The 57,671-nt window shown below is 38.7% G+C and carries 49 protein-coding genes, 2 tRNA genes, 1 rRNA gene and 1 riboswitch; of the genes, 44 read left to right on the top strand and 8 right to left on the bottom strand.

Annotation, left to right across the window (positions count from 1 at the left end):
* Nucleotides 1–674: 674 nt before the first annotated feature.
* The gene (locus ACIQAA_RS27030; protein WP_402625941.1) at nt 675–1,481 is read left to right on the top strand and encodes a YitT family protein; all 807 of its coding nucleotides are present in this window, start codon (nt 675–677) and stop codon (nt 1,479–1,481) included.
* 154 nt (nt 1,482–1,635) lie between these two features.
* Nucleotides 1,636–2,340 (top strand): GNAT family N-acetyltransferase, encoded by a 705-nt coding sequence (locus ACIQAA_RS27025; protein ID WP_402625939.1) that lies wholly within the window; start codon nt 1,636–1,638, stop codon nt 2,338–2,340.
* A 180-nt stretch (nt 2,341–2,520) separates the two neighbouring features.
* Here the strand turns inward: ACIQAA_RS27025 and ACIQAA_RS27020 are convergent, their stop codons facing one another.
* Nucleotides 2,521–2,958: a signal peptidase II gene (locus ACIQAA_RS27020; RefSeq protein WP_402625938.1), complete on the bottom strand. Its 438-nt coding sequence runs from the start codon at nt 2,956–2,958 to the stop codon at nt 2,521–2,523.
* Between the two features lie 113 nt (nt 2,959–3,071).
* On the opposite strand from ACIQAA_RS27020, the gene ACIQAA_RS27015 reads away from it, so the two are divergent.
* The 9 genes from ACIQAA_RS27015 (at nt 3,072) to ACIQAA_RS26975 (ending at nt 12,315) form a co-directional block, all read left to right on the top strand.
* Complete coding sequence (locus ACIQAA_RS27015) at nt 3,072–3,236, top strand: zinc-binding dehydrogenase (RefSeq protein WP_402625936.1); 165 nt, start codon at nt 3,072–3,074, stop codon at nt 3,234–3,236.
* Nucleotides 3,237–3,522: 286 nt separating this feature from the next.
* A complete protein-coding gene (locus ACIQAA_RS27010) occupies nt 3,523–4,731 on the top strand; it encodes an acyl-CoA dehydrogenase family protein (RefSeq protein ID WP_402626041.1) in 1,209 nt (402 codons plus the stop codon).
* An 85-nt stretch (nt 4,732–4,816) separates the two neighbouring features.
* Nucleotides 4,817–5,017, top strand: a riboswitch (cobalamin riboswitch).
* A gap of 180 nt (nt 5,018–5,197) precedes the next feature.
* Complete coding sequence (locus tag ACIQAA_RS27005) at nt 5,198–6,196, top strand: ABC transporter substrate-binding protein (RefSeq protein ID WP_402625934.1); 999 nt, start codon at nt 5,198–5,200, stop codon at nt 6,194–6,196.
* Nucleotides 6,159–7,229, top strand: a complete 1,071-nt coding sequence (locus ACIQAA_RS27000; RefSeq protein WP_402625932.1) for a FecCD family ABC transporter permease — start codon at nt 6,159–6,161, stop codon at nt 7,227–7,229. The genes ACIQAA_RS27005 and ACIQAA_RS27000 overlap by 38 nt, the downstream gene beginning before the upstream one ends.
* Nucleotides 7,226–8,611 carry an ATP-binding cassette domain-containing protein gene (locus ACIQAA_RS26995; protein ID WP_402625930.1) on the top strand — a complete coding sequence of 462 codons (1,386 nt, stop codon included), beginning with the start codon at nt 7,226–7,228 and terminating at the stop codon, nt 8,609–8,611. The genes ACIQAA_RS27000 and ACIQAA_RS26995 overlap by 4 nt, the downstream gene beginning before the upstream one ends.
* Before the next feature lie 50 nt (nt 8,612–8,661).
* Nucleotides 8,662–10,044 carry a cobyrinic acid a,c-diamide synthase CobB gene (locus ACIQAA_RS26990; protein WP_402625928.1) on the top strand — a complete coding sequence of 461 codons (1,383 nt, stop codon included), beginning with the start codon at nt 8,662–8,664 and terminating at the stop codon, nt 10,042–10,044.
* Nucleotides 10,037–10,585, top strand: coding sequence for a cob(I)yrinic acid a,c-diamide adenosyltransferase (locus ACIQAA_RS26985; protein ID WP_402625927.1), 549 nt, complete (start codon nt 10,037–10,039; stop codon nt 10,583–10,585). Before ACIQAA_RS26990 ends, ACIQAA_RS26985 begins: the two co-directional genes overlap by 8 nt.
* Nucleotides 10,586–10,606: 21 nt before the next feature.
* Nucleotides 10,607–11,443, top strand: a complete 837-nt coding sequence (locus tag ACIQAA_RS26980) for a cobalamin-binding protein (RefSeq protein WP_402625925.1) — start codon at nt 10,607–10,609, stop codon at nt 11,441–11,443.
* A gap of 173 nt (nt 11,444–11,616) precedes the next feature.
* A complete protein-coding gene (locus ACIQAA_RS26975; RefSeq protein ID WP_402625923.1) occupies nt 11,617–12,315 on the top strand; it encodes a YetF domain-containing protein in 699 nt (232 codons plus the stop codon).
* A gap of 75 nt (nt 12,316–12,390) precedes the next feature.
* Here ACIQAA_RS26975 and ACIQAA_RS26970 read toward each other — a convergent pair whose 3' ends face one another.
* A complete protein-coding gene (locus ACIQAA_RS26970; protein WP_402625922.1) occupies nt 12,391–12,762 on the bottom strand; it encodes a VOC family protein in 372 nt (123 codons plus the stop codon).
* Nucleotides 12,763–12,952: 190 nt separating this feature from the next.
* Between ACIQAA_RS26970 and ACIQAA_RS26965 the strand changes: the two genes are divergently transcribed.
* The 13 genes from ACIQAA_RS26965 (at nt 12,953) to ACIQAA_RS26905 (ending at nt 24,276) form a co-directional block, all read left to right on the top strand.
* Nucleotides 12,953–13,660: a DNA alkylation repair protein gene (locus ACIQAA_RS26965; protein ID WP_402625920.1), complete on the top strand. Its 708-nt coding sequence runs from the start codon at nt 12,953–12,955 to the stop codon at nt 13,658–13,660.
* Nucleotides 13,661–13,877: 217 nt separating this feature from the next.
* The gene (locus tag ACIQAA_RS26960) at nt 13,878–14,003 is read left to right on the top strand and encodes an FbpB family small basic protein (RefSeq protein WP_179603380.1); all 126 of its coding nucleotides are present in this window, start codon (nt 13,878–13,880) and stop codon (nt 14,001–14,003) included.
* A gap of 131 nt (nt 14,004–14,134) precedes the next feature.
* Nucleotides 14,135–14,410, top strand: coding sequence for a DUF1450 domain-containing protein (locus tag ACIQAA_RS26955; RefSeq protein WP_402625918.1), 276 nt, complete (start codon nt 14,135–14,137; stop codon nt 14,408–14,410).
* Between the two features lie 60 nt (nt 14,411–14,470).
* Nucleotides 14,471–14,544 (top strand) — tRNA-Gly (locus ACIQAA_RS26950).
* 12 nt (nt 14,545–14,556) lie between these two features.
* Nucleotides 14,557–14,630 (top strand) — tRNA-Ile (locus tag ACIQAA_RS26945).
* A 100-nt stretch (nt 14,631–14,730) separates the two neighbouring features.
* The gene (gene mutM, locus ACIQAA_RS26940; RefSeq protein WP_402625916.1) at nt 14,731–15,540 is read left to right on the top strand and encodes a bifunctional DNA-formamidopyrimidine glycosylase/DNA-(apurinic or apyrimidinic site) lyase; all 810 of its coding nucleotides are present in this window, start codon (nt 14,731–14,733) and stop codon (nt 15,538–15,540) included.
* Between the two features lie 171 nt (nt 15,541–15,711).
* Nucleotides 15,712–16,353, top strand: a complete 642-nt coding sequence (gene ccpN / locus ACIQAA_RS26935) for a transcriptional regulator CcpN (RefSeq protein ID WP_306077418.1) — start codon at nt 15,712–15,714, stop codon at nt 16,351–16,353.
* Between the two features lie 12 nt (nt 16,354–16,365).
* Nucleotides 16,366–17,187: a pyruvate, water dikinase regulatory protein gene (locus ACIQAA_RS26930; protein WP_402625914.1), complete on the top strand. Its 822-nt coding sequence runs from the start codon at nt 16,366–16,368 to the stop codon at nt 17,185–17,187.
* A gap of 2 nt (nt 17,188–17,189) precedes the next feature.
* Nucleotides 17,190–19,859 (top strand): pyruvate, phosphate dikinase, encoded by a 2,670-nt coding sequence (gene ppdK, locus ACIQAA_RS26925; RefSeq protein ID WP_402626040.1) that lies wholly within the window; start codon nt 17,190–17,192, stop codon nt 19,857–19,859.
* 340 nt (nt 19,860–20,199) lie between these two features.
* Nucleotides 20,200–21,642 (top strand): sensor histidine kinase, encoded by a 1,443-nt coding sequence (locus ACIQAA_RS26920; protein ID WP_402625913.1) that lies wholly within the window; start codon nt 20,200–20,202, stop codon nt 21,640–21,642.
* A 2-nt stretch (nt 21,643–21,644) separates the two neighbouring features.
* Nucleotides 21,645–22,331: a response regulator transcription factor gene (locus ACIQAA_RS26915; protein WP_402625911.1), complete on the top strand. Its 687-nt coding sequence runs from the start codon at nt 21,645–21,647 to the stop codon at nt 22,329–22,331.
* Nucleotides 22,332–22,526: 195 nt separating this feature from the next.
* Nucleotides 22,527–23,240 carry an ankyrin repeat domain-containing protein gene (locus ACIQAA_RS26910; RefSeq protein WP_402625909.1) on the top strand — a complete coding sequence of 238 codons (714 nt, stop codon included), beginning with the start codon at nt 22,527–22,529 and terminating at the stop codon, nt 23,238–23,240.
* A 73-nt stretch (nt 23,241–23,313) separates the two neighbouring features.
* Nucleotides 23,314–24,276, top strand: a complete 963-nt coding sequence (locus tag ACIQAA_RS26905; RefSeq protein ID WP_402625908.1) for a DUF4822 domain-containing protein — start codon at nt 23,314–23,316, stop codon at nt 24,274–24,276.
* A 65-nt stretch (nt 24,277–24,341) separates the two neighbouring features.
* Here ACIQAA_RS26905 and ACIQAA_RS26900 read toward each other — a convergent pair whose 3' ends face one another.
* A complete protein-coding gene (locus tag ACIQAA_RS26900; RefSeq protein ID WP_402625906.1) occupies nt 24,342–25,751 on the bottom strand; it encodes a PQQ-dependent sugar dehydrogenase in 1,410 nt (469 codons plus the stop codon).
* Between the two features lie 138 nt (nt 25,752–25,889).
* On the opposite strand from ACIQAA_RS26900, the gene ACIQAA_RS26895 reads away from it, so the two are divergent.
* The 8 genes from ACIQAA_RS26895 to ACIQAA_RS26860 all read left to right on the top strand — a co-directional run bounded on the left by ACIQAA_RS26895 (nt 25,890) and on the right by ACIQAA_RS26860 (nt 38,182).
* The gene (locus ACIQAA_RS26895; protein WP_402625905.1) at nt 25,890–26,081 is read left to right on the top strand and encodes a YbxH family protein; all 192 of its coding nucleotides are present in this window, start codon (nt 25,890–25,892) and stop codon (nt 26,079–26,081) included.
* Nucleotides 26,082–26,155: 74 nt separating this feature from the next.
* Nucleotides 26,156–28,732 (top strand): helicase-related protein, encoded by a 2,577-nt coding sequence (locus ACIQAA_RS26890; RefSeq protein WP_402625903.1) that lies wholly within the window; start codon nt 26,156–26,158, stop codon nt 28,730–28,732.
* A 125-nt stretch (nt 28,733–28,857) separates the two neighbouring features.
* Nucleotides 28,858–29,901 (top strand): P-loop NTPase family protein, encoded by a 1,044-nt coding sequence (locus ACIQAA_RS26885; protein ID WP_402625901.1) that lies wholly within the window; start codon nt 28,858–28,860, stop codon nt 29,899–29,901.
* 270 nt (nt 29,902–30,171) lie between these two features.
* On the top strand, nt 30,172–31,515 hold the full coding sequence (locus tag ACIQAA_RS26880) for a 3' terminal RNA ribose 2'-O-methyltransferase Hen1 (protein ID WP_402625899.1): 1,344 nt from the start codon (nt 30,172–30,174) through the stop codon (nt 31,513–31,515).
* On the top strand, nt 31,515–34,115 hold the full coding sequence (locus tag ACIQAA_RS26875) for a polynucleotide kinase-phosphatase (RefSeq protein ID WP_402625897.1): 2,601 nt from the start codon (nt 31,515–31,517) through the stop codon (nt 34,113–34,115). Before ACIQAA_RS26880 ends, ACIQAA_RS26875 begins: the two co-directional genes overlap by 1 nt.
* Before the next feature lie 104 nt (nt 34,116–34,219).
* A complete protein-coding gene (locus ACIQAA_RS26870; protein ID WP_402625895.1) occupies nt 34,220–35,485 on the top strand; it encodes a glycosyl hydrolase family 18 protein in 1,266 nt (421 codons plus the stop codon).
* 135 nt (nt 35,486–35,620) lie between these two features.
* Nucleotides 35,621–37,078: a D-alanyl-D-alanine carboxypeptidase/D-alanyl-D-alanine endopeptidase gene (gene dacB, locus ACIQAA_RS26865; RefSeq protein ID WP_483874195.1), complete on the top strand. Its 1,458-nt coding sequence runs from the start codon at nt 35,621–35,623 to the stop codon at nt 37,076–37,078.
* Between the two features lie 69 nt (nt 37,079–37,147).
* The gene (locus ACIQAA_RS26860) at nt 37,148–38,182 is read left to right on the top strand and encodes an ADP-ribosylglycohydrolase family protein (protein WP_402625894.1); all 1,035 of its coding nucleotides are present in this window, start codon (nt 37,148–37,150) and stop codon (nt 38,180–38,182) included.
* 33 nt (nt 38,183–38,215) lie between these two features.
* Here the strand turns inward: ACIQAA_RS26860 and ACIQAA_RS26855 are convergent, their stop codons facing one another.
* Nucleotides 38,216–38,698: an HIT family protein gene (locus ACIQAA_RS26855; protein ID WP_402625892.1), complete on the bottom strand. Its 483-nt coding sequence runs from the start codon at nt 38,696–38,698 to the stop codon at nt 38,216–38,218.
* 107 nt (nt 38,699–38,805) lie between these two features.
* Between ACIQAA_RS26855 and ACIQAA_RS26850 the strand changes: the two genes are divergently transcribed.
* On the top strand, nt 38,806–39,642 hold the full coding sequence (locus tag ACIQAA_RS26850; protein WP_402625890.1) for a deoxyribonuclease IV: 837 nt from the start codon (nt 38,806–38,808) through the stop codon (nt 39,640–39,642).
* A gap of 56 nt (nt 39,643–39,698) precedes the next feature.
* Complete coding sequence (locus ACIQAA_RS26845) at nt 39,699–40,424, top strand: CBS domain-containing protein (RefSeq protein WP_402625888.1); 726 nt, start codon at nt 39,699–39,701, stop codon at nt 40,422–40,424.
* A gap of 166 nt (nt 40,425–40,590) precedes the next feature.
* On the opposite strand, the gene ACIQAA_RS26840 is transcribed toward ACIQAA_RS26845, so the two are convergent.
* Entirely contained in the window at nt 40,591–41,334 is a 744-nt protein-coding gene (locus tag ACIQAA_RS26840; RefSeq protein WP_402625886.1) for a hypothetical protein, read from the bottom strand.
* 160 nt (nt 41,335–41,494) lie between these two features.
* Between ACIQAA_RS26840 and ACIQAA_RS26835 the strand changes: the two genes are divergently transcribed.
* Together ACIQAA_RS26835 and ACIQAA_RS26830 are read left to right on the top strand one after the other, a co-directional pair.
* Complete coding sequence (locus tag ACIQAA_RS26835; protein WP_402625884.1) at nt 41,495–44,446, top strand: PD-(D/E)XK nuclease family protein; 2,952 nt, start codon at nt 41,495–41,497, stop codon at nt 44,444–44,446.
* Entirely contained in the window at nt 44,439–47,639 is a 3,201-nt protein-coding gene (locus ACIQAA_RS26830; protein ID WP_402625882.1) for a UvrD-helicase domain-containing protein, read from the top strand. Before ACIQAA_RS26835 ends, ACIQAA_RS26830 begins: the two co-directional genes overlap by 8 nt.
* A gap of 18 nt (nt 47,640–47,657) precedes the next feature.
* Here ACIQAA_RS26830 and ACIQAA_RS26825 read toward each other — a convergent pair whose 3' ends face one another.
* Together ACIQAA_RS26825 and ACIQAA_RS26820 are read right to left on the bottom strand one after the other, a co-directional pair.
* Nucleotides 47,658–48,083 (bottom strand): acyl-CoA thioesterase, encoded by a 426-nt coding sequence (locus tag ACIQAA_RS26825; protein ID WP_402625880.1) that lies wholly within the window; start codon nt 48,081–48,083, stop codon nt 47,658–47,660.
* Between the two features lie 15 nt (nt 48,084–48,098).
* Nucleotides 48,099–48,560 (bottom strand): SRPBCC family protein, encoded by a 462-nt coding sequence (locus ACIQAA_RS26820; RefSeq protein WP_402625878.1) that lies wholly within the window; start codon nt 48,558–48,560, stop codon nt 48,099–48,101.
* A 297-nt stretch (nt 48,561–48,857) separates the two neighbouring features.
* On the opposite strand from ACIQAA_RS26820, the gene ACIQAA_RS26815 reads away from it, so the two are divergent.
* From ACIQAA_RS26815 to ACIQAA_RS26795, 5 genes are all read left to right on the top strand, one after another.
* The gene (locus ACIQAA_RS26815) at nt 48,858–50,024 is read left to right on the top strand and encodes a multidrug effflux MFS transporter (RefSeq protein WP_483874196.1); all 1,167 of its coding nucleotides are present in this window, start codon (nt 48,858–48,860) and stop codon (nt 50,022–50,024) included.
* Between the two features lie 86 nt (nt 50,025–50,110).
* Nucleotides 50,111–50,755 carry an SDR family oxidoreductase gene (locus ACIQAA_RS26810; protein WP_402625875.1) on the top strand — a complete coding sequence of 215 codons (645 nt, stop codon included), beginning with the start codon at nt 50,111–50,113 and terminating at the stop codon, nt 50,753–50,755.
* 223 nt (nt 50,756–50,978) lie between these two features.
* Nucleotides 50,979–51,584, top strand: a complete 606-nt coding sequence (locus ACIQAA_RS26805; RefSeq protein WP_402625873.1) for a DedA family protein — start codon at nt 50,979–50,981, stop codon at nt 51,582–51,584.
* A 46-nt stretch (nt 51,585–51,630) separates the two neighbouring features.
* A complete protein-coding gene (cls, locus tag ACIQAA_RS26800) occupies nt 51,631–53,079 on the top strand; it encodes a cardiolipin synthase (RefSeq protein ID WP_402625872.1) in 1,449 nt (482 codons plus the stop codon).
* A gap of 147 nt (nt 53,080–53,226) precedes the next feature.
* A complete protein-coding gene (locus tag ACIQAA_RS26795; protein ID WP_402625870.1) occupies nt 53,227–55,377 on the top strand; it encodes a sensor domain-containing protein in 2,151 nt (716 codons plus the stop codon).
* Nucleotides 55,378–55,406: 29 nt separating this feature from the next.
* On the opposite strand, the gene ACIQAA_RS26790 is transcribed toward ACIQAA_RS26795, so the two are convergent.
* A complete protein-coding gene (locus tag ACIQAA_RS26790; protein WP_402625868.1) occupies nt 55,407–55,715 on the bottom strand; it encodes a hypothetical protein in 309 nt (102 codons plus the stop codon).
* Between the two features lie 166 nt (nt 55,716–55,881).
* Here ACIQAA_RS26790 and ACIQAA_RS26785 point away from each other — a divergent pair, with 166 nt between their 5' ends.
* The 3 genes from ACIQAA_RS26785 to ACIQAA_RS26775 form a co-directional block, all read left to right on the top strand.
* The gene (locus ACIQAA_RS26785) at nt 55,882–56,394 is read left to right on the top strand and encodes an SDR family NAD(P)-dependent oxidoreductase (protein WP_402625867.1); all 513 of its coding nucleotides are present in this window, start codon (nt 55,882–55,884) and stop codon (nt 56,392–56,394) included.
* 115 nt (nt 56,395–56,509) lie between these two features.
* The gene (locus tag ACIQAA_RS26780; RefSeq protein ID WP_402625865.1) at nt 56,510–57,094 is read left to right on the top strand and encodes an undecaprenyl-diphosphatase; all 585 of its coding nucleotides are present in this window, start codon (nt 56,510–56,512) and stop codon (nt 57,092–57,094) included.
* A 408-nt stretch (nt 57,095–57,502) separates the two neighbouring features.
* Nucleotides 57,503–57,671 (top strand): 16S ribosomal RNA (locus ACIQAA_RS26775); the annotation flags it as partial.

Here is a 57,671-nt window from a genome sequence, read left to right as displayed (position 1 = left end):
TTTAAGAACTGAAAAACGAGCGAAACAGGAATTAAAATTAATAGGATCAGTAACTAATTAGAAGTCTAAGAATCCAGGGCCTCTTTTTTTCGTTTGGTACTTTGCAGACGCCCACTGCTATAACATAAATTATAAATAAAAAATATGAGTGAAAATAATGAAGGTACGCAAAATCCTTATTCAAGCAATATGTGGATTAACAGTTGTTGGGATTGGAAAATGTATCCTAAATATTCAAAATAATGATATATTGGGAAATAATATTGACAATTTTATTTTCCCTTTGGTAGATTACTGATAATAATAAAAATCAGTGACAAGATAGTATAAAAAGAATCCTGTTCCCATAGAATCGGGGCTTGGTGAAAGCCGATGGACACTTTTTATATAAATCATTTACGAGATGCAAAGTCGAACGGAGTAAGCTTTGACGGATATCCCACCGTTACATGGGATTACGTGAGACGGTACGTTAACTGAGAGCGGAATGTTTCATTATGCGAAACTAGCGGAATATGGGTGATAACGAGAGCAAGAACTCGTCCCTATTTTTGGGACGAGTTTTTTATACTAAAAAATAGTGAGTTCCTTCAGTTTCTCATTAGACTATTCTCGTAAGTCCGTCCTATTTATGGTTTTATATTACTTTTTCTGGAAATGGAGTTTTAATAGGTATGAAAAATTTAATTGTCATCGTTGGTTCGTTGATTGTTGCATTTGGTTTTAATTTCTTTTTGGTCCCATACGGGATTTTGAGCAGCGGAATAAGTGGTATTGCCATTTTAATTGGGTTAGTCACTCCATTTGATATTGGTTTAATGAATCTTTTACTCAATATACCTTTACTCATCTTGGGATACTTTAAGCTAGGTAAGTTAATTACAGTCAATACTCTGATTTGTGTGGTATCACTCTCCGTTTTCTTATATCTTTTGCCAATCGTTCCTCTAACAGACAATATACTGCTGTCGGGAATATTTGGAGGAATCATTGGTGGTATTGGTGTTGGCGTGATTTTGAAGTATTCTGGCACCTCTGGCGGATTGGATATCATTGCGATTATCCTTTCACGAACTAGTAATGTTAGTGTGGGCTTGCTTCTGACGGCGATGAACGGCGTTATAGTTCTAATTTCTGGTGCTGCTTTCAATTGGAATATTGCATTGTACACACTGTTGTCAATCTATTTGACAGGTAAGATGATCGATACCATTCACACGAATCACATCAAATTAACGATGCAGATTGTTACGACGAAAGGAGAGTTAATACGAGAGGATTTACTACAATCAATCTATCGAGGTATCACCATTACAGAGGGCTTCGGGGGCTATACAAAGGAACCCAAACAGATTTTAATGATGGTAGTAACAAGTTATGAAACAATGCAAATAAAAAAAATTGTCCGCAGCCACGATGAAAAAGCCTTTATTAATATTTTTGAAACCGTTGAAGTCGATGGTCAATTCGCTAAAAATTAGAGATAAAAGTGCCTGTCACCTTCCAATGATATGGTTGGTACCTGGCACTTTTTTGCCTCATTTGAACACAGAAGAACATCACTATCCCGAATGTTTTTTCCGCTGAAACTCTCTCGGTCGGAAGATTGGGACAACTGCTACGGAGGGAAAGTAGTTGAAGAGAAAACCAAAAACAAAACGTCATAAACAAAACAAATACTTTGAAGAGGATTCAGACGAAAACTTCTATTATATTGCAGGATACACGGATGATGGTGCCCCCTATGGAATTTCTTGGAATGAAATTATTGCCCAAGAATTGAGATTTAGGGGGGCAATCAAAAAGGACGCAAAGAAAGCTGCTGAACTCATTCATATCGCAATTGATGATATTGCCGAGAAGTTAACTGGACAATCTAAGAGTGAAAATATCCGTGAAACGCTGGAGCATTTCTTTCGCGAAGAGAATAATCGTCTTAGCTACCAAAATACGATTGTTGCAGATATTTTAGGAGAAGTAGCAGGGATCGTAATTACCTATCCGGGAGAGGCTGCACCTCGATTAGACGAACCTATTTTGAAACGCTTAAGGAAGAAAAGAAGGAATGAAATGATTTTCTTGGATAAGGAAGCTGACGAGGGGGATTTTTATATCGACACCCTGTGTGTTGCTGATCGGTTTAGAGGCTATGGAATCGGATCAATGCTTCTAAAGGAAGCCGAAAAAGCAGCAATACAAAAGGGATATTCAAGACTCTCTCTAAATGTTGCTCAAGATAACCCGAATGCAAAAAAGCTATACGAGCAGATTGGGTATAAGGGTGGTAAATTGATCAAAATTAATGAACATCTGTATGATTATATGGTGAAGATTCTTTGAGATAAAAAACGATTTATACGGCAAATTAGGAGGGAGATGGTTTGAGAAAGGTCGAAGTGTGTTCATACAATGAAAAGTGGGGCTTAATGTTTGCAGAAGAGGCAGAAAAATTGAACTTATTTTTGGAAAAGAAATGGTAGACATTTACCACATTGGCAGTACATCTGTATTTTAGAGAATCTAGCGCTTATCTTTCCACCAGCTAACAATTCCATAGATAATAAACAGTATCAACCCCATCTCAATAGCATGGTCGGCCAAGTTAAGAATTCCACCAGAGCGCGGGATAAAATCTGTTACCTGCCCAAATAAAAGCCGATCAATGCCATTTCCAATTGCTCCTCCGACTAGGAATCCAAAACTACTATCGATGAGAGCTCCCTTCATTTCTCCCGTTCTACGAATATATAAAACAACGATCACGAACAGTACAGCCACAACTCCGAAGAGCCGAGCATAGCCATGAAATAATCCTCCTGCCATCCCGCTATTCTCGATATGTGTAAAATATATTCCCCACAAAGTAAAGTTTTCATGTATGTCGATGAAGATACGAATTAGATATTTAGAAAGCTGGTCCATCACAAGAACAAGAATGGCAATTACATAAAATAGCATTTGTAGTCCTTCCTTCTAGCAATTATTTGCACCTTAATCAACAGTATAATTGAAAGCTATTTTCTTTTCTATTATGTAGCTTTTTACTAGGGCGGGTTACGGAACGCCAAGATTTGTTCTTTGAAAGCCTTGGGAAAATTGTTGAACTTGCAGCTAAAGGTGCCATTAAACCCGTCATTGGGAACATCCAACCCTTACACATGGCCCCGGAGCTGCACCAGCTCATGGAACAGCGCAAAACGACCGGTAAACTAATTCTTTTGCCATGGGAGCAATGAGATACGAAACGAATTAATCTTTTTGATTTATGGAAAATTCAGAAAATAAATTGTATAATCATAATAACATCCACGGTAAATTGACTTAATTGCACTTGTACTTCCTTTGCAGGAAACGAGATATGAGCAAGAGTCAGTAAGGCAATCAATGAGGAACATCATTGTTTGTTTTGCTGGCTCCTTTTTTGTACATCGAGTAGTTAAGATGGAGAGATAGCGTGAAGGGAGCATTAGGTAAATGTAAATGTAAAATAAAATGTATTTATTGAGGGAGGGAATTTATATGATGAACTTTGAATTAACAGATGAGCAGCAAAGTGTAAAGGAAATGGTGAGAAAATTTGTCGATAAGGAAATCATTCCAAATATTCAGGAGTGGGATCGCCAAGGCCATTTTGAACCGGCGATTTTGAAAAAATTAGCGGATTTGCAAGTAATGGGTGTCTGTATCCCTGAAGAGTATGGCGGGGCAGGCATGGATTATAATACACTGGCCATTGTATGTGAAGAATTAGAACGGGGAGATACTGCCTATCGGACAGCCGTTTCTGTTCATACAGGGCTAAACAGTATGACAATATTGCAATGGGGAACGGAGGAACAAAAACAAAAGTATTTAGTCCCTCAAGCACAGGGACGTAAAATTGGTGCCTTCGGATTAACAGAACCGAATGCTGGATCTGACGTTGCAGCGATGAATACGACAGCTGCTAGAAATGGGGATTACTATATTCTTAATGGCTCCAAAACATGGATTTCTCTTTGTGATGTTGCTGACCATTTCTTAATTTTTGCCAAGACAAATCATGATAGTGGGCATAAAGGAATTACTGCCTTTATTGTTGAACGCAGTTTTGCAGGAGTAGAAACGAAGGCTATTAAGGGAAAGCTGGGTATTCGCGCTGGAAATACCGGTGAAGTATTCTTAACGGATGTAAAGGTTCCTGTTGAGAACAGATTAGGGGAAGAAGGAGAAGGGTTTAAAATTGCTATGGCTGCCCTAGATAACGGCCGTTTTACAGTAGCTGCAGGAGCAGTAGGTTTAATAGAAGCCAGCCTTGAAGCAAGCCTTAAGTATTGCCATGAACGGAAAACATTTGGCAAAGAGATTGGAAAACACCAGCTTGTACAGCAAATGATCGCAAAAATGAGCGCAAATCTTGAAATTTCCAGATTGTTGGTTTTTAAAGCTGGCTGGTTAAAAAATCAGGGTAAACGAAATACAAAAGAGACGTCACTTGCTAAATGGATTTCATGTAATGCTGCATTTGAGGCTGCCAATGATGCCGTTCAAATCCATGGGGCATATGGTTATTCCGATGAATACCCAGTTGAGCGCTTTTTGCGGAACTCTAAAGCACCAGTGATCTATGAAGGCACTAGAGAAATTCATACGATTATGCAAGGGGAATATGCTTTAGGTTATAGAGAAGATAAACCGCTTCGCAAACAATTGCCTTCATGGCCATTTGAACATGTTTCCGTCAGCAATTAAAATGGAAATAAATGAGATAAAGAAAAAATAGAAATAGTTTACAAAGGTGGAACACTCTACTATAATTGCCTTTATAACAAAAAAATGAATACTAGACAAATAGGTTTCTTAAATGATCTGAATAGGATTATTTGAGACTAAGAGGGAAGTTGGTGTAAATCCAACACGGTCCCGCCACTGTAAGCGAGAAGGAAGGTTATATTTATCCACTGTGTTTTTTACATGGGAAGGGATAACCAACCAGTGATTCGCAAGTCAGGAGACCTGCCTATTATGTTTTTTAAGCTTCCTCGAGGAAAGGAATGTTTAAAGTGCAGGTAATCCTATGTAAATATTTTTATTTATTATGACGATTGCAAGTTATCATGCTGTCCAAAAGACAATGTATTATAAAACTGCCTTTACTCTACGCTTTCCTCTGGAACAGCGTTTTTTTGTGTTCAAAAATAGAAGGAGGAAAAAAGTGATGAAAGAGATTGTAAAAAAGTGGGGACTATTCAGTGTTGTTCTTCTGTTAAGCATGGGTATTATTGTAGGCTGTGGTACACAGGAACAGAACACTCAAGATAAAGCAGTTGCTACCCAAAACGACAAGACAAATGAAGGGGAGAAGGATGATGGAGTTCAGTTTCCTGTAACCATTACCGACGATGCGAATCGAAAGGTAACGATTGATGAGGAACCTGAAACAATTGTTTCGATTCAGACTAGTAATACAGAAATAGCGTTTGCACTTGGGTTAGGCGATAAAGTCATTGGCGTATCAGATTATGATAACTATCCACCAGAAGTGGAAGAAATTGAAAAGGTTGGTGCACAGGATATCAAATCAGAGCTTGTTCTCACATTACTTCCAGATATAGCGCTCGTTACAGATTATCATTATAAAACACATCCAGAAACCTTAAAACAGTTTGAAGAAGCTGGTATTGACGTGGTTGTTGTTGGAAGTGCTGTATCCTTTGAGGACGTATATAGCAACATTGAAATGATTGGTACTGCTACTGGAAGTAAGACCGAATCAGAAGAAATTATTTCTGATATGAAAGAACGATTTCAAGCAATCAAAGACAAAGCAGCGGCTATCAAGGATAAAAAGAAAGTTTGGGTAGAAGTTTCACCTGCTCCAGATATTTTTACGACAGGACAAAATACATTTATGCATGAAATGCTTGAGACCATTCAAGCCACTAATGCCGCAGAAGATCAAGAGGGCTGGGTAAAGATGACGGAAGAAGAAATTGTCAAATTAAACCCTGATGTGATTATTACCACCTATGGATACTATGTAGATAATCCAACTGATGGGGTTTTGAATCGTGAAGGATGGTCAGAAGTGCCAGCTGTAAAAAATAAAAACGTTTTTGACGTTGATAGCGATACGGTTACAAGACCCGGTCCTCGTTTAATTGAAGGAGTCGAGACACTTGCGGAACTTATCTATCCGGAAATATTTAAGCAGTAAAATAGTTTGGTTGTATTTGATAAGCGGAGGGCTTTTACTTGGTACGAGCCTTCTTGGCTTATTTTATAGTAGTGTAATAATCCCAATTCCTACTATTTTACATATTATACTAGATAAAACGATTAATATGGGTTGGCTTGATGAAGTAGCAAAAAATGAAGAAATGATCATTTGGAATATCCGTCTGCCAAGAGTTCTTCTTGCCTTTTGTGTAGGGGCAGCCCTTTCATTAGCTGGTGCAGCTTTTCAAGGGCTTTTACGCAACCCACTAGCAGACCCATACACCATTGGGGTATCTTCAGGAGCCTCACTTGGGGCTGTTCTCGTTTTGTTTTTTCAAGTAACAATTTTTGGTTTAGGAAATTTTACGCTTCCGGTCGTTTCGATTTTTAGTGGATTAATTGCTTTACTTGTCGTATTCGGACTCGTTCGATTGAGTAGTAAAAGTTTAGCAATTGAAACGATTATTTTAGCAGGAATCATTGTTAGTGCCTTTATTAGTGCGCTTGTATCTCTTCTTATTTCATTGGGAGATCGAGACGCGATGACTCAAATTATTTACTGGTTATATGGCAGTGTTGGAATGAGAGGGTGGAGTTATGTTCAACTAATCATCCCCTTTATGATAATCGGTTCCATTGTGTTGTTTTACTTCTATCGTGAATTAAATGCCCTAGCACTAGGAGAGGATGCAGCAGATCATATTGGAGTAGATGTTAAAAAAGGAAAGACATTTGTTCTAATTGGTGCATCGTTATTAACCGGTGCAGCAGTAGCTGTTTCAGGGTCGATTGGCTTTGTTGGACTTGTTATTCCACACTTAATCCGACTTGTTACGGGACCGAATCATCGCCATGTCCTTCCGCTTTCCTTGATAATGGGTGGAGCTTTTCTTATACTAGCTGATTTAATGGCTAGAACCATGATTGCACCTAAAGAGCTGCCAATTGGCGTGATTACTGCCTTAATTGGTGCACCTGTATTTGCCCTTTTATTGATTAGAGAAAGACTTGGAAGGGGGACGAATAAATGATTAACGTTCAAAACTTGGTCGGTGGATATACCCATTCCCCCATTATTAAAGGTCTAGATTTAGAAATTAAAAAAGGAGAGTTTTTTGCTCTTCTCGGGCCAAATGGGAGTGGGAAAACAACCCTTTTTAAACTCATAACAGGGCAGTTGCCGATTATTAGCGGGAAAGTTTCCATATGTGGTAAAGAAATTTCATCTCTCTCAAAACTGGAAAAAGCAAAAAAAATGGCGGTTTTAACACAGGAAGTTCAAGTATCCTTCGATTATACCGTTGAAGAAATCATTAGTCTTGGACGCTATCCTCATCAAAAGGGGATCTTTAAGCAACTTTCGAAAGAAGACCGGAAAGTCATTGAGGAGGTTATGGAAATAACCCAAATAGGCGACCTTCGGAAAACTCAATTTCGTCTGATTAGTGGTGGTGAAAAACAAAGAGTCTTATTGGCCAAAGCTTTAGCTCAGGAGCCTGAGATCTTACTTTTAGATGAGCCTACCAATCATCTAGATATTAAACATACCTTTCAAATGTTGAATCTATTAAAAGAACGACAACAAACAACGGGGTTAACCATTTTTTCTATTCTGCATGATTTGAATGTTGCTTCGCTCTATGCAGATCGAATTGCCTTACTTCATAATGGAAGCTTTTTAGAAGTTGGAGATGTTGACCTATTAAGGAAAGAAGATCAATTAAAGAAGGTCTATGAGGTGAAAGTGAATGCCCAATCACACCCAACTGTTCCTAAACCACAGCTTCTCATGACACCAAACTATTTTACATCAAGTATGTCGTTAAACTTTGAAGACCTTTATAAGATAAGAAAAACAGAAGAATATATTCATGTTCAATTTGATAAACCATTACGTACCATATCAAATACGAGTATTGGTGCTGGAATACAGTGGTTAAAACATTTTTGCCAATTTCAAGGTCCACACCACGATTTACAGCATTTGATGGAAAAGTACTCGATTCCTCACGAACTATCGGCCGCAGTCATGACAGCTGCAAAACTTGAGGAAATGGTATTTGTAACGAAAGAAATAGAAAATATTCATATGATGGCAATTGTGACAGCATGGGGAGGGAAATCCATCAACATAATGATATTCATAGATGCGTATTTTACAGATGGTGCTCTTGTTGATGGATATATGGCTGCTACCGAGGCAAAAGTAAAAGCATTGCAGGAATTTCATATGATAGATTCCCAAACCGCCCCTGCTGGTACATCAACCGATACCCTGCTCCTTGGGCTTACACAGCAAGGGGAAAAAATATCTAGCGCAGGTTCAGGAACAGTTGTCGGAATAGGAATTGGTCAAATAGTGTATGGTGCCATAGAGGAAATGCTCAGCAAGGATTTAGAGAAGGTTCACTAACATCCTGGATCTTTTTCGGATTTTAGTGCTAAAAAGGGGGGGAATGGCAGATGACGGAACGACGAATCGTAATTGCCGGAACTGGAAGCGGTGTGGGGAAAACAACACTGACCATTGGGTTAATGGCTGCTTTAAAAAAAATGGGCTTAACCGTTCAGGGCTTTAAATGTGGACCTGACTATATTGATCCTTCTTATCATACCGCTGTAACGAAACGAAACTCTCGAAATTTAGACAGCTGGATGCTGACAAAAGATCTTGTACTGGATATTTTTAGTCATGGCAGTCAGGGGGCCGATATTTCAATCATTGAAGGGGTCATGGGCTTTTTTGATGGGAAAAATCCTGAAACGAATGAGGGAAGTACAGCAGAAATTAGTATGAATACGAAGAGTCCAGTTTTGCTTGTTGTCAATTGTGAAAGCATGGCCAGAAGTGCTGCAGCGATCGTAAAAGGTTTTCAATTGTTTGCCGAGGGCCCCAAAATAGTTGCTGTTATCGCAAATAAAGTGGGAAGCGATGGTCACTTTCAGCTTGTCAAGACAGCGATTGAGCAGGAATGTCACGTTCCTGTTATTGGTTATTTGAAACGAGAACTAGATATTGAAATTCCTGAGAGACATCTTGGACTAATTCCTTCTATGGAAAGAGGAGAACTGGGTTCGTTTTTTGATAAATTAGGCACGCTGGTCAGTGAGACTGTCGATATCGAGAAACTACTTGAATTAGCTGTTGCTGAGCCGTTAGAGGTAAGTCGAAAGTCTTCCATATTTGAAAAGCAGAGAGAAAATCTAGTGAAAGTCGCTGTAGCAAAAGACAGTGCCTTTAATTTCTATTACCCTGAGAATCTAGAAATTATGGAAGCAAAAGGTATTGAAATTGTTTATTTCTCGCCACTTGCGGATGAGGAGGTACCTGAAGATGTTGATGGACTTTATATAGGCGGCGGATTCCCAGAAGAGTTTGCACAAGACCTTGCTTGTAATCTAAAAGCAAAGCAATCAGTAAAGCAAGCGATTGAAAATGGATTGCCTGCACTTGCTGAATGTGGAGGTTTCATGTATTTAACCAAGTTCATAGAAACTACGGATAAGAAAAAGCATGAAATGGCGGGTGTTATATCAGGGAGCATACAAATGCAAACAAAATTAGCTGCATTGGGATATAGAGAGATTAACGGGCAAAATGCTAATTTTATACTTGAGGATTTGAGTGCCAGAGGTCATGAATTTCATTACTCAATCTTCAAAGCCGTTGAAGAGGATGTGCCTTATGCTTATGAAACGAAAGGAATGAGAGGTGTAAGCAAGGAAGGGTATTTACTACATAATTTATCAGCTGGGTACACTCATTTTCATTTTGCCTCTTGCCCAGAAATGGTTGAGAATTGGATAAGAAAATGTCTGGAGAATAGGGGAAAGCGATATGAGTAAACAAATAAATCGAAATGGCTTAACACTTGTTTATACAGGTCATGGAAAAGGCAAAACGACATCCGCCTTAGGGTTAGCCCTTCGAGGAATTGGTCGAGGATTTAAAGTGAAGATCTATCAGTTTATTAAATCACCTGAGCGTACTTATGGTGAACAACTTGCCTTGCAAAGGCTGGGCGTTGATATGGTCCAACTAGGAGTTGGTTTCACTTGGACAAAAACTCCAGAGGAACATAGAGAAGCCTTAAAGCAAGGATGGCCGCAAGCTAAGGAGGCCGTTATGAGTGGAGAGTACGATTTGGTTATTTTAGACGAACTTAATAATGCATTAGCCATTAATAAGTTTCCAATTGAAGATGTTTTGCCTCTAAACGAAGTGATTGATCTAATCAAAAATAAACCTTCCCATGTTCATCTGGTGATTACCGGAAGAGATGCCAAGCAAGAAATAAAAGAGATAGCAGATCTTGTTTCAGTCATTGAATCGGAAAAACATTATTACGATGAAGGCATCCCAGCTGTAAAGGGAATAGAATTTTAGAATCATGAAGGAGGTTTATATATGAGATTGATATCCATATGTCCAAGTAATACAGAATTAGCAGCTTACTTAGGGTTAACATCTTCGTTGGTAGGTGTAGATAACTATTCGGATTGGCCGGAGGATATTCAAACATTGCCAAGATTAGGTTCTGATTTGAGCATTGATATGGACAAAGTGGAAGAATTACAACCTGATTTAGTATTAGCCTCGCTCTCAGTACCTGGAATGGAACGCAATATCGAAGAGTTAGAAAAACGCAACATACCGTTTGTCATTGTACCTAATCCTAAGACATTAACAGAGGTAGGAGAAAGTATATTATTCGTTGGAGAAGTTACCAATACTTTTGAAAAAGCCAGACGATTATTTAAAAAGTACAATCGTATAATCGAAAAATTTCAATCTTTATCACAGCAAATACAAAAGCCTGTAACCCTTTATTGGGAATGGTGGGCAAAACCTATTTTTACTCCTGGCTCAGCCAATTGGTTAACCGAAATAAGTAAACTTGCAGGGGGAAGAAACGTATTTGAAGATATGGCGCAATCAAGTGTTAAAACGGATTGGGAAGAGATCGTACAAAGAAATCCCGATGTTATTTCCGTTATTTGGGTGGGGGTGCAGAAAGAAAAAGTTAATCCAAAGGTTATATTAAAACGCCCTGGGACGGAACACATGGATGCCATTAAAAACAATGAATTATATATATTGGATGAGCCATTATTTTGTAGACCTTCACCTAGATTATTACTTGGATTATTTAAGATAGCGAGTATCCTTCATCCGACTATTTACCCGCCATTCAACGAGAATAAAGATCCTTTATTGGATGAAGAAGTTGAATTTCTATTATAAATATAATCTTTAAATTTACTCTAAATACTCACGGAAGTTGTTTATTTCAACGTACGTGAGTATTTTTCTTGTGCAAAGAAACTTTTGGGTCTTATTGTCTATTTTTTTGATTGAAAAGATATTTTCGCTTGAATCGGGAAAGATAGGATGGATAAAAATATCTGGAGGTTGCTATGCCGGAATATGTAGAAGTGGCTGGTCGGGCTATCTTTTCTTTTTTAGTATTATTTTCTCTTGCAAGATTTCTTGGTAAAAAGCAAATTTCCCATCTTACTTTTTTTGATTATGTGGTTGGGATTGTAATTGGAGACATGGCTTCACAAATAGCAATAGATACTTCAATGAAAATTGTGAATGGCTTAATAGGATTAGTTGTTTATACTTTTTTATCAGTATTTCTTGCTTATGGTGCTATTAAATCGTTTAAGTTTAGAGATTTAGTAGAGAGTAGTCCGTCTATTTTGATTAAAGACGGCAAAATAATGGAGAAAAGTTTATTTAAGCATAAGATGACATATGATGATTTAATGAATGGCTTAAGGGAAAAAGATGCCTTCATGATTGATGAGGTTGAGATGGCCATATTGGAAACAAATGGGCAGATTAGTGTTATGAAGAAGCCCGAGTTCCAGGCGCTGACTGCAAAAGACATTGGTCTAAGGATGAAAGCGGACCATGCCCCTTCCTTAATTATTATAGATGGAACTCTTTTAGAAAAACGCTTAAGATCCTTAGGCTATACAAAAGATTGGCTCCTTAGTGAGGTAAAGAAAAAAGGGGCAGATACCTTTGAAGATGTCTTTTTAGCGCAGATTAATTCTAATGGTACTGTTTATGTCGATTTATATGATGATAACGGAAATAAGCAATAAGGTTTCTTAATTAGTGTAAGTTGAAAGTTAAGAAGGGCGATTGCAGTAAGCGGGCAATCGCTCTATTTACTTTTATTATCTGTGTTGATCGAAGAGAATTTGATTGCCATCTGGATCTTCAATGATAAAATGTGCTGGTCCTTCCGTTGATTCTTCGGCTTCCGATAGCATGGTTACTCCTTTTTCTTTAAGCTGCTTTTGAATTTCTCGAACGTCTGTAAATGGTTCAAGATTTTCTGCATTTTCATTCCATCCTGGATTAAAAGTCAGGATGTTCTTTTCAAACATTCCTTGAAATAGTCCAATTATGCAATTTTCATTTTTCATAATCAGCCAATTTTGATTGATGTCACCACCAAATACTTGAAATCCTAGGTTTTCGTAAAACTCTTTTGATACATGAATGTCTTTCACATTTAAACTTACAGAAAATGCCCCTAACTTCATGAAACTACCACCTTTTTATAGATAATTAAAAATTCAGATAAACTTCCATAATTTAGTATAAGATACTGCGATAAAATACACAATGTTATAGGCAATGTCTTGAAAAAAGGACTATGAATATCAAGCGGCGAATAGTAACAAAAGTTTATAAACGCATGAGATAGTAAATTTTTTTGAGAGGATGAATGGCGTGACGTATGAAGAAATTGTGCAAAAACTTGAAGAGTTAGGTTCCAAGCAAACGAAGCAAATTTATAACAATCACGGGGTAAAAGAGCCTTATTTTGGAGTGAAAATTGGGGATTTGAAGAAACTTGTTAAATACGTGAAGAAGGATCATGAATTAGCATTAAAATTATATGATTCTGGTAATCATGATGCGATGTATTTGGCAGGTCTATCGGTCAATCCAAAATTGATTTCAAAAGAAACATTACATGATTGGGCTCAAAAAGCTTACTGGTATATGGCAGCCGAATATACTGTTGCGCAAGTAGCGGCCGAAAGTGATTTTGCTATTGAATTGGCGAGAGAGTGGATGAAATCCGAGGAAGAAATGATTGCAGTTTGCGGCTGGAGTACCTATTCGAATTATTTATCGATAACTCCCGATGAAAAGTTGAACTTAGCTGAAATTAGTGATTTATTAAACCAAGTGAAAAATAACGTTCATGGTGAACGAAACCGTGTACGATATGTGATGAATGGATTTGTTATTTCTGTCGGTGCCTATGTAACAGAGCTAAGTGAGGAAGCGAAAGAAGTAGCAGCTTACATCGGAAAAGTGCAGGTAGACGTAGGGAACACAGCTTGTAAGGTTCCTCTTGCAGCAGAATACATAAAAAAAATAGAAGTGAAAAATAGAGTAGGATTGAAACGGAAGACTTGTATATGTTAGATATTATTATCGTAAGGTGCGTGTTTCCTTTATGGAAGTACGCACCTTTTTTTATATACATATAGAACATCAAAATGAGAATAATCCATTAGGGTTGTCCTCATTTTTTTAACTAATTTTCCGATAATATAAAAAGTTCGAAAAGTTGTAATATTTATGTTGATTTTACCCTTTCTATATTATGTATAATGAAAACATAAGAAAGGTGGAGAAACAAATGAGGAAACGTAATATAATAAGCTTTAAGAAATTAGTCGATGATAACAAGCAGGAATTAAAAAGTGACATGAAAGCAATGGAAAGAATTGAGGCGAAAATTGATAAAAAACATTCAAAAAGATAAAAATTCCATATATAGATAATAAAGAGCAACCGTTACTACAATGGCTGCTCTTTATTATGTTTAGTAGAGAACTTTTGAGCTATAATTGGTATACTTAATGTAAGATGACAGGCAGTGGAGATGTTCAACAAATGAATTTTATTACTAAACTTTTTACAAAAGAAAAGAAATTAAAAATTGATTTTTGTGAGAAAAACCTCGACCGATTTCTAACAGAAGACTTACAAAAAGAGTATAATACCTTTCTGAGTAAAAAAAATATTGAATATAAAGAGTATCATTGTCAAAGTCGATGTGAGGAATGCAAAAACTCTCCTTATGCGATTGTTAATGGTGAGTTTATGGCAGCAAGAGATTCATCGGAATTATTGCAGAGGATTAAACATCTCCAAGAAGATAAAAAGTAGTTTACAACCTATCTTTAGGGTGCTATAATGTTTGATGTACTATTGATGGTGCGCTTAAACGCGGGTGTAGTTTAGTGGTAAAACCACAGCCTTCCAAGCTGTTGTTGTGGGTTCGATTCCCATCACCCGCTCCAATTCTACTAATTGGGCCTATAGCTCAGCTGGTTAGAGCGCACGCCTGATAAGCGTGAGGTCGATGGTTCGAGTCCATTTAGGCCCACTTCATAAAATAATCATACGTAAACCGAACACTAAAAAGTTCGGTTTTTTTGCGTTTTCGGGGAAAAAATATGAAAAAGCAGTAGAGAGGAAGTGAATTCATGCCTGAACTGCCAGAGATGGAAAATTACCGAAGATTGTTAAATCAAAAAATAGCGGGTCAAACCATTACTCAAGTACAAATCAATCGAGAGAAATCAGTTAATGTGAACCCAAATCTCTTCATTAACACCGTCACAAATCAGAAGATCGTGACAGTTAATCGCAGGGGGAAGCATTTACTATTTCATTTATATAATGGACAAGTTATGTTGCTTCATTTAATGCTCGGCGGCTGGATGTATTTTGGTACGGAGGAAGACAAACCGGACCGGACGATTCAGGTTCGTTTATCATTTGGGAATCAGCATCTGTATTTTATCGGGCTTCGCCTGGGTTATTTACATTTATATAGTGAACAGGATGTTGAAAAAGAATTATCCCCGCTCGGTCCAGAGCCATTGGACCCGCAATTTACAGCACAAGCATTTTTAAAGCTCCTTGGTGACAGAAGGGGGAAAATCAAATCAAAACTCCTTGATCAAGAGTTTATTGCAGGGATTGGGAACTGTTATTCCGACGAGATCTGTTATCACGCAGGATTCAAAACGAAACGAAGTATAGAAGACATAGGGGAGAATGAGCGACTTCAACTATACCAGTCAATGAAGCAAGTTCTACTCGACGCGTTGCAGCATGGAGGTTACATGGAAAATCCTCTTTTCAAAGGGGATAACCTAACAGGCGGATATAATAACCTATGCTTGGTGTATGACCGAGAAGGAGAAAATTGCAAAAGGTGTGGAAGCACAATCATAAAAGAAATGATTTCTTCTCGAAAAACCTTTTTCTGTCCTAACTGTCAAAAATAGCAAGAATCCTATCCGGTAGGATTCTTTTTTTTGAAGAGTTTTTTAATAAAAATATGTTGAACAAATTGTTCCCTAAAGTGTATAAATGTAATATACTATATATTAATAAGTATAGCACATTTAAAATTTTGGCATAAAAAATAACATGATTAAATTGAAAAGGGGGTCAATGTGATTAAACTAACGAAACGCCAAGATGAAATTCTTAAGATTGTGAAGGAAAGCGGTCCGATTACGGGGCAGCAAATTGCAGAGAAGCTTTCCTTAACAAGAGCAGCCTTAAGACCAGATTTAGCGATCTTAACGATGGCAGGGAATTTGGACGCCAGACCTCGCGTTGGTTATTTTTTCAATCATAACCATGAGGTAAAGCAGCAAGCGGAACAATTCATTCTCCGAAAAGTTGCGGATTATAAAGCTTTTCCGATTGTCGTTGAAAAATCCACTTCCGTATATGATGCGATTGTTCAACTGTTTTTAGAAGATGTCGGGACGCTTTATGCAGTTGACAGTGACGGCTATTTAGCCGGGGTTATTTCGAGAAAGGATTTACTACGAACAGCCATCGGCAATAAAGATTTGCAAGAATTACCCTGCAGTGTCATTATGACCAGAATGCCGAACATCATAACCGTCACACCTGATGAAACCTTGTTAGAGGCGGCAAAAAAGATGATTACCAATCACATTGACTCCTTGCCTGTAGTCAAAGAAATCAATCCGGGAAACCATACATATTTACTTGTCGGTCGGATTACGAAAACAACCATTACACGAGCATATCTAGAAATAATGGAGCAAAATTCCGTATAAAGGGGAGTGGCAGTGATTTTAGGAGAGAAGGAAGTTGTCTATGTGGTTTCGGACTCGGTTGGGGAAACAGCAGAGTTTGTAGTAAAAGCGGTAGCAACACAATTTAACGGAGGAAATGTTGAGATTCGACGAAATTCCTATGTTGATGATTTTGAAGACATTGAGGATGTCCTTATTCTAGCTAGAACAAGAAAATCAATTATTGCCTATACGATTGTGGTCCCAGCTTTGAAGGAATATTTGGATCGCCGGGCGGCGGAAGAAAACATTATGGCAGTGGATTTGCTTAGTCCCTTGATAAATGCCTTCACCACTAGTTTTAATAAGACTCCTCATCACCAGCCGGGATTAATGAGAAAACTAGATGAAGAGTATTTTAGAAAAATAGAAGCCATCGAATTTGCCGTTAAGTATGATGATGGCCGTGATCCACGGGGAATTCTTAAGGCCGATATTGTGTTAATCGGTGTGTCAAGGACATCGAAGACACCATTATCCATGTATTTAGCTCATAAACGATTTAAGGTTGCGAATGTTCCTTTGGTTCCAGAGGTACCAGCGCCGGAGGAATTGTTTGCGATTCCGAGAAAGAATTGTATTGGATTAATTATTTCTCCCGATAAATTAAATGAAATCCGTCTCGAAAGGTTAAAAGCTTTGGGGTTAGGTTCAAAGGCAAGTTACGCGAGCTTCGAAAGAATTCTTGATGAACTGGATTATGCTGAAAAAATTATGAAACGAGTAGGCTGTCCGATTATCAATGTTTCAAATAAAGCAATAGAAGAAACTGCTGGATTAATAGTAGAAGTTTTGAAAAAAGAGGGGAGCTTATGATGATGGAAAAATTCGTTTACTTGTTTCATGAAGGAAATGGAAATATGAAGGAAACGCTTGGAGGAAAAGGGGCAAACTTAGCCGAAATGACACGTATCGGCTTACCAGTACCTTATGGTTTTACGATTTCAACTCAAGCATGCAATGCTTATTATGAAGCAGGAAAAACAATTCCATCGCTTGTTGAGAGTCAAGTATTAGGAGCTTTAAGCAGCCTAGAAGAGAAAATGGGGAAAAAGCTGGGTGATCCGGAAAATCCGCTGCTTGTTTCTGTTCGCTCTGGTTCAGTATTTTCAATGCCAGGGATGATGGATACAGTCTTGAACTTAGGCATGAATGATGAAACCGTAATCGGTATGGGGAAATTAACGAATAATCCTCGATTTGCCTATGACTCTTACCGACGTTTCATCCAAATGTTCAGTAATGTTGTCCTGGATATTAATACGTTTTATTTCGAACAATTATTAGAAGAAACACGCGAGCATAAAGGCTATAGTGCTGACCCGGAAATGACTGCTGAAGACTGGAAAGAAGTCATTGAGGGGTACAAAGGAATTGTTAAAAAGCATACTAGAAAAGAATTTCCGCAGGATCCAAAGGAACAGCTATTTCTTGCGATTAATGCGGTGTTTGATTCTTGGAATAATCAGCGTGCCATCGTCTACCGCCGCTTAAATAAAATTCCTGATCACCTAGGAACTGCAGTAAATATTCAAAGTATGGTGTTTGGAAACATGGGTAATGATTCAGGTACAGGTGTAGCCTTTACTCGAAATCCTTCAACAGGTGAGCATGTCCTTTACGGAGAGTACTTAATTAATGCCCAGGGGGAAGATGTGGTAGCAGGAATTCGTACACCACAGCCAATTCAGACATTAAAGGATGAAATGCCATCTGTTTACAAGCAATTTGCTGACACATGCAAACGTCTTGAGCAGCATTATAAAGAAATGCAGGACATTGAATTCACAGTAGAACGTGGTCAATTGTTTATTCTTCAAACCCGTCATGGAAAGCGGACTGCACAAGCTGCCATTCGAATTGCCGTAGAAATGGTTGAAGAAGGAATCATTGATAAAAAGACTGCCTTGCTACGTGTCGACCCAGACCAACTTAATCAGCTTCTTCATCGCAGAATTGATGATAAATATCAGCGTACGCTATTGGCAAAAGGTCTTCCGGCATCACCTGGTGCAGCAACTGGTCAAGTCGTGTTTGATGCAGATGAAGCAGAGGAACTCGGGAATGCTGGTAAAAAAGTCATTCTTGTTCGTCCAGAAACCACTCCTGATGACATTCACGGAATTGTAGCAGCGCAGGCAATCGTGACCAGCCGCGGCGGTATGACAAGTCACGCTGCAGTGGTTGCTCGTGGTATGGGTAAAGCGTGTATTTGCGGATGTGACGCACTGAAGATTGATGTAAAAGCAAAACATTTTACGGTTGATGAGAAGGTTATCAACTATGGAGATATCATCACCATTGATGGTTCAACAGGTGAAATCATGCTTGGCGAAATTCCAATGATTGAACCGCAGCTTTCCGATGAATTCCAGCTTTTACTTGCATGGGCTGACCAAGAAAGGAAGATTGGGGTTCGTGCCAATGCCGATAATCCAGAGGACGCACAAAAAGCCTTTGAATTCGGTGCAGGTGGAATTGGATTATGCCGTACGGAACATATGTTTATGGATTTAAAACGGATTCCAATCGTTCAAAAAATGATCTTAGCTGAAGCATTCAAAGAGCGAATGGAAGCTCTTGATGAACTGCTTCCAATGCAGCAAGGCGATTTTGAAGGGATATTTGAGGCTATGCAAGGATTCCCAGTAACGATTCGTTTGTTAGACCCGCCATTACATGAGTTTTTACCAGATAAGGAAGAGCTGTTAGTCGAGGTAACGAAGCTGCAAATACTCGACCCTGCTTCACCTGAACTCAAAAAGAAAGAGCTGCTATTGAAAAAGGTTCGCCAATTAGATGAATTCAACCCAATGCTTGGACACCGCGGATGCCGTCTCGGGATGGTTTATCCAGAAATTTATGAAATGCAGGCAAAGGCGATATTCTATGCTGCAGCTAAGCTTGCTGACAAAGGCATGGAAGTTCAGCCAGAAATCATGATTCCACTGGTTGGTCATGTAAATGAGTTGAAAGAAATGCGCCAGCTTGTAATCGATGCGGCTTTAAAGGTGCAGGAAGAAACAGGGAAGCAATTTGAATATACAATTGGAACGATGATTGAAATTCCGCGTGCGGCGCTAACCGCTGATCAAATTGCTGAAGAAGCTGATTTCTTCTCATTTGGTACAAACGATTTAACACAAACAACATTCGGATATAGCCGTGATGATGCAGAAGGCAAGTTCCTTCAGAATTATATCGAAAATAAGGTACTGCCTGAAAATCCATTTGCAGTCCTTGATCAAGATGGTGTTGGAAGGTTAGTAGAAATGGGAGTTAAACTTGGCCGTGGAACAAAGCCTGCATTGAAAACAGGAATTTGTGGGGAGCATGGCGGAGAAAAAACATCGATTGATTTCTGTTACAAAACAGGACTAGATTATGTAAGCTGTTCGCCATACCGTGTGCCGTTAGCAAGATTAGCGGCTGCACAAGCAACAATTCGTCATGAATCCAATAAAAAGGAAGTTTATACAACAGCTTAACTCTTTCAATAGGACGTGGATAACGGCACCGTTCCCAATGTAAACAATTAAAAAAATCACTAAAATGACTATCAAATTTAAAGTTAATTTGATAGTCATTTTTTATTGATAAAGATAAATTTTTCAGAATAGTACTCTAATTTAAAGGATTTGTTGTGGTTCATTAAAAGGTGACAGGCACCATTTATGCAAAAAACACTGTTTATGCAGCGTTTTTTGTATTTTTTTCTAATCTGTTTTTAGATTTTTTCTTTATTTTTTCGAAATTTTTAAGAATTGTATGATATGGTTCAATTATCTCGATGGAAATTTAGCGAAAGTGGTGGATTGGAGGTGAAGTATGTCCATTAAAATGAGGTTTCTGTTGTCCTACGTGGGGGTAATTGTGTTTTCAATCTCTTTATTTTTAGCCGCTGGTTATTTGCTTCTTTTTACGATAACGGGCGATGTAAATTCGATAGCCAACTTTTATAAGAAATCATATCTTCAAAAACCTTTGACTCCAGTTGAGGAAAGTGTGTTTCTTGATTTAAAACTTTTAGCAAAAAATAAACCTGAGCAGCTATTAAATAAAGAACAACTGAAGAAGCTTGAACAGCAAGACATCAAAATTGTCGTTAGAAAAGATAACAACATTGAGTATGCGACTTCTACATTAGATCTGCAGGCATTGGTTACATCACTTCCTAAGTTTGAAGAAACGAATATAAACACTCGGGATTCCATTAAACTCAATGACTTCTATTTTACCTATGTGAAGTTTGATTTTTATTTTACGGACAAAAGCAAAGGAAGTATTTTTGTATTAAGGAAGGTAAGCTCGAATACTCAATTGATTCAAGAACTATTTCCCATTTTACTATGTCTTTTACTACTTCTATTTATTATGATTATTGGGTTATTAAACTATTTAGTGTCAAGAAGCATTATCAAGCCAATCTCCATTCTAAAAGAGGGTGCAGAACGAATTAAATCGGGTGATTTACATTTTGAAATCAAAATAACTTCCAATGATGAAATCGGACAATTAAATAAAACGTTTGAGGAAATGAGACTAAAACTAAAGGAGTCGATCACCCTCCAACTTCAATATGAGGAAAATCGAAAAGAACTTCTTTCAAATATTTCACATGATTTAAAAACACCTATTACTTCGATTATCGGTTATGTGGAGGGAATAAAAGACGGTGTAGCAAATACCCAAGAGAAAATGGAGAAGTATTTAACCACCATTCATGTCAAAGCAAGGGATATGGATTCTTTAATCGATGAACTGTTTTTATTTTCAAAACTGGATTTAAAGAAAGAGTCCTTCACTTTCGAAACGATTGAACTAGTTGAATACATGCGCGATTTTGTAGAAAAACTTCATCTAGATTTAGTGCAAAAAGGGATACAGATTCACCACCATTCACCAAATAAACCGATATACGTGACCGCTGACCGTGAGAAGTTAAAACGTGTTTTAGTAAATCTCATTAACAATTGTGTTAAGTATATGAATAAAAGTGATCAGTATATTTCAATTCAACTGCATGAAGGTCCTTTTGATGCCGTTGTAGAAGTAACGGACAATGGCTATGGGATAGAACCTTCTGCGTTGCCGTTCATATTTAATCGTTTTTACCGGGCAGAAAAGTCTAGAAATTCCCGGACTGGTGGAAGTGGATTAGGACTAGCCATTGCCAAACACATCATTGAAGAGCACGAAGGGGAGATTTGGGCAACAAGTGAGAAAGGCAAAGGTACAAGTGTTTTCTTTTCTTTGAAGAAAGGTGTGTAAAGATGAAAAAGATATTATTGGTGGAAGATGAAGTAAGTATCGCAGAGTTACAAAGAGATTATTTAGAGATTCATCAGTTTCATGTAGATGTTGAACATTCTGGTGATTCAGGACTCCAAATGGCACTTGAAAATGATTATGATTTGATTATTTTAGACATCATGCTCCCTGGAGTAAATGGGTTTGATATATGCAAACAAGTTCGTCAAGTTAAAAATATCCCGATTCTGTTTGTTTCCGCTAAGAAAGAAGATATCGATAAAATTCGAGGTCTCGGTTTAGGAGCAGATGATTATATTACCAAGCCTTTTAGTCCAAGTGAGTTGGTCGCCAGGGTGAAAGCACACATAGAGCGATATGAACGACTAGCAGGAAGTCAAACAAAATCAAATATGATTAAGGTTAAAGAGATTACGATTGATAAGTCTGCACGTAAGGTCTATCTGAACGGCGAGGAGACCTCGTTCACAACAAAGGAATTTGATTTGTTGGTATTTCTTGTGAATCACCCGAATCAAGTCTTGAACAAAGAGCAGCTATATGAACATATTTGGGGCTATGAAATGGCAGCAGATGTTTCAACTGTGACCGTCCATATCAGAAAAATACGCGGTAAAATTGAAAAGGATCCTGCCCATCCGAAATATTTGGAAACGGTTTGGGGAGCAGGCTATCGATTCAATGTTTAAACTAAATAATATAAATACAATCCATCACGTAAAGTGGCGGATCTTTTTTTATAAACATAAAGAAATTTTCTGAAAAAGTTTATCTTTTTTTAAGGAATTCTTTCGAGGGAGTTTAAAATTACGGAGTAACATAAATATATGGTCAAATCAATGAGGGAGGATAGCAAATAGAAAATACCGATAGGCGGTGAAATCATGTGGAGGCGCCAAATTATAGTCATTGGAACTATATTCATTCTTCATGGATGTGTCTCAGTTAATGATAGTGATTCAAATAAACAGGAGAATGAAATAAAAGTAGAAATTGATGTGGAGCAACAACTGATTCAAGCAGTAAAAGGCAAAGATGCGGATACCGTAAGAAGATTGATTGAGGAAGGTGTCGATATAAATACACAGGACTCAGAAGGGCGAACTTCCACAATGATTGCGACATACAACAACGATACAGAGACTGCACAAATACTTATTGAAGCGGGAGCAGATGTCAATATCCAGGATGAAAAAGAAAATAACCCCTTCCTGTATGCTGGTGCTGAAGGGTATAGTGAAATTCTAAAACTTACGATTAGAGCTGGTGCCGACCCATCTATAACCAACAGGTATGGAGGAACTGCTTTAATCCCTGCCTCAGAACATGGATATGTAGATATTATTAAAGAACTTCTTACCAATACTAATATCGATATAAATCATATAAATGATCTCGGCTGGACAGCTTTACTAGAAGCTATAATTTTGAATAATGGCGATGAAAAGCAGCAGCAAACAGTGCAATTGTTAATCGATCATGGAGCAGATGTGAATATTCCCGATCATAATAATGTAACCCCTTTACAGCATGCACGACAGAAAGGTTTTAAAGAGATTGAAAATATATTGTTAAAAGCACAGAGGAAAAATAACTAGGTCCTGTAAAGAACCTGTCAATAAACAAAACTATGGAATTGACACCAACATAATGAAATGAGGAGACAACAAAATGAACAAAAAAGCAAAAATGTTACCATCTATTCTTCTTGGGTTAACTATAGTTATTTCAGGATGCAGCACAATCACCCAAGCACAAACAAATGACCAAAAACAAGAACAAACTGAAAAAAAGGGAAATAAACAACATAAGGAAGCCAAAGGACAGGAATTGGCTAATATTCTTAGCAGCACAAATTGGCAAGGCACCAAAGTATATGATAAGGAAAAAAATGACTTAACAAAGGAGAATGCAAACTTTATTGGTCTTGCAAAATATGATGATGAAACCGCGAGATATGAATTTTTTGACAAAAACACAAAAAAGAGCCGCGGTGACAAAGGAACGTTCTTTATCACCAACGATGGAAAGATCAGAGTATTAATATCTGAATCAATGGGTTACCAAGCTGTTGTTGAAATAACAAAACTCAATAAAGACATATTTACTTATAAGAGAATGGGAAAAGATGCAGATGGTAACGATGTAGAGGTTTTTGTTGATCATATTCCATATAAAGAAACAAATCTATCTTTTACGGATCCAGATAAGAACTTGGTAACCAAAACTGGAGAAATTGTTACAGATAAGGATGGAGATAAAATTTTATCAGATACCCTTTGGCAAGGGACTGTGGCATTAGATGAAAACGGCAACGATGTATCGGCCTATAACACAAATTTTCTAGGGCTTGCGAAATATGATTTTAAGACAAATAAATATGAATTTTTTGATGCGAAAACAGGAGCAAGCCGTGGTGATTACGGGTATTACGATGTAGTCCACGGGAATAAGATAAGAGCACATGTTTCATTAGGAATGAAGTACGGCGCAGTTCTTGAACTTACAGAGCTGAATGAAAAGAAATTCACTTATAAAAGAATCGGTAAAGATAAAGATGGTAAAAACATAACGATAACGGTTGAACATGTCCCATATAAAGGTGATTTCAAGTTAAAATTGACTGAATTTTAAATACAACTTGGCGCATAGCCAGGAAGGGAATGGATTTACTCCACTCCCTTTTTTATTTGGAAAAATTAAGGAATAATTTCAAATACAGTACCCTGGTTCAAATCAGTCACCCTCATCGATCCATAAACCCCTAAATATAGTCTGTTTTGATCCAGATTACTTCCCAAACTAACATAATAAGCGGCTTGTGGCCCAAAATTATAATCGGTTTTAATCACACTAAAATCATTTTGTTTCCCATCCTGTCTTACTTGGGTGTAAGCTAATGCCCCTCTAGACTGAGGTTGAGATTCTTTCCGGGAAAGATCGGTAAACAGAACGCTTCCCGTTAAAGCGGGAATTGCATGCCCCATGTAGGCTTGGACTCCTGTAAGTGCCGTCCCACTAAACTTATCGGGGCGTGGATCTCTATGATAATAACTAGTCAAAGGATGAAGACGTCGCACTGAAGTGTTTATAGCTTCATTGTAAAAAGCGATGTTTTTCTCATCTAAAGTTGGATTTACGGAGCATCCCCTCATCATCGATGTAGGAAAAGCACCTTCCCACCCCCGCCAGCCAAAATTAATAAATCCTTCTTGGTCAAGGTCAACATTCATTGAAGCGGCTTGTACAAGCTGAGTAACTGGAATGGGTTTATAATGAAAGAATGAAAAAATTGCCTCTTCCAAATCCTGTCCGACATTCCCCACGTATTTAACATACTGATGATGAAACTTTTGATAGGATATGCCTGAAATATTGCGAACTCCTTTGGCCATTACACTAAGCGTTTCCTGAATAGGTACAGGAAGTTCAGTAAAACGTGTAACCACGGGTGGAGTAGAGATAAAAGTATTCTTAGCTACATCTATTTCAATGATCTTACCGGCAATTTCCAGATTATCCTGACTTAAATTAAATGGATCATAGCCTGATCCGCCATCCCCGGTTGTTAGAACAAGTTTTCCTGTTTCAGGTGAAAAGTTTAAGCTATTGACACCATTATGATTTGAAAAGGGTCTTCTTAAATTAAGTAATGTCCGTCGTTTTTGGGGTTGACCATTTGATTGTAAAATCCATTCTTCCACTGTATCAATGTGATCATAGTAAGTTTCTCTGTTATCCCACCTTAGAGCTAACGTTCTAGGGTCACATGGGTTAGGTTGAAACGATTCAGGCTGCGCACCTGGACCTTGTGTTCCGGCTGCGGAATAATGTAGATAAAACAGACCATTATAATAAAATTGGGGATGAAACGCCAGTCCAAGCAATCCACGTTCATCATAACCACCAGACGCACCAAGTCTTATAATCCGCGAGCGAATATCAAAAAAAGTCCTAATACCACCATTACTTATAAAAAAGATCTCTCCGACCTGGGTTGCAATGAATAACCTTTCAACTGAGTCGCCCGGAAGGATAGCTGTTTTCAATACAGTGGGTAAATTTATCTTGCTGACAATGGGCCGTAAACGAACATTTACGTTAATCACCTAACTTCCCACTCCTTCTAATTGTTTTCTCCTATGAGAATATGATTAGAGCTGTTCTCTTAGTACCGTTCTGTTTTTGGGAGATAAACCGTAGCATAATAGTAAATACTAAAAAAAATTTTAAAAAAGGGGATTATCATGGGAGCCATTGAACGAAACGGATATCGCTTTGTACCAGAATATAGTGTCAGCCACCAAAATGGGGCCATTCATGTTTACAACAAGAATCGATTCATTGAAGAAATCAAATTTGAATTTTCAGGGGATTTTCCTGAACTAGATCAGATAGAGGATTTAGTCGACCAATATTGCAATAAACGAGAAATTTAGATTCCGAATATTTGTTCGGTTTCTGATTTAGTGATAAACTAAAAATACCAAATACTGATAAAGGAGGGAAGATGTTGAATAAATTAACTGATATTTACCCTCAAGCGATTGAGCATACAAAGAAAAAAGTCATCGAAGATATGAATTATTACTTAGAATCGAAAGAAAGTCTCCCTACTTTTACCCAATATTTACATGATCGTGGGCATTATCTTGAGCAGATTTGGATCAATGTCTGGCTAAATAAGGTCACCAATGATGTCCCGAAGAATGAGAAAAAAGAATTTTTGCGGGATAAAGGGTTTGAAGTGCAAGGAGTGGACCGCAAGATTATTAATAAGCTTTTTCGAGATGAAATGAGAGAGTATCAGCCCTTTCATGTGCAGGAGTGGACGAAAGAAACTTTCACCGGAAAAGATGAAGAATGGGAACAAAGATATCACAAAGCAAAAGCAGATTTTATAAAAAGAAAAGAAGCAAACCGCTTGGCCGAAATGCGTCATAAACTTGCCGAAAAAATTGAAGAAATGGCAGCGGATATGCTTGAGAAAGATTATCCTGAGCTTTATCTCTATGTTCGTCATTTTACAGCTAAACAATTAACTGCGGATATAAAGAACAATGTGAAATTTCAAAATATCGATACCTTTGCACTAGAAGAAAAATTAGTGGATGAAGGTCATTTTAATCCGGATTCGTACACAACGGTGGCAAAATTTTTTGAGGAATTAACTGGTGATATTCATAAGACGGTTCACTGGGGACGGAGTTTGTATGAATATCAAACGTATTTTTTTGTCTATGAAAGCTTAATTTCTGATTACCTGTCAGAGCTGATTCCGCATAGGGTTCTGGAAAAACTCCCGCAGGAGATGAAAGAACAGTTTCAAGAAGCCTTTGGTGAAAAACTAACTCCTGCCTACATAAAGGGGAGCATGACGCAACTTTTGTATGAGGTCGAAGATTATTTTATTGAAGATATTCAAGAGGAATATCTTTCGGATTTATTGAAAATTGCAGAACTTCCATTTGACCTTACCGTTCATCAACAAATTTTTGAAAAGGACCATTCCAAAAGAGAACGCAAAAAGGCGGAGGAAGAAGCGGAATTACAACGAAAACGTGAAGAAGAAGAACGAATGATGGAGGATATTTTCGGTCAGGAGTACAACCCATCGCTTGGTCGAAGGGTTCGTTACATTCTTCATATTGGCGAAACCAACACGGGAAAAACTCATCATGCACTTGAGCAAATGAAACAGGCAAACAGCGGTTTGTATCTAGCTCCATTAAGATTATTGGCGCTTGAGGTTTATGATAAATTAAATGCTGAAGGAACACCATGCTCGCTAAAAACGGGTGAAGAAGAAAAAATCGTAGCAGGTGCTAACCATTTTTCCTGCACGGTGGAAATGTTTCATGAAAAGGAAAGCTATGATATTGTCGTCATTGACGAAGCACAAATGATTACCGATAAGGACCGAGGCTTCTCATGGTACAAAGCGATCACAAAAGCAAACGCACATGAAGTCCATATTATCGGAAGCAGGAATTCAAAACCGATGCTGCTGCAGCTGTTAGGAGAATCGGACATTGAGATCCACGAATACAGCCGGGATACCCCTCTAGAAGTGGAATCGAAAGAATTCCATATTAAACATGTGAAAAAAGGGGATGCGCTGATTTGTTTTTCAAGAAGGCGGGTGCTTGAAACAGCTTCTAGACTTCAAAGTGATGGCCATTCTGTCAGCATGATTTACGGCAGCATGCCGCCAGAAACAAGAAAAAAGCAAATTGAGCAATTTAACAACGGAAAAACTAAGGTCATTGTCGCCACGGATGCGATTGGAATGGGCTTGAATTTGCCAATTCGCCGGATTGTGTTCTTAGAAAATGAGAAATTTGATGGAACAAGAAGGCGGTTGTTAGCTTCGCAGGAAGTAAAACAAATTGCCGGAAGAGCAGGTCGTAAAGGGATCTATGATGTGGGAAAGGTCGCATTTACGAAGGACATTCGGTTGATGAGGAGATTGCTTAATCAAGAGGATGAACCCGTTCATACATTTGCCATCGCACCAACCAACTCGGTGTTCGAGCGGTTCCAACGGTATTATCGTGATTTAGGAACATTCTTTGAGCTTTGGGGGAAATTTAAAAGCCCTCCAGGAACGAAGAAAGCTTCATTAGCTGAGGAGAGGTCACTTTACAATCTGATTGCAGGGACGGAAATTGAAGCTCGATTGCCTTTAATGGACCTATATGGGTTTTTACACCTTCCTTTTTCAAAAAATGAACCGACGTTAACACGACAATGGGAAGATACGATGTATTCGATTATCCAGGGTACGCCTTTACCGGAACCGCCATACAAGGAACGAAGTTTAGAGGATCTCGAATTAGCCTATAAAGCACTTGGCTTGCATTTGCTCTTTTTATATCGATTAGGCGAGCGCACGGAGGCGATTTATTGGGAGCGGCTGCGTGAAGAAATGAGTGACAAGGTTCAAGATAAATTAAAAACGGATATTCGAAAATTCGTAAAAAAATGTAGAAACTGTGGGAAGAACCTCCCTTGGGATCACTCGTTTCCAACGTGTGATGCCTGCCATAGTGCTAAATTTAAAAGAACTCGCTATGGAGATGAATTTTGACGGTATGAATTATAATCATATCGTCTTTTTTTACGTTCGAGAGAAAAATAATTACTTTTAAGCGTAATTTGATGTTGCGTTTCAGAGTAACATGTTTTACTATATAAAGTAAGGGGGTGAAAATAATGGAAAATATAAGATTGAATGTTCCATTATTACGAAGAAGAGTGCCCAATCTTACCAGTGCCGCAAAGGAAGTAGGATTAAGGCCAGCGACCGTATCTAATTTATGCACAGGGAAAATTCCAGTAGGACGCTCTGAAGTTCGTACCATCGTAGCTTTAGCAGAACTAGCACAATGTAGTCTAGATGAATTGATTTTAAGAGGGGAGAATGTAGAGATGATTGAAACGAAAATTAAAACATTAGATTTGTTTGCGCCAATCGTGAAGGGAGGCACCATTGGGCTTGTTGCTCGACCTGGGATGGGTCAATTGGTAGTGTTAGCGGAGTTATTTTACCGTTTTAAAAGAGAGGGTTATGCAACGGTATTATTAAAACCAGAAAATGATCACCCGGAGTTAGCGGAAATTCTAGACGATACAGAGATTGTAGCGGAGTCCATTGAAAAGGCTTTTGTTGAAATGTCAAAAGCAGGAAAAAATAAAGAGATTATTTTTGTTGCAGACCGTTCACATGTTTTAACAGGGGAAATCTACGAGCTTCAAGAAAAATTACAAGATGTCGATATTAAGTCTGTTACAACCTTTTTACTAGATTTAAAAGGCGCTTCAGTGGATGAAGACCTTCCATATGGACCGCTTGAAACATTATGGCAGTTTGATATGGATCTGGCAGCAAGACATCGATTCCCAGCGGTAAACCCAATCTACTCTACATCTTCCGTATTGGAAGGCGCACATCTAGACCAAAACCACCTTTCCATCCAACAAAAAGCACAAAAACTATTACGCCGCTACCGTGAACTACGATCACTCGTAAATGTGAAGGGAATTAATGGTATACCTGCTTCAGAAATAGAGACTTATCATCGGGGCGAACGTTTGGAGGCATATTTGACACAGCCATTCTATGTCGCAGAAGCGTTTACCGGTATTAAAGGAGCAGAAGTTAGTCTCAAGGATACATTAAATGACGTTAAGAAAATTTTAGATGGTGTTGTTGATTCCAAGGATATCGCATCACTGAATTTCATCGGTACGATTTAATTCTTTGTACTGGAGTGACTGAGATCTTAAATAAAAAGGTGTTTCGGTCGTTGCAGGCGGTCTGTATTGACCGAAATGTATAATATAGACCTTGCACGGTCATTGCACATAACATAAAGCTCATCAAAATTTCATTTTTACAACAAAGGGATGTAACCAAATACAGGTACGTCCCTTTAAATTTTATCTACAATCATTTCTAAAATATCCATTTTTATGAAATGATAATAGGTAGTAGAAAATAGTTCATAGGAAAGTGAAGTGTAATGTATGCAGCTGTCATTAACGGTAAGGGGATCGGGGGCGGATGTGGTCTCCTATCTTATCGCGAAGAACCCGAATAACCCGTATGAGCGGGATGAGAAAGGCTTCAAGGTTCGCCTCGTTTATCCTATTTTTACAAAAGATGAAGTTCAGTTCGTCATTTATGTAAAGCCCGACCCGATTGATCTGGTGCGAAACTCATCAGATTTATTTGATATTACACATTACATAAATGACCGCGAGTTTGCTGTCAGCAGTCTTTTTATCACCACCATACGCAAGGCTCTAGGTACTGCTTTAAATGGCAAACCAGATGAAGAATACCTGCAATGGGTGGGTCACGAATTCGATATGGAGCTTGCATTTGGTCCGGTTGCAACGGATTTGCGGGATGAAGAGATTGCTGATTTGTTTGAACCTATCGGGTACAAGGTCGGAGTTGAGCGTGGAGTCAGCACCATTCGGGAAAAGAGCTCAGCTCGGTTTGTCACACTATCTGGGAGCCAGAGCGTTCAGAATGCATTAAAGCATGTATCGATACTCATACCCGTCATCGATAACTATAAGCATTATTTTTTAGATGAAAGAGAAATTGAAAAACTCGATCGGTACGGAGAAGGATGGCTGGAAAACCATCCATTAAAGCAACTGATTGTAAAACGAGCACTCCGTTTTAATGCGCTCATTTCTCAATCAAAATACTACGAAAAGAAGCCGCACATCCGTAATCAGGTTGAGAGCCAAAAGGTTCGATTAAATGATCTCCGCTATGAACATATATTGAACTATATAAAAACGCTGCCCCACAAAGAAACCATTGTGGACCTAGGTGCTGGGGAAGGCCGTCTCTCAGTCCAGCTTGGTTTTGTTGAAGGAGTTCAAGAAATTCTATCGATAGAGCCTTCGAATAAAGCCCGAATTAAGGCGATTGAAAGATTTGAGCAAGTGATTAAAACAGAAGGATATGTCAAGCCACAGTCCTTGCCGGGATCATTATTTTATTACGATAGCCGATTGCAAAACAAAGATATCATCATTTTATGTGAAGTGATTGAACATATCGAAGAGGACAGGCTCCCTAAAATTATCGAGACCATCTTGAATGATTATCGTCCCAAGACACTAATAGTGACAACGCCAAATCAGGAATACAATGTGCTTTATGAGATGGAAGAAGAAATGCGTCATGACGATCACCGTTTTGAATGGACGAGAACGCAATTTGCTGAGAATGTGAAAAGATGGTCTCAAAACTGTCCTTATCAAGTCAGTATACAAGGGATTGGTGAAGAGCATCCAACATTTGGTCATCCCACTCAAATGGCCATATTTCGAAGGGAGGAGGCATAATGACAACCATCCATTTACCTCATGCGGGAATAGTCCTGCTAGTTGGACCCTCTAATACAGGAAAAACAACATTGTTAAATCAATTAATACAAGAAGAGCAGATTCTTCCATCCGAAGTGGTCAGCTCTGATCAATTTCGCGTTCTAGTCAGCGACATTGAATTTATTAGCTGGAACGGACGTCCCAAAGACGAAAGCGACGCATTATTTTATGAATACCAGCAAATATCTGGTGCAGCATTTGAGGCCATGGATTACGTGATTTCAAAACGCTGCAAACTCAATAAGTTAACGTTTATCGACGCAACCCATTTACGTGAAGAAGAGCATGAAAAATACCTGCAAATGGGGAAGCAGTATCATGTTCCAGTAATCGCGGTCGTCTTGAATATTTCAGAAACGGAATTGATGAGACGGGATATGGAGCGGGCTTTTCCTCGAGGAAGAAACCGAATTAAGCAGCAGTATCAACATTTTAAAAATACACTTCGCTTCATTAAAAAGAAGCCATATCGCCGTGTTTACATGCTTGGAGAAGATGAACTTCAAGTAGTAAATGTTAGTCGTCTAGAAAACCCATTATATATTGATGTTGGGTCTGGAATTGATTTTATAGGGGATATTCACGGCTGTTTTGATGAATACCTTGAAATACTAAACAAACTTGGATACAAGGAAAACGATGAAGGGTATTACATCCATCCAGAAGGAAGGAAAATTCTTTCATTAGGAGATGGTTTGAGCCGGGGACCGAGGTCCATACAAACACTGCAATTTTTCCAAAAGCATGTTGCAGCAGGACTTGCCTATATGATTGACAGTAATCATGGCTGGAAAATTGCCCGCTGGCTTGACGGGAAAAATGTAAAGATGGCACACGGGGATGAAAATGTTGCTGCTGAATTTGAAGAATATGAGCGTAAATACGGCAGTGAGGCTGCCGAGAAGTTAAAGGAACAAATAAAAGAGTTACTCTTACAAGCGAAATCTCACTATATTATTCGAAAAAATGGGGTTAATGCAGTTGTAGCTGTTCATGCTGGAATTAAGGATCATTATATCGGAAAGCAGTCACCCCGGATTTCTGATTTTTGCCGGTATGGTGATAGTGAGGGGCTTGATGAGAATGGCAAGCCAATCCGAAAAGATTGGACCGTTTCTCATAAATCAAGTGAACTCATTCTTTGGGGACATGATCCAAAACCGCAGCCATTGCTGGTTAACAACACATTAAATATAGACCAAGGAGTGGTTTTCGGTGGCAGTTTAACGGCATACCGTTATCCAGAAAAACAATTTGTTTCGGTCAAGGCGAAACAGGATTATGCAAATGTTCCCGACAATCCATTGAAGGAATGGGAACTCAAGAGATTAGCAGCACCGAATATCATGAAATTTCTAGACGGTTATTCGGTGTTAACGGAACAGTATGGCGAAATTATGATCTATGACGATGGTGTAAAACCCGCTATAGATGACCTATCTCATAACACCTTGCCGCTTGAAGACATCGCCTATCTTCCTCCTACGATGAGTCCGACTCCAAAACCGTCTCGTCTGAAAGAATACCTCGAGCACCCGATGGAGGCGTTCGAATACTATCAAGGTAATGGGGTAGATACGATGGTCGTGGAAAAGAAACATATGGGCAGCAGGGGAATACTGTTTTTATTTAAAAATAAGGAAATTGCCAAGGAGTATGTTGGCAGGGAAACATTAGGAACCATTTATACCCGTACAGGAAGGGCATTTTTTCAAAAAGAACTGCAAGAACAAGTTGTCAGTCTCTTGAATGAGGATTTAGTAAAAAGCGGTTATTTCGAGAAATACAATACGGATTTTGTCTTGCTTGACGCAGAAATTCTTCCCTGGAATTTGAAGGCGAAAGACCTGATTTTAAACCAATATGCACATGTTGGGGAAATGGCGCAGCTTGACCGGCATAAATTAAAGGATTCACTACAGCAGGCACTTGATAGTGGGAAGGATGTTTTAAGCTGGGTTCAGGAAAATGATGTGGGGATTGAAAATACCCAAGTATTTAATGAGGTGTATCAGACATACTGCTGGGAAATAGAAGGATTGGAAGGAATCCAAATCGCACCATTCCACACATTAGCTCACAGCTCAGAAACATTTTTTGGTAAGCCACATACATGGCATATGGAGAAAAATAAAGAATTCAGCGGGATTTCTCGATTGTTCTTAGAAACAGAATACCGAATTGTAAATGATGAAGCCTCCATGAAAACGGCGATTGAGTGGTGGGAAGAAATGACGGAGGATGGGCATGAAGGATTTGTTGTGAAACCAGAATCGTATATAACACGCCATAAAGGTAAACTTTTGCAGCCTGCGATAAAAGTAAGGGGCCAAAAGTATTTGCATATCATTTATGGAATCGATTATCTGCTTCCAGAAAATTTATCTCGATTAAAGAAACGGAATGCAGGCAAGAAGCAGCGTAATGCTCTAAAGGAATTTGCTCTTGGTATCGAAGCTGTTAATCGATTTGTTAAAAGAGAGTCATTGGACCGTGTTCATGAATGTGTGTTAGGAATTCTAGCAATAGAAGCAGAACCAATTGATCCAAGATTATAGTTTGGGTAAACGAACTGGCTAGTCCCAGTTCGTTTTTTTCATACAAAGAGCAATATTCTAAGTGGTTTTCCCATATGATGTAGGTAAAAAGGAGTGTGAGTGGTATGAGTGTACATGTGGTTGGAGCGGGAGAGAGTCTGTGGACAATTTCAAATAGATATGGTGTTCCCATCCAAACGATTGTCGAGCTAAATGGACTGCCATCTGCCGGCGGGCTTGTACCAGGTCTTGCCTTGTATATTCCGGACAACCAACTGCCAATCCGCTCCTATCAAATAAAAACGGGTGATCAAATTCGGGTATTAGCCCAGAGGTTTAGAACGGATATTTCGACGATCTTAGCGGCCAATCCTGGTGTAAAACCGAATCAGCTTTTCGTTGGACAAATGATCCATATTCCCTCACCGATAAAATTAGAAATAGCGACATTAGGGTTTATCGTGCCATCAGGGGAGAGTGCTGTTTTATCGATTTTAGATTCGCTCGCCGGACAATTAACGTATTTAGCGGTGGTAGCTTATTCATTTACAACCGAGGGTTACGCCTATAACCTGATTGAGGATTCAGCCATAGTGGCGAGGAGTAAGCAATTGAATATCACGCCGCTATTGATGATTCGTAATTTTACAGGAGTTGATTTTAGCGCTGAGCTTGCCGGTCATGTCCTAGCCAATCCAGTATATCGCAGGAATTTGGTTCAGAGCATTGTGAATTTGACCAAGCAGAGAGGGTTTGGCGGGGTTAGCATTGATTTTGAATTTATTCCTCCTCCACAGCGTAATGATTTTAATGTATTTTTAAGAGATTTAAAGAATGCTTTGGGAGAGTTAATACTCCATGTAAATGTACATGCGAAAACAGAAGATATTCCAACAAATCGGATTATTGGAGCGTACGATTATGCAGCCATAGGGACCATTGCCGACTTTGTTGCCGTGATGACAATTGATTATGGATACCCAGGCGGACCGCCGGATCCGATTGCTCCCATTTGGTGGATGGAGCAGGTCGTTCAATACTCTATCACCCAAATCAATCCTCGAAAACTACAAATTGCACTGCCGCTTTATGGCTATGACAAGGTAGTTGGGACGAACGTTACACGTGCAATGTCAGTTGTTTCAGCCCAAAACCAAGCCATTTCAACAGGATCGCCGATTCAATTCGACCAGCGCTCCATGTCTCCATGGTATCGGCATTGGAGTGCGGGGGCAGAACAGGTCGTTTGGTTTGAAGATATTAGAAGTTTTATAGAAAAATATCGGTTAATCGATGTGTACCAGCTGTCAGGGACGACTTTTTGGCAGATAAGCCTGCCGACGCCACAGAATTGGGCTTATTTGAGTAAGAATATTGCCGTGATGAAATAAGGTAATTTGTCTTTTGTGGGCAATCGTGGATATATTTCTATTAACGCCGATATGGCAAAATTTTCTCTCAGAGAAGTGGAAAAAGTTTGTTTTTTGGGAAGACTTTATGAAAAAAGAGAAAGTTGGAAAAGGATTTTGCTGAAAAGATTGAATTTGATCATTCTAATTATTTTTATAGCTGCTTTATTACCACAAACTCATCCAGCACTCGCGGACGATAATCTAACTCAACAGTTAAATCAGTTATTAAATGAAGAACCCCACTTACAAGGGGCCATTGCCGGAGTTAGTATACGCTCGGCAGCCACGGGTGAAGTCATTTATGATCATTTAGGAGATGTCCGCCTGCGGCCTGCTTCGAATTTGAAACTATTAACGGCTGCCACAGCGTTGTCTGTTTTAGGTGAAGACTACACCTTCAAAACGGAGTTACTGGCAGACGGTGAAGTAAAAAAGAAGACACTACAAGGTAACCTCTATTTAAAAGGAAAGGGCGACCCTACACTCCTAAAGGAAGACTTCGATAAAATAGTAGCTGAACTTAAGAAACTGGGTATAAAAAAGGTCGCAGGTAATGTAATCGGCGATGATACCTGGTATGACGATGTTCGCTATTCAGCCGATTTACCGTGGAGTGATGAACAAACCTATTATGGTGCGCAAATTTCAGCACTTACCGCATCACCAACAAAAGAATATGACTCTGGTTCTATTTTGCTTCAGGTAAAACCCAGCAGCAGCGAAGGATCTAAGGCGGAGGTAACTGTAACTCCCAATACTGACTTTGTGAAAATTATCAATCAAACCGAAACGGTACCGGAAGATGGAAAAAAGGAACTTACTTTTGAGCGGGAACACGCAAAAAATGTCATTACGATAACCGGCACTTTACCTGTCAAATCCAAGCCCGAAAAGGAATGGATGGGAGTCTGGGAACCGACCAAATTTGCTTTAGCACTTTTTAAACAGTCACTTTCAGAACAAGGCATTCAAGTATCGGGAAAAACGAAAACAGGTATCACACCAGAAACGGCTAGGATACTACATACCCACAGCTCGATAAAGCTTTCAGAATTACTTGTCCCGTTTATGAAACTAAGCAACAACGGTCACGCCGAAACCTTGGTAAAAGAAATGGGGAAAGTGGTGAAAGGAGAGGGCAGCTGGGAAAAGGGTTTAGAGGTAATGGAAACGGAGCTGCCTAAATTCGGAATTAATACGAAAACATTGGTCCTGAGGGATGGCTCTGGAATTTCGCATATTAATTTAGTCCCAGCCTCTCAACTATCTCAATTGTTATATACAGTTCAACAGCAAAAGTGGTATCCTGCCTTTCTACATTCGCTGCCAATCGCAGGTGCAAGTGAAAAATTGGAAGGCGGTACCTTACGAAGCCGGATGAAAGGTCCAGAGGTAAAAGGGAAAGTAATCGCAAAAACGGGAACCATCTCTACCGTTAGCACCATTTCAGGTTATGTTACAACAAAGAGTGGACAAACATTAATATTCTCAATCTTGTTAAATAATCTATTGGATGACGCAAAAGGCAAGAAAATAGAAGATCAACTGATTTCGATATTAGTCAATCAATAATGAGTTGTAATCATTTCGATACAACTCTTTTTTTTCTGTTAAAATATAGGAATAAAAGGGGGGACCCATATGATAACACGTAATGACCGGAGTAGAGGCTGCCTAATTGGCGGTGCGATTGGTGACGCGCTGGGATGGCCAGTGGAATTTATGAGACTGGATGAGATCAAACGGAAATTCGGTCTACAAGGCATCACGAATCTTGTAAAAGGCAGAAGTAATCTCGTAGAAATCACGGATGATACCCAAATGACGATTTTTACAGCGGAAGGGATTCTACGGGCAGAGAATAGAGGAAGAAACAAAGGTATCGTCGATATTCCGTCGGTGATCCATCGAAGCTATCTGCGCTGGCTTGATACGCAAGGAGTGGGTAGTGACGTTGAAAAGGATGGCTGGATCCATTCAATCGAAGGTTTACATACAAGGAGAGCGCCGGGTAATACCTGCTTAGACGCGTTGATGTCCGGGAAAATGGGATCCATGGAAGAACCCCTCAACAATAGCATAGGCTGCGGCGGTGTAATGCGGACCGCACCTGTTGGTTTAGTTAATAAGAAAGAAGAGGCCTTCAGGCTAGGCTTTGAAAGTGCGGCGATTACACATGGACATCCGAGCGGCTACCTTTCTGCAGGAGCTCTGAGTTTTATCATTGCAGCGATCTTGGAGGGAGTAGACTTAGAGACGTCAATAGAACAATCATTAGAAGAGTTAAAAATATACCCATCTAGTGAGGAATGCAGTGAGCTTATTCAAAAAGCAATCGCCTTAGCAAAATCAAACACTCCAAACAATCAAGCTATCGAAAGTCTAGGTGAAGGCTGGTTAGGGGAGGAAGCGCTGGCGATTTCCATCTATTGCGTTTTAAAATATCAAACTGATTTTGAAAAAGCTGTAATTACGGCTGTTAATCATAATGGCGACAGCGATAGTACAGGAGCGATTACTGGAAATATTATAGGGGCATATCTTGGTATCGAGGCTATACCACAAAATTGGGTTAGCGAAGTAGAGTTATCAAAAGACTTGGCGCAGCTCGCTGATGATTTGGTTAAGAACTATGAAAATAGCGAACAATGGCACCAAAAGTACCCTGGATGGTAAGGAAAAAACAGACTTTTCGAAAGTCTGTTTTTTCTAATTTAATGTCTTTTTTAAGGCTTCAATCGCCTTCAAAACCTTTTGATTATTATCTTCCGAATTCCAATGATTTCTCGCATGAAGCAGAACAGGGCGAACAGATTCAACGGACCCGCCAAACTCATTCATCCAATCATATCGAGGGACCATCCATGTGTGAAAATGATGAGTAGTATCTTCATTATAAAAGTAGTAAACATAATCAATACCTAACACTTCGCGCTGCGCTTTTCTGATTGCCGTCATACTATTTATGTAATCTAGTCGTTCTTCATCCGTCAGTTCATCCAAGCATTTTATATGTCTTTTCGAAGCCAATATGACTAACCCTTCAATTGGATAGGCAACATCCTGATGTGCATGGAAATGCTCTGTCTCGAAAATCACGCCGCCATCTGGCTCAATCAATCCACTAGTTAACGCGCAGCTTAAACATTCCACTTCTACCGTTTTCCCGTTTGATAATGTTATTTTTCTCATCTTTTTCCCCTCCCACAAGTATCCTGAATTATCTTACAACAACCATTGTAATAAGAATAGTTTAAACTCATTATGCAAAATCTAACACTAAAAAACGGTGGGATACAATGATTTTTGGCTGTCATGTAAGTATTAGGAATGGATATTCAGGAGCGGCAAAACGAGCGGTATCTTTCGGAGCAGCCGCATTTCAATATTTTCCGAAAAACCCGCGAAGTCTTTCAGTAAAGGACTTTGACCGAGGGGATGCCGCAAGCTGTAAAGAGTTTTGTCAGGAGCAAAAGATCGTTTCAGTTGCACACACTCCATACTCTACGAGTTTAACCCCTTCAGAGGATAAAAAGGAATTAACGATTCGCTCGCTGTTAAATGACCTAGAAATAGCGGACGCATGCGGCTCAGTTGGTGTAGTTGTTCATTTTGGGAGTCAAATCAGTAAAACCGACCCGCTTGCCAGTTATCATTTAATGCTTGAAATGCTTAATTCTGTCCTTAGTCAATGGAACGGTGATTGTTTACTTTTAATTGAAAATAACGCTGGAACAAAAGGGGCTCTTGGAACAACCTTTGAAGAATTAGTGCAGGTGCGAAACCTGGCTGAGTATCCGGAGAAAATCGGTTTTTGTCTCGACACCTGTCATATGTTTGCAAGTGGACTTTGGGATGGGGAAAATACCAGAGAATTTTTTGCCAAAGGTCAAGAATTGGCTTATTTTGAACACCTGCAAATCATACATTTAAACAATTCTAAGTATCCAACTGGATCCAAAAAGGATCGTCATGCGAATATTTTTCAAAATGGTTTAATCAGGGAAGAATCTCTTCAGGGTATGGTTACCTCCCCGATTATTAAGCATATTCCTTTTATATTAGAAACACCTGATGATGAAGGGATTTCTCACAAGGAAGAAATTAGCCAGCTATATCTAAATTGGGATGGTTAAAATTCGCAATAATTATATAATTAAAGAAATAAGTAAACATATTGGCAGGGATAGAGATGAAACAAATGAAAAAAGGACAAATCCTATCAGAACGTTTTGAGGTGGCCTTTAATCAAGTGCATGATGCGATGAAGGACATAGTCAAAATTAATGATGATAGATTTGTAGAATTGGTGAAGGTTGGAGCAAAGAAATATCAAATCATCGACACGTTTAAAAAAGATTTGGAACAATATGCAAAGCTCCGTAATGCCATTGTCCACGAAAAAATGCAAGTCGGCTATTATATCGCGGAACCGAATGCTAAAGTGGTGGAGCATATAGAGAAAATCGCCAATGTCTTTAACCGTCCAAATTATGCTTTGACGATTGCAACAAAAAATGTTCTGTACTTTGACTATAACGATAGTATCCTAAAAGTGACGGAAGCGATTCGTCAGTATAATTATTCCAAATTTCCGGTTTATAAAAATAAAGAATTTGCAGGCCTTTTGACAGCAAGCTCGATTGTAAAATGGATGGCACAGAACATGGTAAGCTCTTCCGTAAATTTAGACGATACACATATATACGATATTATGAAATGCGAAAAAGACCACCCAGTCGACTTTGTCGCGAAATGCACGAATATCTTCGATGTGGAAACGATTTATGAAAAATCTCATAAGGTAAAAAAGAAATTAGAAGCGGTCATTATTACTGAAAACGGAAAAAAGGATGAGGCGCCTCTCGGAATTATCACTCCGTGGGACTTGATTGAGATTGATTATACCGTTGATTAAAATGAAAGGAGCATACCAAATACGGTATGCTCCTTTGACTTTTATTGTCCAGCTTCAGCGCCTAGGGGCTCGGGGTCATAAGCCAATCCGTCAAGAAGGTAAAGAACGACCTTCTCGTCGGCTCGTCTTATGCCTGTCGCCCCTGAACAAGGCGCTTACGCTTTTCTTATTGCATATCGTCAAAATTAAACTCACTTAATTGATCCATATGGCTGGCAATCATTGCGATAATGGTGCTTGCCTCTTCTTTACTGAAAATAAAATGAGATTCGTCTTTGATTAATTCATCATCTGTGGTCCAAATTCGGTTTACTCTTCTCAGAACACCGTCACCGGTTTCTGGAACAACACCAAATTGATACGTCACTTCGACCTCATCCTCATGTTTGAAGGCCGTTACCTCCGGTGTATTCCATTCCACATCAATCTCTTCAAAAATATCATCTTCATTTACCTGCTGTGCTTCATAATACTCATCATCATCATCATCGTCATCAACCTCGACCATTTCATAATAGTCGTCACTGTCTTCATACACTTCGTCCGAAGTAAGATAGACACCGTCATCGGTGTAATGATCATCATCGTTCATATAATCATGAAGACTAGCGTGTACTTCATCGATGATTTCTTCTATGTCCGAAAGGATGATTTTAGCAGTATGCCCACTGTCAACATCAAAGGTATCGATGTAAAATTCTTCGTTTTGAGGATCAAAGAACAATGTGCAAAAATAGTCTCTATCGACATCTTCTGTATGAACATCTTCCGTTTCTACAAAAAATTCGATCCTCGGGTGTTTGGCAGCTCTCTCTATTGACATTTGACCAACCTGCTCATACTCTTCACAGATAGATTCCAGGTGATCCTGAAGCTCGCCACAAACTCTGTCAAACCATTCTAACGACATTAACATCCCATCCTTTCAAGGTAATCGTGGTTATTATCTCCAACAAGTTCCGTTTAATCCATGCACTTTTGTAAATTCATGGATATGTATGTCTTCATCAAATCGAATAGTGATATAATGTGTCCAAGTAATCAAAATGGTCCGTCAATGGAGGGGTAAAATGCAATCGTTAGTCCATGAACTAAACCAAATCTGTACTCAATACCTCTTTAAGGAAAAAATCGTCATTGTGGATTCTTTCGCAATTGGAGAGCAAATCAATGAAGCTTTCATTAAAGAGGGGCATCGGGGAATTAATCTAAAGTTTAAGACTGTACATAATCTGGCCCATAATCTAGTGGAAATACATTCAGACCAGCCCATAAAAGTTTTAGATATGACAGTTGGCGTTCATTTAACCTATACGGTATTGAAGGAATTAAAAAATCAGGGATCCCTTCGTTATTTTTCAGAAATGGAGATTACTCCTTCTTTTAGTTATGCCATCTTTTCGACCCTTCAAAGCCTGCGGCTGGCAGGTTACGAGGCACGAACACTGATAAGGGATGCTTTTCTTGCCCCTGAAAAAGCGGATGATCTAGTCCATATCTTATCCCAATATGAAAAAATGCTTGTTAACAACCAATTCACTGATTACGCTTCCATGCTGATGAAAGCCATACCATTTGCCAAAAAGGATGAAAATGCAGTTTTTATTTTACAATCGAATTTGCAGCTGACACATCTTGAGGAGCAGTTTCTTAGTAAAATTCTTCCGGAAGGAACGGTTAAACTGCCGCTTGCACCGGTCCTAGGGGTCAATATCCCGGAAAGGTCTAGTTTATCATCGATAGCCTGGGGTGAGCCAACACCGTTAAGCTGCCTGTATCAGCTTGATGAAGCAGGGGAAGGGACCGTAAATCTAGATGTTTTTACTTCAAAAACAGAGGAGATGGAAGTAAAACATGTCTTAGAAAGTATAAAATCCTTGAAAACACCACTTGATGAAAGCGCGGTTTTTTATACAAATACAGAAGCTTACATTACACCATTTTACCACCTAGCACAAAAGCTGGATATACCGATAACCTTTGGGGAAGGGCTGCCTGTTTCCTTTAGCCGTCCTGGGCGGTTAGTGTCTGGTTTGTTAACTTGGATTCATTCTAATTATAGTGTTCAAACTATTATCGACTTACTCAATGAAGGGTTAATCACCCTTGATGATGAAGCACCATCTAAAACCAAAATCGTTAGAGTTCTTCGCGATTTACAAGTCGGCTGGTCGAAGGAGCGGTACCTAACACAGCTTGAAACCGAAATAAAACGATTAGCTGAAAAGGAGGAAGATGCGGCAGCTCGAATAAATGAATTGAACTGGTTATATCAGTGGTTTACTCAGATGTTTAAGAAGCTGCCGGACTTTGACCGAAACTTGAATTATAGAAGGTGTTTAACGGGCATTGCCTATTTTGTAAAGAATTATAGTAAAAGCAGTTCGGCGCTCGATGAAATTACAAAAACAACCCTTTTGGAGGAAATCGAAAAAGTACTTCCATATGCGGACGAAGAGCTATCAAGGCATGATGCCATGGGAAAAATCCATGATCTGCTGCTAACAATAAGCGTAAATCAGTCGCGTCCAAAGCCCGGACATTTACATATCACTTCCTACAAAAAAGGTGTATATAACAGCAGACCAAATGTATTTATCTTAGGACTCGACAACCGTAAGTTTCCAGGAGATTCAGGAGAAGATCCATTGCTGCTGGATACAGAGCGTATCGCACTAGGAAATAAGCTGGCATTACTTCGTGAAAAAGGTCAGGAAAACCTCTATACACTCTTGCAGGTGTTAGCGCATTCAAGAGGTAAGGTAACGGTTAGCTATTGTGATTTTTCCATCAATGATAACCGCGTTATGAACCCTGCTCATGTAATTTTACAATGCTATCGAATGATGACGAGAAATAAAGATGCTGATTTCAAAGAATTAAAGTCTCAGGTTTCCAGACTTGTTTCAAGTGAGATTTTTGAGGATAAAGACTTTTGGAATGAAAAATTAATTCAAGATCAACCCTCAAAAGTCAACGAAGGGATTCTTAACCATTTTCAGAATGTTAAAGACGGTCTTTCGGCAGAAAGTGCTCGTTTTTCACAAGGTTATTCCGAATATGACGGTTTCATTCAATTGGATGTTGAACAATATGACCCGCGCATTAATCAGGAAAAAACATTGAGTGCAGGAAAACTCGAGACACTGGCAAAATGTCCGTATTCTTACTTCCTAAAGGAAGTATTAAGGGTGAGGCCAATCGAAGAGGTTTCCTATGACGCAAATAAATGGCTGGACCCGGCAGCGCGGGGCAGCCTGTTGCATAGCATTTTTGAAACATTTTATAAAGAAATTACCCAACAAAATGTTAAACCAACCTATGCCATCCATTATGAAAAAATCACGGCAATCGCTGTTAATCTCATTGAAAAAGAAAAAGAACTTTTGCCGCCGCCAAATGACAGGGTGTATCAGCGGGAAATGAATGATATTTTGGCATGCTGCGATATTTTCCTAAAAGAAGAAGAGGCTCATGGAGAGCATTACAATCCACTCCATTTTGAATATTCATTTGGCATTGGGGACCAAGAACCGGCGATTATTACTCTGCCTTCAGGAGAAATAAAGATTTCAGGAATCATTGACCGTGTCGATCAATCCCTTGATGGCCGGTATCATATCATCGATTACAAAACGGGAAGTACGTATGGTTATGAAAAAAATAAAGCCTTTAAAGGCGGGCGTCAGCTTCAGCATCTGATTTATGCTTTAGCGATTGAACAGCATTTAAATTTGGGTGACAGTGCAGTCGAGGAAAGTTCTTATTACTTCCCAACAATGAAGGGAATGGCACAGCGATTTACCAGGGTGCAGGACGCAGCTTTGAGGACCAATGGTTTAGATATTTTGCAAAAGCTGGTTGACGTAATCAAACATGGTCATTTTGAGATGACAGAGGATGAAAATGATTGTAAGTTTTGTGAATACAAGCTGGTTTGCCGCCGTCACTTCTATGATAAAGACGCCCTTGAAAAAAAGCAGTCTAATCAGAGGTTAAAGGGGGTTCGTGCATATGACTAAAACAATTATTGATCAAGAAGCAAGGGATAAAATCAAATACGTGCTGCAAACGAATTTCCTAGTCGAAGCCGGCGCAGGCTCTGGTAAAACGACGAGCCTAGTAGACCGAATGGTAAACCTCATTATGACGGGAACAGCAGAAATCGAAGAAATTGTCGCGATTACTTTTACGAGAAAAGCGGCGGATGAACTAAAAGTGCGCTTTCAATCGAAATTAGAAGAAGCTTGGAAAAAAGAAAGGGATCTTGATATCATATTCCGGTTATCAGAGGCACTTCAAAATATTGAACGCTGCTTTCTAGGAACGGTTCATTCCTTTTGTGCCAAGCTGCTCCGTGAACGGCCGATTGAAGCCAATTTGGATTTAACCTTTAAGGAACTTGAAGAGTCCGATGATTTAGAGCTTTTGGAAGAAGCGTGGCAGAGGTATTTACAAGATATTATGGATGAAAAGCCCTATCTTTTTGACCAAATCCATGAATTGGGATTAAGTGTAGATCAAATCTTCCCATGGGCAGGAAAATTAAAGGAATATTCCGATGTTGACTGGGTGACAGAAAGTGTTAGTAAACCTGATTTTACAGCAGATTTTCAATCCTTCATGAAGCTTATAAAAGAAGCAAAGAAATCAATACCAGATCCAGAGCCTGCAAAAGGGTATGATTCCTTACAAAAGGCCATCATCATGGGAATTCAAAAAGAAAGATTGGTGGATGTCAGCAAAGAAAAGAACATGATTAACATTTTTGAATTGTTTAATAAAAGCTTAAAGCCTACATTAAACCGCTGGCATTCGAAAGAAGATGCCAAGTTTTACGAAGAAAAAATAGGTTCATTTTTCGAGGTGTCAATTAAGCCATTACTTCAAGCCTGGAAGGAATATTGCCATCCATTTATCGTGGCTTTTATTAAAGAAGCTTTAATAGCTTATGAAGCCTTAAAAAAGGAACGCTCATTATTAAATTTTCAGGATTTAATGATGCATACTTCACAGTTGTTAAAGAAGAACCCTGAAGTAAGAAGCTATTTTCAAGAAAAATATCGCTTCCTGCTCGTCGATGAATTTCAAGACACGGACCCGCTTCAGGCTGAAATTATGTTTTACCTAACGAGTGAGAATCCAAGAGAACAAATATGGACGAAGTGCAAACCGAGGGCAGGCTCGCTATTCGTGGTGGGTGACCCGAAACAAGCGATTTATCGGTTCCGTCGAGCGGATATTGATACCTACAACCGTGTGAAACAGTTAATGGAAGAACATGACGGAGTGGTCCTGCAGTTAACCACAAATTTCAGATCGGTAAACAGGGTAACCGAAGAGTTAAATATTGTTTTTGAAAAGCATTTACCAGCAGTCGAAACCCTGCATCAAGCAGCTTATCGCCCATTAATTGCCCACCACATCGACGAGGGCAGAGGATTTACGGGAATCAAACGTTTAAGTGTGCCTGCTGATTTCAGTAAGAAAGATGAAGTTATTTTAAAGGATGCAGAAAATATTGCAATCACCATTCAATCTTTGCTTAAGAAAGGGTATCGAGCAAAGGATTTTATGGTACTGACACGGTACAATGATGGCGTTGCGCTATATGCAAAAATGATTGAATCACTTGATATTCCCGTTAGTATTTCGGGAGAGGTCATCCTTGGTGAAACAAGAGAGTTCCAAGATTTATGGATACTATTGAAATCCTTTTTAGACCCTGCTGATGAAGTGAGTTTTGCTGCCGTTCTTCGTGGTATTTTCTTCGGGATGAGTGATCAAGAGCTGTATGAATGGAAGCAGGCGAAGGGCAGGTTCTCTATCTATAGCGAGATTCCAGAGGACCTTTCACCAGCCATTAAGGAGAAATTCAAAAACGCATTGACGATATTAAAATTATGTCAACAGAGAATTCGTCAGTTATCTCCCACTGCGGCGATTGAAAGTATTATGGAGGAAGCAGGCTTTTATCCCTTGCTGTTAAAAAACGGACGGAATAAACGTTCTTATAAAAGCATGTTGCAAATGATGGAGGCACTGCGTAAACAGGAGGGCGCGGGGAACACAAACTACAAACAAATATTCGATTCTCTAACAAAATTGCTTTTTGAAAAAACTGCAGTGGCCAATATGGAGGAAGAGGCTGACGCGGTTCGGATCATGAATGTTCACAAAGCAAAGGGACTTGAGGCACCGATTGTTTTCTTGGCTCATCCGGCTAAACAAGTGAATCCAGAGTCCTTCTTATCACAGCATATTAAGCGAGAAGATTATTCTTCCAAAGGATACTTTACCTTTACCGCAAAGAATGGCTTTCAGGAAAAGGAAATCGCTGTTCCTCTTAACTGGGAGACGTATAAAGCAGAGGAACTGATTTACCTTACAGAAGAAGAACTGCGGATTATTTACGTTGCCGCAACCCGCGCAGAAAAAGCACTTGTGATTAGTTCCAATGGAAGCAATAAGAAAAACCCATGGAATGTCCTATTTGAAATCGAAAACATGGAAGAGTTGGAGGTTCCTAAAATAGAGGTGGAGGTAAAGGCTGCAGTCAATGAAATCACATTTGCCGAATACCAAGCAAAAACAGTCAATAGGCTTGCCTGGCTTGAGCTAAGCAAAGTGAAATCCTTTGAACACTGGACACCAACGAAGGATAAGGATTTTTCAGATGTATTCGAGATTGAACGGGAAGCGGGCGGAGGAAAAGAGTGGGGAACCCTTATTCATGATGTATTTGAAAAAGCAGTTCTAGGCTATGATGCTGCCAAGTACATCAAATCGGCATTAAGCAGCCATAACATTCCTGCCTCAAGGGAAGATGAAGTGTTAAATTATCTTACCAACTTACGTACTTCTGAATTATGGGATGAAATCCAAACTGCCGATGAAGTGTTGGCGGAAGTTCCCTTCACGTTAAAAGTAGAAAAAAAGGATTCCCTTTACGCTCTTATAACAAAGAATCCAGAAGTAAAACAACCTTTCTATGTAAAAGGAATTATCGATCTCATTTACAAAAAGAATGGCGATTGGAAAATTGTTGATTACAAGACAGACCACGCAAAAAGGAAAGAAGATTATGAGAAGCTGCAAGCTTTTTATAGCACACAGCTGTCCTTCTATAAACAAGCATGGGAAGAAATAACGAAGGAAAAAGTGAAGAGTGAAAGTCTATACTTTCTTGAACCGAATATGTTGGTGAATGATTAATAAAAAAATTCCTCATTTTTACAATGGGGAATTTTTTTGATAGTCTAGCTCGAATTGTTCGATTCGGTCTCGTACAAAATCAGGAACGGGGCAGGGTTTCATGGTTTCGTGGTTAACGCTAACGTAAATAATTTCAGCCAGGAGTACCGGCTCGATTTCATCTTCTCGCGTAATGATAAAATTCATAGTCAAGCTTTTGTTGCCTACTCTTTCCACCCTGCACCAGATGGTGAGCCAGTCATTTAAGAAGGCTGATCGTTTATACTCGAGTGTCGATTTTGCTAGCACAAAATCAAACTGTTCATCGTGTTGAAGAAGCTGCTGGAAATATTCTGTGACGGCTACATCAATATATGTTAAGTAATGTGAATTAAAAACAATCTTTTGCCCATCAATTTCCGAATAACGCACCTTTAATCGATGTGAGAAACGATAATCTACCATTCTAGGCTCCTTTCTTTATTTCACTAAAGCACTTTCCTCTTCGGCTAATTCCTTAACCCTTTCTACAAACTTAACTACCGTCTTATCACTGGCAAACCATAAGAATAATTTAAAGATCGCTTTTAATGGTTTATTCGTGGTTGTATATTTAAAACGTGTTTTTTGTTCATTTATTTTTGTTACTTCATAGGCGGCTGTAATTTCAAATATGTTAGCTAAGGTAAATCCAACCTTCATTTTCTTGAATTCGGGAGTATTCAAATATTCTAATGTTTCAACATCATACTCTTCAATCCGTTTACCTTCTTTATACTGCTGACGATAGATTGTTCCAACACCTTCTTCTGTCACTTTCACGGGTGTATTTCCAACGACTTGCGGCATAATTTTTTGCATCTTTTCTAGCGAACCATCAAACAAATCCCAAATCTTTTCAATAGGAGCATTAATTTCAATTTCTTTAGTCCATTCTTTCATCAACGAACACCTCTTCTATATAATTATTTTAAATTTTTCGAAAAAATAACATGTTTAATTAATATTCTATTTATTCGCCAAAAATCCTTTCAGCTTGCTCTCTTGTTTTCATGCTTACCTTTTGGGTTGAAAAAAATTTTAGTTTCTAAGTTTAATCATTTGATTTATCGTATCAATAATTAGAAAATTAAAAACAAATGAAACAGCGAAGGGGATGAAACAACTTTGGGTTCTTCTTTAGATAATTCAATCGGAAATCCAGGAACGATTACACGTTCCAAGCGATTATGGATTGCCATGGTGCTAGGTTCTTTAGCAGCCTTCGCTCCATTATCCATTGATATGTATTTACCCGCTTTACCCATATTAGCAGATTACTTTCATACGAGCCCGTCTTTTATTCAACTTAGTCTGACGTTTTTCCTGCTGGGGCTATCGTTAGGTCAGCTGTTTGCGGGACCAATCAGTGATATTAATGGGAGAAGGAAACCGCTCTTAATTGGTTTGATTATCTATACTGTCGTATCGTTCTTATGTGTATTTAGTCCTTCGATTTGGACATTTATTCTGCTGCGTTTTGTACAAGGGCTGGCGGGTTCAGTAGGGATGGTGGTATCGAGGGCGATTGTGCGCGATTTATACGCTGGAACGGAATTAACCAGATTCTTTGCGCTTCTATCTTTAGTAAACGGCGCTGCGCCGATTTTAGCTCCAGTGGCTGGTGCACAGCTTCTCAAGTACGTTCCGTGGCAAGGTGTATTCATTGTCCTAGGCGTAATCGGATGTGCGATGTTTATCGTTGTCCTTTTCGGTTTACATGAAACACTACCCAATGAGAGGCGATTACGCGGAGGACTCAAAACATCCCTCCTGACCTTTAGAAAACTAATCTTTGATCCTAGTTTTATTGGCTATGCCTTTTCACAAGGGCTCGTTACTGGTGCAATGTTTGCCTACATATCAGGTTCCCCCTTTGTGGTGCAGGACATATATGGGGCTTCGCCGCAAATTTTCAGTTTGATTTTTGCTATTAATGGGTTAGGAATAATGATTGCCAGCCAGACAACGGGCAGATTAGCCGGAAGGATCCAAGAGTCAAAGCTATTAAACTTTGGATTAGGAATGTCCTTTTTCGGCAGTGTTACGTTGCTCATTCTTCTTTTGGTCCAGGCTGATTTATGGATGATATTGATTCCATTATTTCTGGTGGTATCGAGTGTTGGTATTGTCAATACAGCCGGATTTTCTCTCGCCATGCAAAAGCAAGGTAAAAATGCAGGCAGTGCCTCAGCACTCCTTGGTGTACTTTCCTTTGCATTTGGTGGTATAACTTCTCCTTTAGTTGGCATAGGAGGAGAAGAATCGGCAATTCCAATGGGGCTGGTCATCTTACTCTCCTCAATGGGTGCAGTAATTTCTTATATTCTTCTTATACTTAGAAGAACTAGACAAAAAGACGCCTAATCGTTTACCCTGCCATTATAGATATTTGAATAAGTTGTTTTCACAATGAAATAATAGTCTTAAACGACGTAAGGAGTTAACATACGATGAACGTACTAGTGGTTGGGGCTAATGGGCAGGTAGGGAAACTTCTAGTAAATATGCTCAGAAACAGTCAAGAACATACAGTCAAAGCGATGGTTAGAAAGGAAGAACAAGCTGAGGCTTTTAGGAAAATGGAAATCGAAGTAGCTGTCGCCTGTTTAGAACAAAGTGTCGAAGATATTGCTCAGGCTGCAAGGGGTTGTAACGCGATCGTATTCGCTGCGGGCTCTGGCAGGAATACGGGTTATGATAAAACACTGTTAATTGACCTTGATGGGGCTGTAAAAACAATTGAAGCTGCGGAAAAAGTCGGAATTAAACGCTTCATAATGGTTAGCGCCATTCAGGCACATAGACGAGAAAACTGGCATGAGAAAATGCTTCCTTATTATGCAGCAAAATACTATGCAGACAAAATGCTTGAAAAAAGCGAATTAACCTACACGATTATTCGGCCAGGCGGGCTATTGAGTGAGCCGGGAACCGAGATGATTACTGCTGCTAGTGATATTAGAAGCGGGAAGATACCACGTGAGGATGTTGCAAAAACCATTATCCATTCACTAACAGAAGAAAATACATATTACCAGTCATTTGACCTCGTTTCTGGAGAAGTTCCTATTGAAAAAGCTTTAAAGGTCCTTTAGACAAAGACTCTAAACGAGGTAAACAAATTATTTCTGCGTTAACCAAATATATTGGCATAAACACTAAAGCATTTGAACGCTCAAATGCTTTTTTTCGTTGGAAATTGGTTTTAATTTGAGCTGCAAAAAATATAGTAATTAGAAGAAGACGACCTAATTTGAAACTTTTCTGCTCGCTAACCGTAAAACAATAAACGTTATTTTTCAATCAATGGAGGGTATTATGGAGTTATGGATTAAAGAGTTTATCGAACAATATGGGTACTGGGGAGTGTTTCTCCTTATTGCACTTGAAAATATATTCCCTCCTATCCCGTCGGAAGTGATTCTTACATTCGGAGGTTATATGACAGCACAAACCAACCTGACGGTTCAAGGGGTTATTGCCACTTCAACATTAGGTTCAGTTTTTGGTGCTATCATTCTTTATCAACTAGGGGCTGTTTTAAATGTAAATAAATTAGAAAAAGTTGTTGAACGTTATGGGCGATTCCTTCGTTTAACAAAAGAGGACCTCTATCGTGCTGATGCCTGGTTTGACAAATATGGAATTTGGACGGTCTTTTTCTGCCGTTTCATCCCGCTGATTCGCAGCCTCATTTCAATCCCCGCAGGAATGGCTAGAATGAACTTTTGGCTTTTCATTAGTTTTACAACATTAGGTACTATTCTTTGGAATACGTTGTTGATAAATCTAGGGGCACGAGTAGGGGAAAATTGGGAAGTTATCGGGGAGAGAATGGACCAATATTCCAATTATTTATATCTCATTTTCGCCATTCTTCTTATTGTCATTATCGGATGGAAGAAAAAAAGAAGAAGATACTAGTAAAACTAGCTAGAGTAAATTTATGTCGGTTGAGAGGGTTTTTGCCATGAATATTACGTCTATATTATTAGGTTTACTGCTGGTATTGAATATCATGTTGGCCCTCATTGTCATTTTTCAAGAAAGAAGGGACGTTGGTTCTACGTGGGCCTGGTTGTTAGTTCTATTTTTTATTCCAATCCTGGGGTTTGTGATGTACCTATTATTGGGACAAAATTTAAGTCGAAAACGGCTTTTCCAATGGGATGATCTCAAAAAGACAGGTTTTGAAAAAGCATTAGATACGCAATTGACCAAACTTCGTCTGAATCAATTCTATTACCGCAATGATGTCACAAGGGATAACCATGACTTGATTTACATGCATATGATTAATAATCAAGCCATCTTAACGGAGGACAATGCTGTTGAGATTTTTACAGACGGTAAAGGAAAATTTGATCAGTTATTTAAAGATATAAAAGCAGCTAGGAATTATATTCATATCCAATATTACATTATTAAAAATGATAATCTGGGCAAAAAGTTAATCGAGGCTTTGACTGTAAAAGCAAGGCAAGGGGTAAAGGTTCGTATCCTTTATGATGAATTAGGTTCGCGCAGCTTGCCGAAAAGATCATTTAAAGAATTTCGAAAAGCTGGAGGTCAAGTGGAGGTCTTTTTCCCATCTAAACTTCGGTTTATTAATCTCAGAATGAATTATCGGAACCACCGAAAATTAGTGATTATTGATGGGAAAATTGGCTATGTCGGCGGTTTCAATGTTGGCGATGAATACTTGGGGCTGAATAAAAAATTTGGCTATTGGCGGGATACCCATTTACGGATTCAAGGAACCGCCGTTTATGCTCTCCAGACCCGTTTTATCCTGGACTGGAATCAAGCCTCAGATGACCATGATGTTGACTACGTTCCAAATCTATACCCTGAGGATATTTCTCATGGAAATATTGGAATACAGATTGTAACCAGCGGACCTGATTCCGAGTTTCAACAAATTAAGAATGGCTATATAAAAATGATTATGTCCGCAAAGAAATCGATCTATATCCAAACGCCTTACTTTATACCCGATACAAGTTTATTAGACTCCCTTCGAATTGCCTGCTTATCCGGAGTGGAAGTCAATATTATGATTCCTGATAAACCTGATCACCTATTTGTCTACTGGGCAACGCTATCACATGTTAGTGAATTATTAAAAGTTGGTGCAAAGGTTTATATTTATAGAAATGGCTTTATCCACGCAAAAATGATCGTGGTTGATGAAGAGATTGCATCAGTTGGCACCGCCAATATTGACTACCGGAGCTTTAGACTCAATTTTGAAGTTAATGCCTTTTTATATGATGAAGGAGTTTCTAGAAAACTAACGGAAACGTTTAAAGAGGATATAAAGGTATCGTTGTTGCTAACGTACGAAGGTTACCAGAAACGTTCTTTGGAGGTCCGGCTAAAAGAATCTGTCTCTCGATTACTTTCACCAATCTTATAAATATACATTCAACGTTTAATAGTATTCGTTAGCCTATCCCAACAGGGGTAGGTTGTTTTAATTTCTTATTATTCTTTTTAGAATTTCTTTATTATATGTTTTTTTGGAAATAGTAATAGTAAATGTATTTTAGAGGATTATCAATCGATGGAGGAAATAACCTTAGGGGTGGGGCTTGCAATTGAAATAGCTTTGATCATCGCTACTATTTTGATCATTTCTTCCCATCTTCGAAAAAATTCTAGAAATAATACTAACACTCAACTAAATGAACAATATTATAAATCTCTATTTGAAGAAAATCCAGATGCCATTTTCATTTTTGATTTAAATGGAAAATTTGTTGTGGCAAACAAGGCTGTTTCACTTTATGGATATAATGTTGAAGAATTACTTGATAAACCATTTGCAGGCTTCATTTTTCCTGATGACTTAGAAAGAGTGACAGCGCACTTTATAGTGGCGGTAGAAGGAAAGGCCACCAATTACGAATGTTGCATTTTTGATAAACAAGGGCTTCAAAGGGAGATTAGTGTAACCAATATACCTATTTTTGTAAATGAGGATATTCATGGTGTTTACACCATCATAAAAGATATAACTGAGCATAAAAAAGCACAAAACGACTTAGTAGAGGCTGAAGCTAAATATCGAAGCCTAATAGAAAACTCTTTAGTAGGGGTTTATATCATTCAGGATGAAAAATTGGTATATGTGAATCCAAGACTTTGTGAAATGTCTGGATATAAATGTGAAGAGTTAGTAGGTTTACATGTTACCGATTTTATTTATCCGGAGGATTTGCCGCTAGTAAATGAAAATATTCGTAAACGGATTAATAATGAAATAGGTACGATGAAGTATGAATATCGAGCAATTAGAAAGGATAAAAGTGTCATTACATTTGAATTATATGGTTCAAAGATTGACTATAATGGCAGGGAGGCAATCATTGGAACCGTTATTGATATCACAGAGCGAAAAAACACCGAAAAAATGATTAAGCACATGGCTTATCATGACCAGCTAACAGATTTGCCAAATCGGTATTTATTACGGGAAAAACTAAATGAAGCGATAATAGATTCAAGACAAAACGACTGTTATTTCGCTCTGCTTTTTCTAGATTTGGATCGATTCAAGGCTATAAATGATACGATGGGACATGAAGTCGGTGATAAAGTATTAATTGAAATCGCGGAACGACTGAAAGCCTGTGTTCATGAAAACGATATCATTTCAAGGTATGGAGGGGACGAATTTTCCATTCTCCTGCCTGATTCTGGAGAACAAAGAGCGAGTGAAGTCGCAGGTCAAATCATAACCAAATTATCTCTGCCATTAACCTTTCAGCATCATGAATTATTGGTTACCCCTAGTATAGGAATTGCCGTTTTTCCTACTCACGGTGAAAGCTTTGATACGTTAATAAAAAATGCTGATTTAGCCATGTATCATGCCAAAAGCGTAGGAAGAAATAATTTTCAATTCTTTAATGAGGAGTTAAATAAAAATGCTCAGCATGAATTAGATATGGAGGTAAATTTACGGAAAGCGTTAGATCAGAATCAATTTGTGTTATTCTATCAGCCGCAGGTTAACTTAGAAACCAATCAGATTTCTGGTGCGGAAGCATTAATACGATTGATACATCCTGAAAAGGGAATTATTCCTCCTGCTTCTTTTATTCCTTTAGCGGAAGAGACTGGGTTGATTATTCCAATGGGTGAGTGGGCAATCCGAACGGCCTGCCAACAAAATCAAAAGTGGCAGGAAGCAGGCTTGTCACCTTTAACTGTTTCAGTAAATATATCAGCCAAACAGTTCTTCCAATCAAATTTAGTGGAAATAGTAGAATCTGCCTTAAGTGAGACGGGGCTCCATCCAAATTATTTAGAATTGGAAATCACGGAAAGTATTACGATGGATGTTGAACGTTCGATCACAACACTATTGGAATTACAGACAATTGGGGTCAAGGTTAGTATAGATGATTTTGGAATAGGATATAGCTCTCTAAATTATCTAAAGAGGCTGCCGATCGATAAGCTAAAAATCGACCAATCATTTATACGTGAATGCCCTGATGACATTAACAGTAATACCCTTGTAAGGACGATCATTATCATGGCTCATCTTCTAAAACTGAAGGTCATAGCGGAGGGAGTCGAAACAAAGGAACAAGTATCCTTTCTTCTTGGGCAGGGTTGTAAGGAGGTGCAGGGGTATTTTTTCAGTAAACCCCTTCCGGTAACAGAATTTGAAACGAACTATCTGCAAAAACGCTTGAAAAAATAGCTCCAAGCGTTTTTGGTGATTTATTTGGTTTAACGTTTTAAACGGCTTAGCACCCGTTCTTCAAATTCTGCTTGATCTATATCTAATCCAATCACTTCATTTCGAAAGGACTTAAAACGTCCATTCTCCACCTCAAGTGTGAAATATCCTCTAGAACTTGAAAGGTTAATATCGCCGATAATATTTTTCCTTCTGGCAGGGTCAAACAAATTCACTAAATTAGGATTGCTTGGATGAGGCTTGAATCGACAGCCCTGTTCCACACAAACTCTTACAATATTCCGTACCTTTGGATTCGTAATGCTTTCAACCTTTTTTATTACTTCCTCGTTAGCCATCGGTGTGATTCTCCTTTCCATTCTTCAAACAGTATGCTGCTCCTAAAGGAATTATGCATCGATACAAAAGCAGGTGGTATGTGGTGTGATTTCCTACTAATGTCCCAACATAGTGCATTAAGACAACTAGTAATATAGAGTGATAAATAAAAATTGGAGGAACTTAATGAATACTATTTTGATTACGGGCGCATCATCCGGTATTGGACGAGCAACAGCATTATATTTTGCAAAGAAAGGTTGGAATGTAATTGCAGGAATGCGTTCTCCGGAGAATGATACAGAGTTAAAGGACATTCAAAATATATTGGCATCCAAATTTGCTGTTGAAGGTTTTTCCGAGGCATTATCTTATGAATTGGCACCTCAAAACATCATTGTTAAATTAATTGAACCTGGTGCAGTAAATACTGCTTTTGGGAGAAGACCCACAGACTTCTACTTTGATGATAAATTAGAAGTTTATAATCAATATCGTGGTCAGGTCATGCAGGCACTTGGTAAATTGAAAGCGGAAATGCTGTCTCCAGAGAAAGTAGCGGAAGTGGTTTATCTGGCAGCAACAAATGGATCCAACCAACTCCGTTACGTGGTGGGAGAAGATGCAAAAGCATTAATAAATCTCCGTGAAAAATCAGGCGATGAAGGGTTTATTAAGCAAATCTCACAAATGTTTTAGATATATTTTTAAACCTTACAAATGTGTAAGGCAAATGTAAGAAAAGGAAATTTTTTGATAAAGGGTAATTGTCTTATACTCCTCTTATAGAAAAAATGAGGAGGAGGTTTTTGTTATGAATGAGAATATATTTAGGCTGATTAATGATTTAGGTAAAGAATATACAATTGTTAATCCTGCTGTTGTATTTATCGCGGAATATACCGTTATTTTCTTAGCAGTAGCAGTTCTTATTTTCTGGTTTACTCGGGTAAACCACCTTAGAATCATGGTGATTTGTGGCTCCTTTACATTTGTTATCGCAGAAATATTTGGAAAGATAGCTGGAAAAATTCATTCGAATTCCCAACCGTTTGCTGAACTGCCCAACGTTAATCAATTAATTGAAAAAGCGGTCGATAATTCATTTCCCAGTGACCACACCATATTGTTTTTTTCATTTTGTATGACATTTTGGCTATTTAGAGGTGCTAAAGGAGCCATTTGGATACTGATTGCCTTGCTTGTTGGCATTTCCCGTATTTGGGTCGGCGTCCACTACCCAGCCGATATCTTAGTTGGGGCAATGATTAGTATCGTTACAGCGTTTATGGTCTTTCGTATTGTTCCTAAATTAGGTATCGTTCAAAAATTACTGAGGATTTATGAAAAAGGTGAATCCTTTGTCCTGCCATTAAAAAAAGACAATTATCATGGGTGAATATAATATAGAAGAAACCTGCTTAAGTCACCATTTAAGCAGGTTTTACTTCTTTATGAATGAGGATAACTCCAATTCCATAAAATGTGGATTGATAAGTAAAGATGAATAATAATGATAAGAAACAGGGACAGTTCCTTTCCATCCCGAATGAGGTATTGGAAGAAATTTCACATTGAACCGTTCTTGATACGATGTTATTATAAGAAAGTTCCTTCGTCGAGTGATCAACAACATGAGGAATTTGAAAAATGTGTTGACTCATGTGAAGTGAATATGATAAGATATTTTTTGTCGCTAAAACAAGTGACACATTGTTCTTTGAAAACTAAACAAACAAGAACGTCAACAAAAAATATTAGTTTCTTCTATAGAAACTAGCCAACGTAACAAATGAGCTAATCAACTTTCTTGGAGAGTTTGATCCTGGCTCAGGACGAACGCTGGCGGCGTGCCTAATACATGCAAGTCGAGCGAATCAGAAGGTGCTTGCACCTTTTGGTTAGCGGCGGACGGGTGAGTAACACGTGGGCAACCTGCCTGTAAGACTGGGATAACTTCGGGAAACCGGAGCTAA

The sequence above is a fragment of the Neobacillus sp. NPDC093182 genome (assembly GCF_044754045.1).
This window is presented reverse-complemented; position numbering and strand designations above follow the sequence as displayed.

Excerpts from the sequence above, each read along its gene's own strand:
- ACIQAA_RS27030 (WP_402625941.1), top strand. The coding sequence starts at position 675 with ATGAAAAATTTAATTGTCATCGTTGGTTCGTTGATTGTTGCATTTGGT.
- ACIQAA_RS27020 (WP_402625938.1), bottom strand. The coding sequence starts at position 2,958 with ATGCTATTTTATGTAATTGCCATTCTTGTTCTTGTGATGGACCAGCTT.
- ACIQAA_RS27010 (WP_402626041.1), top strand. The coding sequence starts at position 3,523 with ATGAACTTTGAATTAACAGATGAGCAGCAAAGTGTAAAGGAAATGGTG.
- ACIQAA_RS27005 (WP_402625934.1), top strand. The coding sequence starts at position 5,198 with ATGAAAGAGATTGTAAAAAAGTGGGGACTATTCAGTGTTGTTCTTCTG.
- ACIQAA_RS26995 (WP_402625930.1), top strand. The coding sequence starts at position 7,226 with ATGATTAACGTTCAAAACTTGGTCGGTGGATATACCCATTCCCCCATT.
- ACIQAA_RS26990 (WP_402625928.1), top strand. The coding sequence starts at position 8,662 with ATGACGGAACGACGAATCGTAATTGCCGGAACTGGAAGCGGTGTGGGG.
- ACIQAA_RS26985 (WP_402625927.1), top strand. The coding sequence starts at position 10,037 with ATGAGTAAACAAATAAATCGAAATGGCTTAACACTTGTTTATACAGGT.
- ACIQAA_RS26980 (WP_402625925.1), top strand. The coding sequence starts at position 10,607 with ATGAGATTGATATCCATATGTCCAAGTAATACAGAATTAGCAGCTTAC.
- ACIQAA_RS26975 (WP_402625923.1), top strand. The coding sequence starts at position 11,617 with ATGCCGGAATATGTAGAAGTGGCTGGTCGGGCTATCTTTTCTTTTTTA.
- ACIQAA_RS26970 (WP_402625922.1), bottom strand. The coding sequence starts at position 12,762 with ATGAAGTTAGGGGCATTTTCTGTAAGTTTAAATGTGAAAGACATTCAT.
- ACIQAA_RS26960 (WP_179603380.1), top strand. The coding sequence starts at position 13,878 with ATGAGGAAACGTAATATAATAAGCTTTAAGAAATTAGTCGATGATAAC.
- ACIQAA_RS26955 (WP_402625918.1), top strand. The coding sequence starts at position 14,135 with ATGAATTTTATTACTAAACTTTTTACAAAAGAAAAGAAATTAAAAATT.
- mutM (WP_402625916.1), top strand. The coding sequence starts at position 14,731 with ATGCCTGAACTGCCAGAGATGGAAAATTACCGAAGATTGTTAAATCAA.
- ppdK (WP_402626040.1), top strand. The coding sequence starts at position 17,190 with ATGGAAAAATTCGTTTACTTGTTTCATGAAGGAAATGGAAATATGAAG.
- ACIQAA_RS26920 (WP_402625913.1), top strand. The coding sequence starts at position 20,200 with ATGTCCATTAAAATGAGGTTTCTGTTGTCCTACGTGGGGGTAATTGTG.
- ACIQAA_RS26915 (WP_402625911.1), top strand. The coding sequence starts at position 21,645 with ATGAAAAAGATATTATTGGTGGAAGATGAAGTAAGTATCGCAGAGTTA.
- ACIQAA_RS26910 (WP_402625909.1), top strand. The coding sequence starts at position 22,527 with ATGTGGAGGCGCCAAATTATAGTCATTGGAACTATATTCATTCTTCAT.
- ACIQAA_RS26905 (WP_402625908.1), top strand. The coding sequence starts at position 23,314 with ATGAACAAAAAAGCAAAAATGTTACCATCTATTCTTCTTGGGTTAACT.
- ACIQAA_RS26895 (WP_402625905.1), top strand. The coding sequence starts at position 25,890 with ATGGGAGCCATTGAACGAAACGGATATCGCTTTGTACCAGAATATAGT.
- ACIQAA_RS26885 (WP_402625901.1), top strand. The coding sequence starts at position 28,858 with ATGGAAAATATAAGATTGAATGTTCCATTATTACGAAGAAGAGTGCCC.
- ACIQAA_RS26880 (WP_402625899.1), top strand. The coding sequence starts at position 30,172 with ATGCAGCTGTCATTAACGGTAAGGGGATCGGGGGCGGATGTGGTCTCC.
- ACIQAA_RS26875 (WP_402625897.1), top strand. The coding sequence starts at position 31,515 with ATGACAACCATCCATTTACCTCATGCGGGAATAGTCCTGCTAGTTGGA.
- ACIQAA_RS26870 (WP_402625895.1), top strand. The coding sequence starts at position 34,220 with ATGAGTGTACATGTGGTTGGAGCGGGAGAGAGTCTGTGGACAATTTCA.
- ACIQAA_RS26860 (WP_402625894.1), top strand. The coding sequence starts at position 37,148 with ATGATAACACGTAATGACCGGAGTAGAGGCTGCCTAATTGGCGGTGCG.
- ACIQAA_RS26855 (WP_402625892.1), bottom strand. The coding sequence starts at position 38,698 with ATGAGAAAAATAACATTATCAAACGGGAAAACGGTAGAAGTGGAATGT.
- ACIQAA_RS26850 (WP_402625890.1), top strand. The coding sequence starts at position 38,806 with ATGATTTTTGGCTGTCATGTAAGTATTAGGAATGGATATTCAGGAGCG.
- ACIQAA_RS26845 (WP_402625888.1), top strand. The coding sequence starts at position 39,699 with ATGAAACAAATGAAAAAAGGACAAATCCTATCAGAACGTTTTGAGGTG.
- ACIQAA_RS26840 (WP_402625886.1), bottom strand. The coding sequence starts at position 41,334 with ATGTCGTTAGAATGGTTTGACAGAGTTTGTGGCGAGCTTCAGGATCAC.
- ACIQAA_RS26835 (WP_402625884.1), top strand. The coding sequence starts at position 41,495 with ATGCAATCGTTAGTCCATGAACTAAACCAAATCTGTACTCAATACCTC.
- ACIQAA_RS26830 (WP_402625882.1), top strand. The coding sequence starts at position 44,439 with ATGACTAAAACAATTATTGATCAAGAAGCAAGGGATAAAATCAAATAC.
- ACIQAA_RS26825 (WP_402625880.1), bottom strand. The coding sequence starts at position 48,083 with ATGGTAGATTATCGTTTCTCACATCGATTAAAGGTGCGTTATTCGGAA.
- ACIQAA_RS26820 (WP_402625878.1), bottom strand. The coding sequence starts at position 48,560 with ATGAAAGAATGGACTAAAGAAATTGAAATTAATGCTCCTATTGAAAAG.
- ACIQAA_RS26815 (WP_483874196.1), top strand. The coding sequence starts at position 48,858 with ATGGTGCTAGGTTCTTTAGCAGCCTTCGCTCCATTATCCATTGATATG.
- ACIQAA_RS26810 (WP_402625875.1), top strand. The coding sequence starts at position 50,111 with ATGAACGTACTAGTGGTTGGGGCTAATGGGCAGGTAGGGAAACTTCTA.
- ACIQAA_RS26805 (WP_402625873.1), top strand. The coding sequence starts at position 50,979 with ATGGAGTTATGGATTAAAGAGTTTATCGAACAATATGGGTACTGGGGA.
- cls (WP_402625872.1), top strand. The coding sequence starts at position 51,631 with ATGAATATTACGTCTATATTATTAGGTTTACTGCTGGTATTGAATATC.
- ACIQAA_RS26795 (WP_402625870.1), top strand. The coding sequence starts at position 53,227 with ATGGAGGAAATAACCTTAGGGGTGGGGCTTGCAATTGAAATAGCTTTG.
- ACIQAA_RS26790 (WP_402625868.1), bottom strand. The coding sequence starts at position 55,715 with ATGGCTAACGAGGAAGTAATAAAAAAGGTTGAAAGCATTACGAATCCA.
- ACIQAA_RS26785 (WP_402625867.1), top strand. The coding sequence starts at position 55,882 with ATGAATACTATTTTGATTACGGGCGCATCATCCGGTATTGGACGAGCA.
- ACIQAA_RS26780 (WP_402625865.1), top strand. The coding sequence starts at position 56,510 with ATGAATGAGAATATATTTAGGCTGATTAATGATTTAGGTAAAGAATAT.